The organism is Paenibacillus sp. LT-B23 (genome assembly GCF_059417685.1).
The window spans coordinates 79,058-136,728 of record NZ_JBSQBM010000002.1 but is presented as its reverse complement, the minus strand read 5'-3'; the positions used below and the strand labels follow the sequence as shown (position 1 = coordinate 136,728).

Sequence of the window (57,671 nt, the reverse complement as noted above, 5' to 3'; positions counted from 1 at the left end):
TTCAAAGGCACTGACATATGATGTGGTCTATTTCTGTACCGCTTCACGTTCGTTGAACAGAGTGATAATATAAAATTTGAAAGATTTGACCGACATTTTAGCCTAGGGATTTAAGGGGGATATCCATGCCATTTCAGGGACAACGCATTTTGCCTGCTGCCAAGCACATGAAGCAGTTGGAGGGCATTTTGGACAGCTCCTATGAGTACGCGGTTTTTCTGGATACGCATGTAGCGCAGCTACGCAACCTGTACCAGTTAGCTAGGAGTCGCAACAAGCAGATGCTTTTGCATGCCGATCTGGTACAGGGCTTGAAGAATGATGAATATGCCGCTGAATATTTGTGTCAGGAGATTAAGCCGTTCGGTATTATCTCGACTCGATCCGGTGTGATTGCGACCGCCAAAAAGAAAGGTATTCTCGCTGTGCAACGGGTATTTATGCTAGATACGATTGCGCTGGAAAAAAGCTACGCGTTGCTGGAAAAAACGCGACCCGATTACATCGAGGTACTGCCCGGCGTTGTTCCGCCCATGATTACAGAGGTCAGTGAACGCACGGGGATTCCTATCTTGGCGGGAGGACTGATTCGTACCCCGGAGGATGTGGAAGCGGCTCTCGCCGCGGGAGCTACAGCAGTTACAACATCCAATAAACAGCTTTTTGAGCATTATAGGCAATAGATTAGATTTGATCATATTTATTTTTGCATAAATTCAAAAAAACACTCATTTTGTATCCTGGATATTCCTGTGAGATATTTGTTTAGTCCTACCACGAGAATTCAATCAGCAGAATTCTGACTCTTCAGGATTTAGATCAAGGACTTAAGCAGTTCCCTATATAAAGAAGCTATTTGGTGGGAGGCCACCTAGGAACATGATCATGCTCTGGTGACCTCGTACAGTCTTTTCATTGCTGAATGGTAATGGGTTAAAGCATGCTAACATTAAGAGTACCCTTGTTGTTGGAGGCAACTCCATGATTGAGTCTGTAGTGACTCGATGTGAAATTCATTGGAGCGTAAAGTAAAGGCATATTACACTTCTTGTACAATTAAATCACACCAGTGTAGAACCTCCATCCACGACAATGGTCTGTCCGGTGGAATATTTTCCACGCATTAAATAAAGATAAGCCTCAGCCACGTCTTCGGGTTCTCCCGCTCGGCCAGCCGGGAGGTCTTTTCCGGCAGTTTCATACATCGCGTTTAGGTCTTCCTCAGGAATACTATCCCACATCTCAGTACGTATTAGCCCTAAACTAACGGTGTTGACACGAAGCGGACTGAGTTCGACAGCCAGCGCCCTGGCTAGAGATTCAACAGCACTACATACGCTGGCTGCGACCGTCAAACCCTTCTGAGGTCGGACTCCGGCAATGCCAGAAGTTAAAATGATGGAACCGTTCTGTCTGATGTTCTCACTTCCGTATTTTGCGGCCATAAACGCTCCCCAGTACCGCAGGTTAAAGGATCGCCGTGCAGTCTCCACATCAATTGAGCTGAGATTTTTGATTAGTAATGAATCGCCTGCCGAGAAAACCAAGTGGTCTAATTCACCAATTTGGCTAAAAAATGTTCGAACCTGCTCCTCGCTAGATAGATCAACCACATGTCCTTCCGAACCTTGGGGGAGGCGCAAGATCGCATTGTGAACCTTCTCTTTTCGACTGGATACTACGACTACGGACGCTCCCTCCCGTGCAGCGGCTTCTGCTGTCGCAAATCCAACTCCAGAAGTTCCTCCGAAGAGAATAATGCGTTGGCCTCTCAAAGTATTGCTACGATCGTTCTGTTCTGGTTTCACTATAAATCCCCTCTTCTTCGATTATTTGTTATGGAACGGAAGTACAACCTATTCAGCCTTGACTGCCGATTCCTCCTACACTGTAGGCGACAAATCGATTATAATCAGTTTTGTAAATGCCCAAATAGGTCTGTATTTGTAGTACTGTTCTGAATGCTAATCGTACGGATACTGTTATAAATTCTATTAGGATATAGAGGTGTATCATTGTTATGAATTCTGAAAGAAGACGAAGAGAACTAGCTGATTTTCTTCGGACCCGCCGCACACGTCTATCCCCGCATGATGTGGGATTTCGGGTTGAGACCTCACGTCGTCGTACGCCTGGTCTGAGGCGAGAAGAAGTGGCAAGTCTATCAGGCATTTCCTTACCATGGTACACCGCACTGGAGCAGGGGCGGGATATTCAAGTGTCGGAACAAGTACTGGAGAGTTTGGCGCGAACACTTCGACTCAGTAACGACGAACGCAACCATCTATTCGTATTGGCTAACCATTCTGTACTTCCAAACGTAACAGAAGATGAATCCATTTCTCCTGCCCTTCAACAGGTTCTCGACAAGCTGGGAACATACCCTGCCTTTGTCATCGACAGGCGATGGAACCTTTTTGCTTGGAACAAAATGACAAGTATATTGTGTGGAGACTTTAACCAAATAGCAGAAATTGAAAGAAATATTCTTTGGCGCATCTTTATGATGAAGGATAACAAAGCTCGCATAGTTAATTGGGAAAACGTCGCCACCATGCTGTTGGCCCATTTCAGAAGCCGATACGCCTTGCACATGAATGATTCGTGGTATCAGGATTTAGTTAACATGTTAAGTGACAGGAGCGAGGAGTTTAGAGAGTGGTGGGGACGACATGATGTTTCCAGAAACTCGGAAGGGGAAAAAGTGATACATCATCCTCAAGCAGGACTATTGACATTTCGTTACAATACTTTTACAGTCTCTGAAAGCGGTGAGTTCGTGATGGGGATATATACGCCAATCGAAAACACAGGAACTAATGAGCTGTTAGAAGATTTATTGCAGGGATCTCTTTGAGGACGATAGAAAGTCAGGTCATTTCGCTAACGGGAAACGTTAGTTCAATACAAGCAGCGGCAGTCTAAGACTTTATTCTCTTGTCTTAGCTCGCCGCTGTTTCATTATGTGATCAGTTTATTTAAAATAAGTCTTGATAAGCATAAAAAGCGTGAGCGATATTCTGGATACGCCTGTAGAGCGACCTGCTGTGAATGAAACAACAGCACTCGGGGCTGCGTATTTGGCTCGGCTGGCAGTTGGCTTTTGGAGTAGCTTGGACGAGGCTCGGGGATATACGGACTGAACTTTATGGCGGCTGGAAAAAAGCAGTTCATGCCGCGATGGCGTTCAAATAGCACGCTTTACAATAAAATACAAGCAGGCAGATTTCCCTTTTCATCGTGTACGGTGTGTGCTACGATATGGATAAGTTAATACTCGTCAGGAGATTTGGAGAGACCATGAACCGCTCGGCATACGCCGCAGCGATGTTCGTGGTTTTTTTTTTGTATCTTTTGATGACTGGGTTGGCAGATCGCATCGTGAATATATACAAAGCTGGAGGGATAGATGATGGGAGAACAGGGATTTGCTGCGCAGGAGAGAACGGCTGTTTTGGAACGTATGGAGAGAGAGCATTTTGATATTTTAATTATTGGCGGCGGCATTACAGGAGCCGGAATTGCACTGGATGCCGCGGATCGCGGCTTGAAGACGGCGCTGGTCGAGATGCAGGATTTTGCGGCAGGCACGTCCAGTCGCTCTACCAAGCTGGTGCATGGCGGTCTTCGATATTTGAAGCAATTTGAGGTTAAAATGGTAGCCGAGGTTGGGAAGGAGCGAGCGATTGTATTCGAAAACGGCCCGCATGTGACCACGCCGGAACGTATGCTGCTTCCATTTCACAAGGGGGGCACGTTCAACGCGTTTACCACTTCTGTCGGACTGCTGGTGTATGATTTTCTCGCCGGGGTTAAGCATAGCGAACGCCGCCGGATGCTGAATATTCGGGCCACGCTGGAGCGGGAGCCTTTGCTGAAGCGGGAAGGACTGAAGGGAAGCGGCAGCTATGTGGAGTACCGTACGGACGATGCTCGTCTGACGATTGAGGTCATGAAGGAGGCCGTGGCGCGAGGGGCTTTGGCTGTAAACTACGCCAAGGCCGACAAGCTGCTGTATGATGACGGACGAATCAGCGGCGCAAGCGTGACGGATCGGGTAACGGGGCAGTCTCATGAAATCCGGGCTTCGCTGGTTATTAACGCCGCCGGACCGTGGGTGGATACGCTGCGGGAGATGGATCGTTCCAAAGAAGGCAAGGTGCTTCGCCTGACCAAAGGTGTCCATCTGGTGTTCGATGCCAAGCGATTCCCTCTCAGACAGGCCGTTTATTTTGATACACCGGATGGACGGATGGTATTCGCCATTCCCCGTGACGGGAAAACGTACGCAGGTACGACCGACACGGTATATGAAGGGGATACAGCTCATCCCCGAATGACCGCCGAAGACCGGACCTATGTACTTCAAGCGATCAACGGCATGTTCCCTGAGGTGAAGCTGTCCGTCAAGGATGTGGAATCGAGCTGGGCAGGTGTGCGGCCGCTCATTTATGAGGACGGCAAAAGCCCTTCGGAAATTTCACGCAAGGATGAAATTTGGGAATCCCGCTCGGGCCTGATCACGATTGCGGGCGGCAAGCTGACAGGCTACCGGAAAATGTCCGAGCTGGTTGTAGACCGCGCGGTACGGGAGCTGGGCCGCTTGCATGGGCAGAGCTTCCGCGCATGCCGCACCAGGCATATCCCGATCTCGGGCGGCAACGTAGGCGGCTCCGCCGGTTGGGAAGCCTTCGTGAGCGGGCAAGCGGTAGCGGGTGCTGCGCTCGGGTTGCCGCCAGAAACCGCTAGAGCGTGGGTTACCCGATACGGATCCAATGCGGAGCGGCTGTTTGCCATAGCGGCACGCAGCATGAAGGAGGCCAGCGAGACGGAAGCCGCGCTCCCCGTGGAAGTGCGTGTCCCGCTCCTGTATGCCATGGAGCAGGAAATGACGGTGACACCGTCTGATTTTTTCATACGCCGAATCGGGGCGTTGTTCTTTCAAATTGACGGGGTGAAGCACTGGAAGCAGCCCGTCATTGCGCTAATGTCTGAGCAAGCAGGCTGGAGCGCCGCGCAAGAGCGCCAATATGCGGTAGAGCTGGACGCTTATTTACGTGAAGCTGTGACACCTGTTGAGGCAGATGAGAAATCCGGCGCTGTTAAAGTGATTTGATTGCATGAAAGATGAGGGGGCCTTGCTCCCGAATAGGCGAAGAACCCCCGTCCCACTACAGCTAGTGGAACGGAGGTTCTTTGTTTTGTATATGAAGAACTCACAGCATCAAGTGGAACAGGAACGGCGCAGCCGCCAAGGTAAAGAGAGCGGCGAGCACCATAGAGATGCTGGAAATAGTGCCCGTCAGCGAACTGAACTCGAACGCTTTGGAAGTACCCGTACCATGAGCCCCAGTACCGAGCAGTACACCGCGCGAAACTTCATTTTCGATACGGAACAGCTTAACGATCATCGGACCGATGATGAGGCCGCTCAATCCGGTCAAAATAACGAACACAGCCGTGACTGTCGGATTACCGCCAATGGTTTGTGAAACATTCATGGCAATCGGTGTCGTAATGGAGCGAGGAATCAGGCTGCTCATCAGCGAGGAATCCAGATGCATCCATTTGGCGAGTACCATGGAGGATACTACGGCTACGACTGAACCGGACAGCACGCTAAGTACGATTTGGGCCGCATGTTTTTTCAGCACAGGGAAATATCGGTATAAAGGGACGGCAAATGCAATCGTGGCTGGTTGGAGCAGCATGGAGAGCAAATGGGCACCCGAGTTATAGGAACGGTAATTTACACCCGAAAGCGTTAAAATTAAAATAATAATGATCGGTGTAATGAGTAGTGGAGACATATACACCTTGGGCAGTGTACGGTACATGCGTTTGGCCATCCAGTAAATAGCGAGCGTCAATACAATACATAGAAGACCGGTCATGATGATTTGTGCTCCTTTCGTTTGCCGAGCAGACTGGCGATCATGCCCGTGCAGGCCATCACGAGAAAGGTACCGAGCAGTACGACCAGCATAATGCTCATTCCATCGTGCTCCAGCATCGGCCAATAATTCATAACGCCGACAGCGGAGGGAATAAAGAATAATAGCAGCTCGGCCAGCAGCCAGTTTGCGCCGATCTCAATCCAGCTTAGGCGGATCACGCCCGTTTGCAGCAGAATAAAGAGAATCAGCATGCCGATAATGCTACCAGGTACAGGCAGGTGGAGCCAGGAGACCATCGCGTTCAGGATGAGCGAAAAGGCCATCAGGACGGCGATCTGGAGGACACCGCGTATGAAGCTTTTCATATATAATGGCTCCTATCATGAATTTCTTTATTTTCAAACTGTAATGAAATTTTACATCACAAGCTTTCATGAGTAAAATGCATATAAAGAATACGATGTATTCCGTTTGTCTATGGAAGAAGGTGATAGGATGGATATCCGACATTTGCAGTATTTTTTGGAGGTCGCGCGCTTGCGCAGCTTTACGAAGGCGGCCCAGAGCCTGTTTATTACACAGCCGACGATCAGCAAAACGATTAAAAGTCTGGAGGATGAATTGGGTGTCGCTTTGTTTGACCGGGTCGGTAAAAGAATCGAGCTGACGGACGCGGGCAAGGTGATTGAGCTTCAGGCACAAGCGATTGTGAAGTCCTTCCAGAGCTTGTCCTCCGAGCTGAGTGATTTGATGAACCTGAAAAAAGGGCACATCCGTATCGGTCTGCCTCCCATGGTCGGATCGAGCTTTTTTCCGCGTGTCATTGGGGAATTTCACAAGGCATATCCCGATGTGACCATTCAGCTATTTGAGGATGGGGCGAAAAAAGTAGAGCAGGACGTAGGCGCGGGTGCATTGGATATCGGCGTAATTGTGTTGCCGCCGAGTGGGGACATATTCGAGACGTTTCTGTTCGTGGAGGAAAAGCTGAATTTGCTGGTTCACCCTACGCATGTACTGGCAGAGCGTACAGAGGTACCACTGGCAGCGCTGGCGGAGGAATCGTTTGTGCTGTTCCGCGAGGATTTCACATTGCATGACCGTATTATTGCAGAGTGTGTCCGGGCTGGCTTCCAGCCGCGAGTCGTCTATGAAAGCTCACAATGGGATCTGATCAGCGAAATGGTTGCTGCGAACTTGGGGATAGCGCTGCTGCCGGAAGCGATTTGCCGTGACCTTGATTCCGAACGATTGCGTGTTATTCCACTCGTTGATCCCGTCATTCCCTGGCATCTAGGGATGATCTGGCGAAAGGATCGGTATCTGTCCTTTGCCGCCAGAGAATGGATTACGTTTACGCAGGAACTACTGCGGACGCAGTACGGAAGAAAGTAGTGTCCTACCGGAAAGTTAACGTGTACAGGTATGGGAGTGGGATACGACGCTATGTACAAAAAAGCTGCCCTTACGGGCAGCGGTGTAGCTTTCTTCTATGAATGTGCCTGATTGCTACCATTTACCGCACGCTTGGTGTGGAGGTACTTGTCCATAATTCGGTCAAGCCGAGAGGATTTGTCCAATACACGTTCATCCCTTAATCCATGTAAGGTTGCCATACGATTTAGTTCGCGGCGTTCTTTTTCCATGAGTTTTTCCAATTGTTCGAGGTTCAAAAAGCCCACCCCCCATGTAGATTGTAAGGCATGTCTCCTCTAGCGGCAGAAGGTTTTCTAATACGATTCTTATTTCCATTTTACCACTTTTTATTAACAATAATCCAGCTTTCCTGACATTTAGCGACTTATAATTATCGTTTTGCTATTTCTACCCGATTACGTCCTGAATGTTTAGCTTCATAAAGAGCCGCATCTACTTTCTCCAATAAATTCTCCAGTGCAATGTCGGGGAAGCTGCCTGCCCCGATGGATACGGTTAAAGAAATGTTTGAACCGTCGTTAAGCCGAAATGGATAATGTTCCACGGTTTGACGGATTTTTTCGGCAAAGGTTGCTGCCTTTTGGCTATTGCAATTTCCAATCAAAATGGCAAATTCCTCTCCACCCTTGCGAGAGGGGTAAGCTCTGACCGTAGACTCACGGGTTAAGAGAGCGCCCAATTGACTTAATACGGTATCCCCGTTTAAATGACCGTACGTATCGTTAATATTTTTAAAGTAATCAATATCAAGCAGCACGACTCCAAAGGGTTGTTTGGTGGTTCTGGAAGAGTGAAAGGATTCTTCGAACATGGCGTCAAAAGCACGCGGGCTGTATAATCCGGTCAGATGGTCCCGGTTGGCAGCCTCTTCAAGCAGTTGAACAGCCCGTTCTGTTTTTTTGATGTGGTGTATCATGAAGTAGGTGAACAAGCCGCCGAGTATCAGAACGATGGCAAAAAAGATGATAGCCTGAGGATGAGGATGCTCAACCAGGAAAAAAACCGATGAAACCGACACTGTAGCGGTTCCTAGTACGGCTGACATCCATTTGCCGAGGGGCAAACTTTTTTTTCGAACCAATGGAAGTGTAATGCTCAGCGTTAGTATGGCATTAATGGTAGCGATCAGAGAGACATCTGTCAGGCCACCGGTGATGAAAATACGATAAAGGCTTATAATGAGAGTAGTCAATAAGCCGGATACAGCCCCTCCTATATAAACGGAAATGATGATGGCCAGTTGGCGCAGGTCGACCATAATATCTCCACGGACCCATACACCTGTCATCATCAACAGAATACCGAACATCCCCAGCATCAAACCGTTTAGCATCCGATAGAGCCATACATGCTTTTCCATATAACGCTCGTATTTTCGGAAAAATAAGTTCCCAAAGAATAAGAAACTCGTTAATAACGCAAAATTGTCGATTAGCTCTTTTAACATATCCCTATCCCTTATGATTGTAATGTGAGTTGTAGTATCGTTAAGAAGTGAAAGCTAAAAGCCCTATTTCTATATTTCGGAAAAAAGAGGTCATGAGTGAATACCAGTTAGATGACAAACAATCCTTATGCCTCTTACGTTTCGTCTGTCTACATGATACAGTGAAAGGACTAATGACTGGAACGGGTGATCGTATGAAGGAACCCATTTACATATCGGTGCGTCCCCTTGTGGAATATGTGCATCGGAGCGGCAGCATTCACGGTGGTTTCCGCTCGAACAGCAGCATGCTGGAAGGAACACGCGTGCACCAGCTTATCCAAAAAAGCTATAAGGAGCATGACCGCAAAGAGGTGCATCTGCGTGCAGAAATTCCATATGAGGGTGCTCTATTTATCGTGGAGGGCCGCTGTGATGGACTGATTGAGCTGGACGGCATATGGACGGTTGATGAAATCAAGTCGATTTCCATTCCTCTCGAAGATATTCCGGGGGATGGTCAACCTGTGCATTGGGCGCAAGCGTTTCTGTACGCCTATATGATTGCCCGCGAAGAGCAACGCAATTCCATGCAGGCCCAGCTTACTTATGTACAGGCACACAGTGGAGAAATTCGGCGGTTCAGACGGGAGTTATCCTTTGCCGAGCTGGAGACCTTTGCGCTGAGGATGGTCGAGGGTTATGCGCCGTATGCTTTCCTGTTAAGAGCGCATGCGGAGAAACGGGATGCCAGTATTGCAACACTGGCCTTTCCCTTTGACACATATCGTTCAGGCCAGCGGCCTCTGGCGGGTTCGGTATACAAGACAATTGCAGAAGGCGTCAATCTGTTTGCGAAAGCGCCTACGGGTATCGGTAAAACGGTATCCACCCTTTTTCCTGCGATCAAGGCCATCGGTGAAGGGCTGGCTAGCCGTGTGTATTATGTGACTGCACGCACCACGACCCGCGCAGCAGCAGAAGAAGCGTATGCCAAGATGCAGGCCCAAGGGCTGCATATGCATGTAGTAACCTTGACGGCGAAGGATAAAATCTGCTTCAAGGATGAAAATGATTGCGATGCCGGATCATGCAGCATGTGCGAGGGATATTACGACCGGATCAACGGTGCGGTGTCCGATATTTTGGCGAACGAGACGTTGATGACCCGAGCGGTGATCGAGTATTATGCGCGCAAGCACAGGGTATGTCCCTTTGAATTTTCGCTGGATGTGGCGTATGCCTCGGATGGTATAATCAGTGACTATAATTATGTTTTTGATCCGCGTATTTCCTTGAAAAGACTCCTGGAGGAGCACAAGCGAAAAGGTGTTGTGCTGGTGGATGAAGCGCATAATCTGGTGGAACGCGGCCGAGATATGTTTTCGGCGGAAATGTTGAAATCGTCTTTTTTGGAATTAAAAAAAGAGTTCAAGCTGCTAAGCCCGGAGATTGCCGAGACGGCTAGTGCAGTTAACGCGCATATGATTGCGTTGCGCAAGCTGTACGCGGATACGGGAAAAGCAGTGAATACGGAGACGCCGCATGAGGTGCTGGAACTGCTGGCACCTTTTGTAGAGGCAGCCGAACGTGAGCTGTTAACTGGCGCCGGTAGTACGAGCAGCTCAGGAGCGGCCTATACATTGCTGTTGGATACGTATTTTGCCGCTCAAAATATGCTGCGGATTGCAGCTTTGTACGATGAACGCTACGTTACCTATATCGAGGCGGGACGCAGTGAAGTGCGGGTCAAGCTGTTCTGCCTGGATCCTTCGCATTTGCTGGGTCAGGCTGTGAAGGGCTATCGCTCGGCGATTTATTTTTCTGCGACGTTGACGCCGCTTGCGTATTACCGGGACATGCTGGGAGCAAGGGAAGAAGATTACACGTTGCAGGTTCCTTCCCCTTTTCATCAGGAGCAATGGGATGTACGCCTGCTGCCGCTCTCTATTCGTTATCGGGATCGTGAGCGCTCGAAGGGGGCGATTGCAGATATGCTGGCGGGATTGGCTGAGGAGCGTAAAGGGAATATGCTCGTGTTTTTCCCTTCCTATCCGTATCTGCGAGAGGTATATGAGGAATTTATGGCCCGGGGCGTGTCTGCGGATACGCTGGTACAAAGTCCAGGCATGACCGAACCGGAGCGGGATCACTTTCTGGAGGCTTTTCAGCCGGGGCAAGAGCGTACCCTGCTCGGCTTTGCCGTACTGGGGGGCGTGTTTGCCGAAGGAGTTGATCTGCCGGGTGATCGCTTAAATGGGGTAGTGGTCGTCGGCGTTGGCTTGCCGCAAATTGGAGCAGAGCGGGATGTGCTGCGGGATTATTTTTCGGAGCAGGGACGGAATGGCTTCAACTATGCGTATGTATATCCGGGGATGAACAAGGTTCTTCAGGCAGGTGGCAGACTCATTCGCACAGAGCACGACGAAGGATTGCTGGTCCTGGTAGATGATCGTTTTGCCAAGGAACCGTATGCTTCTTTGCTACCAGAAGAATGGAGAAGCTACCGTTTGACGGAACAAGCGGGATTAAGGAAGGAATGGATAGACTATGAATTTTAATTTTCATAATGACTCCATACGCGGGGTGCTGCGTAGCTTTGGACATGAGGATGCCGAAGTGGATAATATAGAGACTTTTGTGACATTTGCGCGCTTGGCTAACGGTATTTTCAGAGAAATGGATACGGATCTAACCAAGTTGGGGGCTTCTCAGGGCCGGATCATCGTCCTTAGCCTGTTGCATTGCCATGCGCCGCATCGCATGACACCATCAGAGTTGGCGGAAAAAGCCGATGTCACGCGTGGAACCATGACCGGGCTGATCGACGGGTTAGAGCGAGAAGGCATGATTGAACGTGTGGCTCACGAGAGTGACGGACGGATGGTGACTGTGGGATTAAAGGAGGCAGGAGGAGAACTGTTAAGCAAGATAGTCCCTTATTACACGAAGCTGATCCGATCGTGTATGTCTGAGTTTACGGCACAGGATCATAAGATGATGAAGGGTTTGCTGGGGAAAATGAAAAGCGGTTTTGAGCATTCCTTGCCGAAAAGCTGAGTTCCTGATTTTAGGGATAAGGGACAGGGGGAGAACATGTTTTTTTATACAGATGAGGTCTATGAAGCCCGTGATTTTGGTTCGATGGATGCCCGGGAAGGTGGGTGGAGAAATTGTGAGTTTATCCGCTGTCGCTTTCGGGGTGTGGAGATGAATGAATCTCTTGTTGAAGACTGTACTTTTGTAGATTGTGATTTTACGGGGGCCACGCTGAATGCATCACATTACAAGGAGTCTGCTTTTACCAATTGCCTGTTTACCAGCGCAAATCTGTTTGTGGCCCGGTTTGATAATTGCAAGCTGGTAGGCTCAGATTTCGCAGGGGCGAATATGGATGGTATCACGATTACAGGCGGAGATTGGTCTTATACGAACTTGCGTCATGCAGATTTAAGAAAACAGGATTTGCGAAAAATACGATTCAAGGAAGCTGACTTATCCGAATGTAATCTGGAAAAGACAGATTTGCGGGAAGCGGATCTTACCCGGGTAAGGCTGCACCGGGCGCAGCTTCAAGGAACGGATCTGCGTGGTGCGAAGATGGATGGCGTGAATTTCAAAGATTTGAATATCACCGGAGCCAGGCTCGACATCCAGCAGGCGGTAGCCGTGGCCCGATCCTATGGAGCCAAGGTGGAAGAGTAAAAAGCACGAAGTAAACAAAAAAATCCCTGCTCCAGCAGCAGAACCTGAGGATCAGGACCGGGACCGGACAGGGAAATGGGGGCTTTATATGTTGAACTGACCCGAGAGGGGAAGGATTGTATGGTGGGGACCAAGGGGGCATTAGTTTCTCTTCTTTCTTTGCTGGGCAAGGACTACATAATGATCCAGACGTTGACTCAGCTCTACTATGGAAGGGTCGGTAAAGGCGGTATGTTGTGCCTTTGTAATAAGCTCTCTGCGCAATTCTTCAATGATGGCAAGCAAACCATCCCCGGATGCATTCAGATTGGATACCATAGGCTGCACCTACTTCCCTGCTGCTCGTAAGAGTATAAAAGCAATTGCATAAAAATTGAATTATACATTAATGGTAAATATAGGGCTTTTTTCTTGATGTAAAGTAGTATAGCACATTTACTCCCGTGAAGCGATCAGTCATAATGAAAGATGATTGCCGATGAGAACATGCCTGTTACGCGGGGATAAAGGAAGGAAGAGACAGATGAGTCAGACAAACGTTTATTTTAATCATGATGGTGGAGTGGATGATCTGGTATCCCTGTTTATGCTGCTCCAGATGGAGCAAGTTCATTTGACGGGAGTATCAGTTATTCCAGCAGATGGTTACCTGGAGCCTGCGACGGATGCCAGCCGTAAAATTATTGATCGTTTTGGTAAAAATAAAGGATCTGTGGAAGTCGCGAAGTCTAATTCACGCGGTAAAAATCCATTTCCTGCTGCTTGGCGTTTACATTCTTTCTATGTAGATGCATTACCTGTACTGAATGAATCGGGACAAATGGAAGCGCCGCTTTCCGCTCTGCCGGCTCATCAGCATCTGATCGAAAAGGTACGTGGAGCCGAAGGCAAAACACTGCTCCTGTTCACTGGACCACTGACCGATCTGGCACGCGCGCTGGATGAGGCACCGGATATTGAAGAGAAAATCGACAAGCTGGTATGGATGGGCGGCACCTTTGAAAAAGGTAATGTAGAGGAGCCTGAGCATGATGGCACAGCAGAATGGAATGTGTTCTGGGACCCCGAAGCGGCATATCGGGTATGGCAAAGCGGCATTACCATTGATCTGGTAGCGCTGGAAAGCACGAGCAAAGTACCATTAACGCCAGCCGTACGCAAACGTTGGGCTGCCGAGCGCCGCTATGAGGGCGTGGATTTCCTGGGCAACTGCTACGCAGGGTGTCCGCCGCTTGTCTATAGCGAGACGAACTCGACCTACTACCTGTGGGATGTGCTGACCACCGCATCAGTGGGACGTCCGGATATTGTAAAGAAAAAGACAGTACATTGCAGCGTCATCGCAGACGGCCCGAGTCAGGGCAGAACCGTGGAACAGGCGGAAGGCCGCCCTGTCAATCTGGTATATGACACAGACCCTGAAGCCTTTTTTACGTACATGTCGGATTTGGCCAAGCTGGCTGCTCCCAAGCGTTATTAGGCTCAGCCCTGCACATATACGTAAGCTTAGAGTGACATTACTACCTATTAGCAACCTTCAACAACATGAAAACCCTTGACGATATCCGTCACGGGTTTTTGTTTCCCTTTTAGGCCATATATGAGCAAAATCCAGCCTCTGCTTTAAGCTAATTCCTGATATTTTTTCAATGTGAGATGGAGCGTAATCTCAGTCCCGCTACCGGGTTCGCTGACCGCTGTCATCTTGCCGCCCATACGGTCTAACAGATGTTTGGTGATCTGCCAGCCCAAGCCGGAATTATCATATGATGGGGAGGAAGTACGGTAATGCTCAAGCCACAACTTAAGCTTATTCGGTGATATTCCCATTCCGGTATCCTTAACTGTTAATTCCAGTCCAATCTCAGGTGCATCTGCGGCTGATCGGGTGGCAGCAGAGAGAGTGACTGTCCCTGCATTTGTAAACTTCACCGCATTGTCTACCAAATTGATCAGCATTCGCCGGATCTTGGCCTCATCCCCGATGAAAATAGGTGAATTGGCGAGATTCCAGTCCAGTAGCAACTCCAGACTCCGTTGCTCGGCTTGTTCCGCGTAAAGGCTTAATATATTTTCCATCATAGTTTTCAAATCAAACGGGTCCTCAATATCATCTATCTGTCCGGATTCAATATTGCTGTAATCCAGAACATTATTCAGTAGCGTCATAAGCGAGCGGCTGCTCGACTCCATAATACCCATATATTGCTGTTGTTCCTCTGTTAGCTCCGTCGTCAGCATCAGATCGGTAGCTCCCCATATTTCCGTTAGCGAGAACCGGATTTTATTACTCAGGGACGATATCAGATCCAGCTTGTTCATGGAGGAAATTTCAGCCTGTATCTTGTCCTTCTCCAGCTCTACCACATAACCCAGAAATACAGCCATGGCATGGAGTGCTTTCAGCTCTGTTTCTGTTAATTGCGCCGATGGCGCGTCCAGGATACAAATGGTGCCGTAAGCCTGGCCGTTTTTCATACGAATGGGAATTCCGGTAAACGAGTGATTTCCGATATTTTTAGTCACATCCAAATCGCATGTGTGCGGGTGAATGGACGTATCTGGAATGGTGAGGTGATCCGCAGAGGCATTCAAGACTAGACTACAATAGCTAAGCTCAAAAGGAAGCACATTCCCTTCCTGAACCAGTACTTCTTCCCGGTTAAATGAATCTACAATTACGTTCGTAATCCCGTCATTGGTGGCGATAAAAATCGTATTTACACGCAGAATACCGCTAAGTACATCAATGACATGCGTAGTAGCCTCTTGAATACTATTATAAAAACCTGTAGAAGAAGTAATCATGTGTCTCCAATCCTGATGCAAAGTGGTAGTTATCCAAAACTATAACAGTTTGTGTATATCCAATTTCTGATTCTCTGAATGTGTTGTTGGAGTCTACCATGTATTATACATGATTATTTCATGGTAGACCGAGCTTTCCACTTCGATTGACCTATTCGCTTGCGCAAACCTTTATGGAATAGGTCTCATGAGGAGGTTTTTTTGAGAGGTATTGAGGTACGAATACACATTTATGAAATCATTTAATGATTTTTTTGGTTTTTTATACATTCGTTTGCAATCTCATCATATGAAAAAAGTGTAATTAAATAGGAGGATAGAATCAGTAATATCATGTAAATATTCTATATAATAGGTTCAGAGGTGGGATTATGAATAGACTGGAAGCACTAGAACACTTTCAAAAGACCTATGCGAAAGATGTGCTGAGCCAGAAATTACACCAAGTAGCGTCTTTGTATGAACAAAGGGAAAATTAAATTTTGAAATGAGGAAAAGTAATGTACAAGCAAAGTTACGGTTATTTCATTATGATGCTTGTATTGATTTTGGGAGTAACCGCATGTAGTCCTTCAGATACCAGTACTTATAACAATGAAAAAACAGCCCCAGTCAAAGTCAAGCAAGAGAGCACAGGGAGCTATAAAGGTCAAGAAATCGTAAAAGCCAAGAATATTGCACCTGTTGGTCCGAAGCCCCTTCAGGAAGAGGACTTTGAAATTTCATATCAATTACACAAGATTGATAAGAATACGGATATTAAAGAACTCATCCAGAAATGGGGTTATGGTGAGGGATTTGAGGCTAACAATAGGGGATATAATAGCGGAAATGGAACTTATAGAAGATGGAGTCTGTCCTATCCTAACTATGAGGAGCCAGAAATAAGATTTGTAGTTTTATCTAAGATTGAGCTTGAAGGTGAGGATCTGGTGGATGGTGAAAGCTATCTAGTGGCTGTGAGCTTGGAAAGTCCCAAGTTTAAAACAAAAAGAGGATTGAAGATCGGTGATACACTTGGCAAAGTACTACAACTCTATGGCCAGCCCAGTATCATAACAAATGGGAGTCTACTCTACTCCGAAAACGGCCTGCATTTGAGGATTCGGTGGGATACTAAAACTGAAAAAGTAGACAATATTTTCATTGAATATAACATGGAGAAATCCATAAGACAGCAACATAGCACAGATTATGTAGAAGAAGATGCTCAGCCCGACCCTGATCTGGAACCATATACTATTCAAGAAGGACAGTCTTTTACCACTACTCTCAATGGATGGGGAAAAGTAAGGTTTGTATCTACATTAAAAGATGAGGAGAAGAATGATCTGATACAAGCAAAGTTTTTTTTGGAAGTTAACAGCCAAAAGTATGTGGATAACAAGATTTTATACGAATTCCCCGAATTTTATGGTAACAGTGGTAGGATGATTGACAGGATCAAAGCAGTAAGCTTTAAGGACTTAAATCAGGACGGGCGTACGGATATTGTCATAATTGCGGATTATATCACAGGGGTAAATGCGTACGGGGTAGAAACGCTCCCTGTCGCGGGGATTTACTTTCAGAAAAAGGACAATACGTACACTACCTTGCCTGAATTGGATAAGAATATCAATCAATCAGGCCACAATCGAACGCTTCAAAATGTCATTCAATACGTAAGCAAACAACGGATAAACGTGCAATAAGTAGTGTGAAAAGGGAGTTTTTTGAAATCAACTTTATAAAACAAAATAGAATACTATTTTTAATAGTGTTAATTGGCCTGCTATTGAATGGATGTTTGGAAAAACACACGAACGAGAAGCAACAGGTAGTTGAGCCCAACAAACCTAGCACTCAAGTGATAGAGCAAAAAGCTGTGACTGAACCAGAGCCTGCTGCTCAAGAACAAGATCGAAATAGCAATATTGTTACTCCAATAAATAAAAGAAGTAGTGCTCGCGCTACAGATTCGGACACATTGGATCAGTTTATAAAGAAAATTCAACCCAAGGATGAGCATCTTCAAAAAATATTAAAAGAAGATTTGGATCGTGATGGAAAGCCGGAATACGTGCTTGCTTTTGGGCTGAAAAAAGATAACTTTGACAGCATATTTGTAATTCGGGAGGATGCCAATTTTCATATCATTGATAAATTGGAGGACCCAGTTATGGTTGTGCATCTTAATAAAGATGTGAAGATCATGAAGTTGGATCAAACAGAACAAAAATTTATCGTGGTATATTCCACTAGCGAAGTGGATGATGCAAAAGGATTTTCTATATTTGCTTTGGACGATAACCAAATTAACAACGTGAATTACAATTATCCAGAAGCAACAGGGCAAGGGAGCAGGAAGCTGGAGGACATTAATAAAGATGGTGTTTTTGAGGATGTGAGTTACTACCGTTTTCAGGATACTCAACAACATACGATAATGACTTATCAAAAATTCGACAGGACTGAACCAGAAAAATCAAAAGTACTATATGAGAATAAAAATAAGAAATTTGCATACCCCACGGTTCCTAAAGATATTATTCAAAATTATTTAGAAGATCATTATCTTATGAATCGCTTCTTGATACACTTGCCTGAAATGGTGGAATTCACTGCTTTGTCAGCAAGTCCAAAAAATAATTTTGAAGATATTATAGATTTTTCCGCTATGGACTATACGGGATTAGATCTGAATATAAAAGAGATTGCTAATGAGGCTAATCAGCGGGCGTTTTTGGTAAAGAGTAGCTCAGAAGAAGAGGAATCAAACCAAGGACTTGTATTTACATTGGAAAAACAATCAGGCAAGTGGAAGATTATGAGTATAGAGATGAACGATAAATAGTAGAGAGCGTGATATCCAGCATGAGTTACTTGAAGTACAGGCGTTACGTGCTGTTACTACTAATTTCCTGGGTAGTACTGAACGGATGTACGAAGGGAAATGATTCTTCAAAAGCAGCAACAAATCATACGCTTTCTCTCCAGAGTGACGCTAAAACGATTTCCTATTCGAAAAAGTTGGAGGCATTAGTTCAAAAACTTCGAATAGTCAACGATGAAAATATGGATTCTGATGTCAGACAAAATAAGCTTCAGGACTTCACACAGGATCTTAATTTGTTGTTAAACGAACCAGAAAGTGTAGGGATGAAGGACGGAGAATTTGCAGAAAAGTTTGATAACAAACTTACTGTGATAACGAAATCGTTCCAGTTAAAAAGTGGACGGCTAAACGTTAGAGTTGTGAATTATAGAGCACCTACTACGCTGACAGGTACGATCGGAGATAAATACACATTTATTCAGTGGTGGAGTACGAAGCAGCTTGTACACGCCCAGATGATTGAGGATGGCGGGCCAGAAGTGACTACAGATTTTGTGGTTCGAGATTCAGAGCACGGAATACAGTTGTGGTTAGGGGGACATGTTTCATTATATCATCCTGCCCCAGTATTTGTTGCTTTGTGGGAGTTGTCTGGGCAAAAGTGGACGCAGAAAAGCATAAATGTAGGTAAGATGAAGCTCCCAGATACGTGGGAACTGAACAAGGATATGAATGAGCCTATTGTTCTCGAGAGTCGACAACATGATAGCATGAGTATCGGAGTTTTAGACCACGACGATGGTTTCTTAATAAACAGTGATGATTCTGAACAGAACATTATCATTGAGTTCTCCAAAAGCGGGGAAGTCCGTATTGATTCTGAACATAGCATCAGCTCAAATACTCATATTGAACAGCAAAGCTACGAACTCATTCAAGCGAAATATTCGGAACATGGAATCGTGATTAAATATCCTCAAATTACAAAACTTAAGGATACTGCAAAGCAAAAATCTTTAAACCAAATTCTTAAGACCGAAGCGGTAAAAGGATTACACAAACATGTCGATTCTGGTACTGAAGCTCATGTAGCGATTGATTATGAAATTAAACGGCAAAGTGGACGGTTCTTGAGTGTTCAATATGCGGGTGTTCGTTATGTGAAGGGTGCAGCCTATCCTAATCATATTTTTTATACGACCAGCTTGGATATGAAGCAGGCTTCAAGATTGAGATTAAGTGATCTGGTAAAGATCGAAAAACCTTTTTTAGAGCTTTTAAAAAGCGGGAAATTCTCAGCTATAGAGCCAGAACAAAAAGATTTACTTGGTAATTTTACTCAAGATGAGTTAAATCAATGGTTAACAAGTGCAGACCTACTAAAAGGTTCAACTGACGATTCAGAATTAGGTGCGTTTAGTTATCTTACAAGTGATTCATTGGGAGTGAGTATACCCGTGGCTCATGCAGTAGGGGACCATGCAGAGTATGAGGTTCGTCTTGCGCAAATTCCAGATAATATCAAGCAAAATAAAGAACTATGGAGTGAGCTAAGTCCTGTTGTTGATCAGCCAGCTACCGTTGTTAACGGGGGGAGATTGGATACCAATCAATATGAAGTTGAAGAGTCACAGTCTTTTCGAACCACTTTCCAAGGCTTTGGGAAAGTACGGTTTGTATCCACATATGGATATCCGGAAGGTCTTCGTAAATTCTTTTTCTTTCTATTAGATGATCAAGGACATATTTTATATCGATTCCCTGAGTTCTACGGTAATGGTGAGTGGGTCGCACGTTACGGAGGCGTAGAAGCGGTGGCCTTCAAGGATGTAAATAAGGATGGATTGAAGGATGTTATCATCATTGCCAATGTTGATAACGGGATTCATGGACCTGGTAGAGTTGATGAATTTCCTATAGCAGGTATCTACTTTCAGAAGAAAAATAAAACCTTTACCACACTCCCTGCACTGGATCAGGCCATCAACGATCAGGGACATAATCAAACCGTTAAAGATGTCATTCAATACGTAAGCAAACAACGGATGGACGTAAACTAACCGACAAAAGGAGCAGAATCATGGGATATCCAATCATAAAGTATAACGGAACTGTTCTATCTCTTAAAAATCCGAAAATTAAAGTTGTACAGAAAATGAATGAGCATGTGAAAGTCTTTTTGACGGGTGTGTTAACCGGCACTCAAATGGAAGAGTACACGGATCATATGGAGGCAGGAGCTAAGTTAGTTGTTTCTTACCTGAATGATGATCAGAAACAGATTGTATTGTTTAGAGGATTAGTCACACAGTTCAGAATCAAGTTGGTGTCCAATGTAGCCTATTTGGTCGTCGAAGCCCTATCCTATACAAGCCAGCTGGATGAAGTTCCTCATAGACAATCCTTTCAAAATGTAAAAATGAAGCTACAGGCTTTGCTTGAACATGTAATCAAATCATACCCTAAAGCCAATTGTACCAGTCGCTTAAAGGATCAGCTTTTACAGGAATTTACGATGCAATTCGATGAGACGGACTGGTCGTTTCTGAAACGTATAGCGTCTCGGCTCGGTTGGGGGCTGATACCCGATCCGATAGGAGAGAACCCTCAGTTTTATTTTGGATTACCCGATGGTGTCCATAAAGGTGAGCTGAAACAGTATAACTACTCGATGACTAGAAAAACCAAACCAGGAGCAAGCAAAGACGACAATCTTTTATATTATAAAGTGCAAACGACGGAGGCGAAAGATGTCCTCCTGCAAATTGGGGCTGAGGTTAAGTTCAAAGGGAAGTCTTTATACGTCTTGCAGTCTGTTGCGTTTATACGGCATAGTGCCTTGTGGCATGAATATGTGCTAACCACCTCTGATGGAATGAAGCAGGAATTGATCCTAAACGAGAACATTCGGGGCATGTCATTGAAGTCGAAGGTGATTGGAATTGAAGAGGATCATGTGAAGGTGTTTTTTTATGAAATGGATAAGGTCAAGCCGAACGTTAAGGAAACCTGTGCTTTTCCACATGCTACATTTTATACATCGGAAGGAAATACGGGGTGGTACTGCATGCCGGAGCTTTTTGATTTTGTAGATATCTACTTTCCGACCTCTAAAGAAAAAGACGCCATTGTAACCCACTCGATCCGCAAGAGATCCAAAGGCGGTGACTTTATTAAGGACCCGTCAACGAAGATATTTATGACTAAGTACCGCAAAGCTATTATATTTGAGAAAAATGAAATTTTAATCACGGGGAATGATGATGAAGTGGTGATTCGACTGCTGGATGACCATGGAATCGAACTGCGGAGTAAAAAGGACATCCGTGTTAAGGCTGACGGCAACTTAGTATTCAATGCGGGTAACACAATACAAGTCACAGCGAAGGATGCCATCGGTTTAAAATGTAAAACAAGTCTGGTAGAAATGGACGGTAACATCAAAATGACCGGAGAAAAGATAAAGACGCAATAACTAAATCCATCATGAGAGGATAAAAAGTATGGCTAAAGTAACTACAGGAGCAATCGTAAACGAGAAACCGCCTACCCAAGAAGATATGATTCAAGAATGGAAACGTAAAATAAGCAAAGGCGAATATCCTTTTATTCATGTAACTAAGCATTAAGTGAAGAGTATTAAATATGTTTAGCAACAAGTAAATAAGGCTCCTAAGGAGCCTTCAGAGTGTCGAGAAAGTCCAGAGGACTTTTCGACACTTCTATTTTTATATGGGGAGACGCATCTTTTAAAACAAAAATCGATTTAAAACGATCTGAGGACCCTAGTTTTTAGACCACTAAGACAGTTTTAAACCCCCTGCAGAAAAACAGGGGGTTTCTCGACAGCCTGAAGGCTCCTAAGGAGCCTTATTTGAGTGTGATGATCTATACCCTTTTAGCACTATTATGTAGTCGTAAAGGTGAATTTTATTAACTACATTTGTCATTGCATACTCTTTAGTACAACAAATTAAAAATGGTGTTCATCTATGCAATTTTCCCCTAACATACAGTTACAAAGACCTATTTCACATAAGCTATGTACTATGACCATCAATACTGAATCCAATGACTTTATACTTATTTTTCCTCATGGCTATATCGCTCGTAGATAGGATGCACTATAATTATACTACTTCTTAATTTGGGAAAAATTAGACTTTAACATAGATTAAAATATGTTGAAAGTGAAATGCTCGATGAGTATCCCTTCTCAGGAAGAAGGGGTCTTGTATTTGGGAACTTCACTGTCGATAAACCAATCTGGTCCAGAGACGTCAATCACTTCTTTGGTTTTATAATTATAGTAGATGGTAATTTTGTTGTCTTCATGGCCTTTAATGTACCCATACAGATAGAGTCTGGAGTGGACAGCAGGATCATCCACAGCATAATCCTTTAATATGAAATCGGCACTATAGTGTTCTTTAATAAACTCCACGCCGATGGGAGTGGCGACGTCTACTAATTCTTGTTTCTCTTTGTCGGACAAGTTGGAACAACCTCCTAAATACATAGCAATTAAAATAAGTGCCAGAATCAGTGGGATTTTTCTGTTCAAGTTACAATTCTCCTTTTCTGGTAATCACCTTTTTCATAACTCTATAATATATTTACACAATAGACAAGGTGGGAATAACTTGACCTACATTAACGATAAAACATACTGGACCATTGCGGATAGAGTTTATGACCGAGAGTTGACTGCCAAAGATTCTAAAAGCAGAATTCTTCCTGACTGGAAGATTGTTGAGCCTGAAGGAGCTATGCTACATGATACGAACGGTTCTGGATTCGATGCGACTGTATTCCTTAACGAGAAGACCAATCAGGTGATCATCGGTTATAGGGGTACAGAACCTCCAGATCGCCCCAAATGGAGCGTGGCGATGGACTGGGGAACGGATATCAGCGATGTCGTCGGAGGACGCGCGAAAACGTTGGAAGAAGTCCATCAATATTATGAAAATAATAAGGCAGAGGTGGCTAAACTCCCACCACAAGTGCAAAGTGCATTTCTTCAATATGAGGAAAAGTACCAGAATAATCAATTTACACAGGCTCAAAATTTATATGATGTCGTAAAAAAACAGTATCCCTCTGCTGAAATAACGACCACAGGCCATTCTCTAGGAGGAGCGGAGGCAGAATATGTGGCGGTGCGGAACGGACTGACATCAGTCGCTTATAATCCACCAAGTATTGTACATCTGTTACCGGATGATCTTCAAAAGAAGGTGGAAAATGGCGATTTTCGAAAGACGAATGTCGCTTATGTCAATCCGAAAGATACTATCGGTTCGGGAGCTAATGATGCACAGCCACATGTGGGTACAACCTACTTTATAGACAATGATTATAAAACGGCTAATAAAGCCAAAATCACTATTCCTGTTTCATTACCAGTCGAAAGAGAAAATAAGTGGGCTAACTTTTTTTTGGGGCCCAAATGGTCTCCCATTGTGTATGTCCCGATTACGTTGCCTATGATGCAGCAAGATCCTATTACAAAGTTCTATAATTCGGTAATGGGAGAAGCAACACATAGCATGGATCATTTCACATTTGATGAAAACGGCAATATAATCAATCCACTGTACACGATGGACGGTCAATTGGTGGAAGGCAATCCACGGGTGCAGGCGTACGAGCAAATGCTGGCCGCGCGAGCAGAACTCAAGGAAGTCATGGGCGATCTGGTTGAACGCTACGGTGGGCAAATGGGCACCTTTGGGCAGTTTGCTGCTACTGCACTGGGAGTGAATCTGATGGGAGAAGGACAGCAAAATGGTCGCACCCATGGTGGGGCATATTTTGTGGGCAACAAAAATGGGGGCACAATTCAATTAACAACTGAGGAGCTAAAGCATGCGGCTAACCAGATGCGTTCCAGCCTGCATGGGTTCTCTAGTGATACCCGAGCATCCATCCAGTTATTTCAGGCTCATATCGGGACAAGTGAAAGTCAGTCTTTGACCCCAATTGCGCATAGTGCAACGGCAACGTTAGATCGGATTAATCGCTGGTATCAGGAATCAATTACGGAGATAGCAGAATATATAGATCGCAAGGGTCAGGAATTCACGATGGTGGATCAGTAATAGATCAGCTGTAAGAACACAACAGGGGGCAAAAGAGATGGGCAGAATATTTTTGAGCCTGAGGGATCTGCGGAGGGCTGTACAGCAATGCGAACAGCTAAAGCAAAGACTTCAGCATCAGGAGCAGCAGATGAGAAATATATATGGTCGTCTGCAAGACTGGAGGGGCGAATCGGCTGCTGAATTAACACGTAAAATGGAGACGTTTCTCCAAGGCACAACTGTACGAATACAGGAATTGGACGATCATAAAGAGCAGTTAAAACGTTATATTCGGAAAATGGAAGAAGCTGATCGGCGTGAGGAGAGACGCAAACGGGCTGCACAATGGTAATGTAAGGATCAACCATTAAGTCAGCTACATAACATAAAAAAACCGTACAACCGCTTGGCGACTCCAGCGGGGTGTGGTTTAATGCGCTTAAATAAAAACTACATATATAGTAGAAGAAAAAAATATTCTCCCGGAATGGCGACGATAAAGCCTTTGGCCAGAAATTTACCGGAGTCTACTTTAAATTACTCTGTGGGGGAATATAGCAGCGTTCGGAAGCTTGAGGATGAGACGAAAAAAGTGTAAAAATGTTGAAAAGCTACAAAGTTCGACATATTGTTCGCTTTTTCGCATCATATGTTATTGAATTAGGGATTTTCGTTTGCTATTTATCGTATATTTATGTATAATCTATCGTGTTGAAAGATTGATTGTACGTAATATGCTGATGAGGGTGGGTTCATTGACGCTGCTCGACAGTAACGAAAGCAAGAAGCGGATGTGCCAGATTTACAATGAAGTTTCAAAGGAACTGTTCGGCTTCGGGACCACGCTGCTGCGGGCCACCGTTGAGAACAACATTGTTACCTTTGTGGCGAAGCACCGGCGTTCTCCACGCTCGGCGGCATTGGAAGTGGAAGCCCCCGGCTTGAAGCTGGAAGTGGATTTCCGAATGTCCATGCTGTACAAGAAGAGACTTCGCGAGAAGCTGATTGAGGATATGGAGCTCGATATAGAAGCTTTACTGCGCGATTATGATGCAGCAACGCAGTGGGCAATTACGAACATCATACTGAAAGAATCCTAATAAAATTGGATATTCGGCTTTTCGCTTCGGATCTATCTGAGGGGAGAACCTGTTATAACGCGCAGCGGGATCAACTTATTCTTTGTTTACGAAGAAAAGTATTCTTGTTTTACAAGAGTACTTTTCTTTTTTGTGTCATAAGGTGTGCAGAATAAAAAAAACAGGGGGAGTTTCAAATGAAAAAATGGTTTAAAGGGTTCATGGCTTTGACCTTAGCATCTGTTGTGCTTGCAGGTTGTGGCAGCAATGCTACCGGAGGTCAGGAAGATGGAAAAAGTAACTCGGCTGATGGCAAGAAGAAGCTAATCATTTCCACATGGGGATTCTCCGAAGACTTCTTTAATAAAGAAGTGTACGAGCCTTTTGAGAAGGAACATAACGTTGATATTGTAGTAGAGATTGGGAATAACGCAGAACGTTTGAACAAAATTAGTCAAGGAAGCACAGACGTCGATCTGATTTATCTGTCTGATTATTATGCTCAACAGGGGATTCAACAGGGTTTGTTTGAAAAGCTGGATCGCAGCAAGGTGCCAAACCTGAATCAAATTTATGATATTGCCAAAGCGCCGCTGGGGGAGGAATATGGCCCTGCTTATACGATTGGGCGCCTCGGTATTGCTTACAACCCGGAACTGGTTAAAAAGAATGTGACTTCTTGGGCTGACCTGTGGGGCAGTGAGTTCAAAGGAAACGTGACTCTGCCGAACATTACGGCTACGGCTGGACCGATGGTTGTTGATGCGGCCTCCAAGGTAGCGGGGAGTAAAGAATTTAATGAGGATCAGGCATTCGGGAAACTGAAAGAGCTGAGTCCGAATATCGTTAAGTTTTATAGCAAAACCTCCGAATTCGTCAACATGTTCAGTCAGCAGGAAATCGCGGGTGGACCGATTATGGAGATGTATTTCAAAGATTTGCAAGCAGCTGTACCTGGAGCCAAATTTGTAGCGCCGAGTGAAGGGGCTTATGCAGTAATGAACACGATCAACGTGGTTAAAGGCTCCGACCAAAAAGAATTGGCTGAGGAATTTATCAACTGGCAGCTGAGCAAGGAAGTTCAAGAGAAGTCCGCCAAGGCGAAGGTTGATTCTCCGGTGAATACGCAGGTAGTGCTGTCCGGTGCGGATACAGAAGGAATTACGTATGGTGCAGATGTGGTCAACAAGCTGACCAAGCTGGATATGAAATTCGTCAATGACCATATCAAGGAATGGACGGACCGCTGGAACCGGGAAGTTGCCCAATAATGAAAAAAGTCATATTAGATGTAGATACAGGTATTGATGATGCGTTGGGTATTTTATTAGCGGCCAAAAGCGGCCAGTTGGATGTTACAGCTATTACTACCGTGTGCGGTAATGTATCGCTTAAACAGGCAACATTGAACACATGCAAAATCCTCGACCTTTTGGATAGACCGGATATTCCGGTCTATCGGGGGGCCGATGCCCCCTTGATCCGTAAAGGATTGCATGAGCATCGTATTCATGGAGAAGACGGTATTGGCGGCGCATTGAGTGGGGTTGTCCCTGCTATTTCTGCGTCCGAAGGCTTTGCGCCGGACATCATCATTGATACAGTCATGGCTCATCCGGGAGAACTGACGCTGGTTTGCACCGGGCCGCTCACGAATCTGGCGTTGGCGCTTCTGAAATGTCCGGAGTTGACGCAATACGTCAATGAGGTCATTTTTATGGGCGGTGTTATTCACGGGTGCGGGAATATTACACCTGTAGCGGAATATAACATGTATGCTGACCCGGAAGCGGCGCGGATCGTATTTCATGCCGGATTCGGGCGCTTGATACAGGTGGGACTGGATGTAACACGGAAGGCACTGCTGACAGCGGACCATATTGCCCGTCTCACCGATCCGGCGATTCGCGGCTATGTAGCTGACAGCACCGCCATCTATACCAAGCGCTATGAGGAACGCAACGGGGTAAAAGCGTGTGCGCTTCATGATCCGCTTGCTGTAGGGGTTGCTCTGAATTCGAGTCTGGTAGAAACTTCGCCCATGTATGTCGATGTGGAAACCTCCAGTCGGATATGTGACGGACAAACGGTGGGCGATGTGCAGAATCGTCTCAATCATAGTCCAAACATGAACGTGTGTGAACAGGTGGACAGCGAGGCATTTCTGGAGCTATTTATTCAGGTGCTGAACAAGGAATAACATTTTGATAACCGCAAGGAGCTACCCATGAAGAAAACATACTTGTATTGGCTGCTGCTGCCAGGTCTGCTCTTTCTGGCGGTGTTCATGGTCATTCCGATTGTGTTGACGATCGGCTCGACCTTCGTACAGAACAGCTCATTCACCCTAGAAGGCTATCTCCATTTCTTCAAGGACCCTTATTTTCTGAAAATATTGCTGACTACGCTGGAAGTCAGTGTCGTTACGACGCTCGTATGCGTACTGCTCGGCTTCCCGACAGCTTATTATATTTCGCAAAAGGCCCCGCGCCGTAAAGGGGTTTTACTGGCCTTGGCTATCTTTCCCTTGCTGACCAGTCCAGTGGTGCGTTCATTTAGCTGGATGGTCATTTTGGGTCGTAAAGGGCTGTTGAATAACGTGCTCATCGATTTAGGACTCGTTGATGAGCCGCTGAATATTTTGTATACTCCGACGGCAATGATTATTGGTTTGGTTCATTTGTTTCTACCGCTGATGATTATTTCACTGATTGGTGTACTCGAAAATATCGACGGTGATCTTGTCCATGCGGCTCAAAGTCTCGGTGCATCACGTTTCAGTGCATTCCGTAAAATTGTGTTTCCGCTGTCTGTACCGGGTCTGATTATCGGAAGCATTCTCGTTTTCGTGGGCAGCCTGACGGCTTATACTACACCAGCACTACTTGGAGGAAAACAGCGCGTCATTGCTACATTTTTGTATCAAAATGCGATGACGCTGAATGACTGGTTTCTCGCCTCCGTTATTGCAACGATTATGATTGTCATTACATTTATCGTGGTCGGTCTCTTAAATAAGGCGGCCCATAAACTCAATCCGAAGGGGTAGGTGGATATGCGGGAGAAACATTACGGACTAGGCTTCTTTAGCCTGCTGGTCTTCATCTTTCTGCTCGGTCCGCTGTTGATCATATCGGTCACTTCTTTCGAGCCGGGCACGGTATTAAAATTTCCTCCGCAGGGCTTTTCCTTGCGCTGGTATGAAAATATTTTTGAAGTGGATTTGTTTATGTCCACGTTCAAAACGTCAATTGTCGTCTCTCTGCTGGGCAACATCTTGGCGCTGCTGATCGGTATGCCTGCCGCTTATGCGCTTAGTCGTTTTTCGTTTCGCGGGAAGGATGCGCTGAATGCCTTGTTTCTCTCCCCGCTGCTTATACCGGGTATTGTGCTTGGTTTTACACTGCTGCGTTATCTGATCATTGTTTACCATTTACCAGTATATACTGGACTATTGATCGGACATACGGTGATTATGCTGCCGTTCATTATAAGGGTCATTGCATCCAGCTTGTCCAACTTTGATTTTGCGATTGAGGAAGCAGCGCTCAGCTTGGGAGCCGGACGGCTGGAAACCTTTTTCAAGGTGGTTCTGCCCAACATCCGCTCAGGTATTATTGCGGCTATCCTGATTGCCTTTCTGGAATCATTCAACAATGTCGACATTTCCGTCTTCATGACAGGACCGGGCTTCAGCACCCTGCCCATTCAAATGCTGACCTACGTCGAAAATTATTTTGACCCGACGATTGCAGCGATTTCGGTAATGCTGATGATATTGACCGGTATTCTGATGTTCTTGATTGAACGACTGATGGGATTGTCTTACTTCACTAAAAGGTAATGGAGGCTTCAACCATATGGCACTGCTTACTCTGGATCGCGTATCGGTCGCTTATGACAATCAACTGATCTTGCAGGATTTCGATTTGCAGCTCGAACGGGGGCAATTGCTCTCGCTGCTCGGACCGAGTGGATGTGGCAAAACGACCACGCTTCGTCTGATTGCAGGATTTCTCGAAGCTAAACAAGGAACATTTTTGTTTGGCGATAAGGATTACACTCGGGTTCCGGTGAATAAACGGAATTTCGGTTTTGTATTCCAAAGCTATGCGCTTTTCCCGCATTTGTCCGTTTTTGATAATGTTGCCTTTGGCCTGCGGTTGCGCAAGGTGAAGGAAGATGATGTAAAACGCCGTGTTATGGCTATGCTGGATACGGTCAGTCTGGGGGGCTTTGAAAAGCGGTTCCCCGGTGAATTGTCCGGTGGACAGCGTCAGCGTGTTGCGATTGCGCGGGCACTTGTGATTGAACCCGACCTGCTGTTGTTCGATGAACCGCTGAGCAATCTGGACGCGAACCTGCGTGTGAATATGCGTGTGGAAATTCGCCGTATTCAACAGGAATTGGGGATTACCACCGTATACGTATCGCATGATCAGGAAGAATGTTTTTCGATTTCTGACCGGGTTGCGATTATGAACAAGGGGAATATCGAGCAGTTGGATGCGCCATCGACGATTTTTAAATATCCAACCACCGAATTTGTCGCCCGTTTTATTGGATTCAATAATTTCCTGTCCTTTGACGAGCGTGCTGAGGAGGGGGAACGAATTCGTCTGAGTACAAGCGATCTTTCGTTCAGTGTGGCCCGTAATCAGGGTACAGTCCAGCCGGGTGCCCGTCAGGGGGCTATTCGTCCGGATGATTTGGTTATCCGCACAGAAGGCAATGAGACGGGGGAAAATGAGCTTCCCGGCATCATTAAAGTGAGCACTTACCTGGGACGTAGCTATCAGTATGTGATAGAAACGGCGAAAGGAAGCTTCACCGCCAATCAGGAGATGGATACGCCATACCTGAGCGGTCAACGGGTTACGCTGCATTTTCCGGCAGATAAAATGGTGCTGGTCCAATAATCAGCGGGTTCAATGAAGGAGATACATCATGCGTGCAGACAAAATGATTTTACAAGTAAAAGTGTATAACAGCTATTACAAGACGTTCGAGGAAGGCAATGTTGCTATACTTGACGGAAAGTTTATGTATATCGGTCAGCGTGGCCTGGAGTCGTTTGAAGTGAATGAAATTGTGGAAGGGCACGGGAAATATATGATTCCCGGCCTGATCGACATTCATCTGCATATCGAGAGTACAATGGTGACACCGGCAACCTTTTCCTATGGGCTCATTCGCAACGGTGTAACGACGATTGTACCGGAACCGCACGAAATGGCAAATGTTTTCGGATTGGAAGGCATTCAGGAAATGATGACGGCCAGCAAGGAGTGCGTAGCTGATATGTTCTATGGCATTCCAAGCTCCGTCCCGGCAACACCTCTGGAGACCTCGGGTGGGGAGATTGATATTCCTGAGATTGATGCACTGTTGCAAACCGGTGAGATGATCTGCCTGGGTGAAATTATGAACTATGTGGATGTGATTCGTGACCCGGAGAGCAAGACCAATCGCATTTTACGCCATGTTCGTGAACAATACCCGGAGCTGATCATTGAAGGGCATACGCCGCAGTTGCTTGATCTGGACCTGCATCAGTTGATCTACGCGGGAATTGGCTCGGACCATACCCACCAAAGCATTGAAGGCATGAAGGCGCGTATGGCTGCGGGGATGTTCATTGAGATTCAAGAGAAATCCATGACCCCTGAAGTGATGGAGTATTTGATTCAGGAAGACGTGGCGCAGCATTTTTGCTTCGTAACGGATGATGTGATGCCGGATTCCTTTGTAGAGCGTGGACATCTGAACCATATTGTAAGCAAAGCGATTGGGATGGGCATGAAGCCTGAGGATGCGATCTATGCAGCTACGTTCACACCGGCGACCCGGATGCGTATGCACGACCGGGGGACAATTGCACCTGGGAAAATAGCTGATTTTGTATTGTTGTCAGACCTGAGCCATTTTGAAGTGGAACGGGTGTACAAGGACGGGCAGAAGGTATTCGATAAATTTGAGGAATATCATCAAGAATCGTTAAGCTGCCGTTTCCCATCTCATTTTTACCAAAGTGTAAAGCTGAAGCCACTCACGGAGCAGGATTTTACTGTAGAGCTGGATGTAGCGGATGGTACGCATCATTGCCGTATTATGATGGTGAAGGACGGATCGACCTTTACGAGCGAACGAATTGCACCTGAGCAAGTGGCGAATGGTGAGCTGATGTGGGAACAGAGTGAGCACGGGCTTATCGCTACTTTTGAGCGGTATGGCAAGAACGGTAACCGGGCCTATGGTTTGATCGGGGGAGACACGATTAAGCGCGGAGCGGTGGCAACCACGTATTCGCACGATAACCATAACTTGCTGGTCGTGGGGCATAACAAGCAGGATATGATATTGGCGGCGAATACGGTTCTTTCCAGTCAAGGCGGCTTTTGCGTAGTTGAAAATGGCAAGGTGCTGTCCCATCTGCCGTTAACCGTAGGCGGGATTTTAACAGAAGGACCGCTGGAAATGGTAGCGGCCCACGTGAAGGAGCTGCGTTCTGCCTTGCTGTCGCTCGGCTACCGCCATTACAATCCAATCATGTCGCTGAGCACTCATTCTTTGCCAGTCAGCCCGGCTTTGAAAATTACGGATCACGGCCTGATTGATGTAAACGCAGGCAAGGTTGTACCCTTGATTGTGGACCCTTCGGAGATAAAAGAATAATAGTAGAGCCGACCCTCTTACGGGCCGGCTCTTTTTTGAGTGGTTAGGGTTATGGTTGAAGTGATTTTATTTTAGCACCTCCCATTGTGATGGATTCGCTCCTTTTAGAAACAAAAGCCAGTTTACCAATCATATAAGATGATCTTAAAAAGTTACCTATAGTGCCACTCCGCAGACAGATGGTGCTTCCCATCGCCACCGCCCCCGGATTTCCGGAATAAAGCTTATGATCAGGGGAGAAATCCGGGGATGTGATGCTTCCGAAGCGAGCTTTCCTACGGAAAGCTTATAAAGCGACCGCTTCGCTTGTACAGCACCATTCTATCTACTCCGTTTTCTATGTGAATTTTCAAGTTCAACTTATTATATCAACCCCTTTTTTAATCTATTATACCTTGTCATCCAGTGAGCAAGCACATATTGAGCAGCACTTTGGCAAGCCGGATTTTTTGACGTCAATTACCAGGACGAGAAAATCGTGTAGTTGGGTGATCACATCCAATTTTCCCCGTGTGGTAGGGTTCATGAGTTTATAAAAGAGATATTTCCTGAACTGGTGCTTTAGCAGACAAAATTAACATCTTCTATACTCGTATTAATGTAACCTATGTATAGCGCGTTGACGGCATGCGGGATAAAGACTACATTTAGGCTGGATATATACTACAAATATTCCGATTGGATTTTAGGGGAGTGTTCAATAATGACTCGTGCTTTTGATGATCTTGTAGTGCCAGACGCGTTGGAAACGGATTTGATTGCATTTCGACGGGAATTGCATCGTTACCCGGAAGTTTTGTTTGAGGTGGAACGGACGGCTGCGTACATAGCGGAGCTTCTCCAAAGCTGGGGGCTGGAGGTGCAGACAGGAGTCGGGAAACATTTTGGTAAGGGAGTTGTCGGTATATTGCGCGGGACACAGGCCGGGGATACGGTGCTACTGCGTGCGGATATAGATGCTTTGCCTGTAACAGAGCAAAACACCGCCGATTATATCTCCATGATCCCCGGAGTCATGCACGCGTGCGGGCATGATGCACATACGGCGATGCTGTTGGGAGCCGCTCAGGTGCTTAGTCATAATCGAGATCAGGTTCGAGGTACGATTAAGTTTGTTTTTCAGCCAGCAGAGGAGGGGGTGTTGGTGTCTCCCCTGGATGGCAGGCTGATTAGTGGAGGAAGGGATATGATCGAGGATGGTGTGCTGGAGGATGTAAAGACAGTATTTGCCATGCACGTATGGCCTGATTTCCCTGTAGGAACGATTGGATTTCATCCGCACACGGCTATGGCCGCTTCTTCTCATTTTACAATCCGGTTTGCCGGACTTTCGGGACATCACAGCACGCCCCATCTTTCCTCAGATGCTATAATTATGGTCGCTCAATTTATCACGGATATTAAAATATTTATGTCCACCGCCATCGACCCGCAGGAAGCGGCTGTCCTATCTTTCGGTACACTGCAAGCAGGCAGCGCCAAAAATGTCATCGCAGGGCACAGCGAAATTACTGGAACCTTCCGGGCTTTTCGCACTGAGACGGTTGAACGGATCACCCAAGCAATTGCAGATCGCGCGAACAGCATTGCATCTTTACATGGCGGCTCTGCACATATTACGCAACGAACCGGAACGGTTCTTCACAACGACCCTGTGGTCGTACAAGCAGCGGTGCGCGCGGCAGAGAAAGTCTTTGGAGCGGAAAGTACGAAGCTGCTGGATACTCCATTTTTGGCCGGGGAAGATTTTGCGCTGTACACACAGCATATTCCCGGCGTATTTGGTTTTATAGGGATAAGCACGCCAGATACACAGCAAGCATATCCGCTGCACCATCCCCAATTCGATATCGACGAACGAGCCTTGATTTTGGGTACACGAATGCATATAGAGTTTGCGTTGCAGGCATTGAACGAAGTGAAGGATAACTGAATTTTCAAAGGATATGACACTTCACGTAATCTTCATGATTAAGACCTGATAAGCTCTTGAAAATAACTGAGCTAGTGTTATAATTAAAACAGGATTTAGATTAAGTCTAAATTAATTGCTGAGTATTTATTGGAATCACGCATGGGATTTGCAGGTTAATCAAACACTAATGTCACGGGAATTCAGGCTTCACTCCAACTATACTATGGATGATGAGAGGGGAATTACACATGAGTACATTAAATCACACGAACGTTCAACCTACACAAGAGGCTATTCAAGAATTGCATAAGGCTTTGAACCGTCAGGTAGCTACCTGGTCGGTGTTGTACACGAAGCTGCATTATTTCCACTGGTACGTAAAAGGACCTCATTTCTTCACACTGCATGCAAAATTTGAGGAGCTTTATAATGAAGCGACAGCTAACCTGGATATGATTGCTGAACGTTTGCTGGCCATTGGAGGCCGTCCTGCCGCTACCTTGAAGGAGCATTTGCAACTATCAGCTATTCAGGAATCCGCAGGTGAGCAGGCAGCCGAAGATATGGTAAAATCCGTGGTTGCGGATTTCAAAATCATCACGACTGAGCTGGCTAACGGCATGGAAGCAGCGGATGCGGCACATGACAAAGCGACAGAGGATCTTCTTAATGGTCTGAGAGAAACGGTGGATAAACATATCTGGATGCTTAGTGCATATTTGGGATAAGCTTCTGGGAGGGATTCCCACGGATATGAAGATCAGGTGAACAAGACACTCATCCCGTTGGTTCCAGACCGCCACTGGAGTATAATAACGGATAGGCGTGAAAGACAACGGGCTCATAAGTATGGAGAGCTGCCGGGATGGGGTGTACGTATGGAAGTAAAGCAACAGCTTTTGCGTGAAGCAGAACAGTTTATATATACATGTTATGAGGAGCTGGGCCGAAGCCGCGATGAAGCGGAGGCCCGGCTTCTTGATATTCGTCATGACATTGAAACTACGGGAACGTATGATCATACCTATGATGAGCTGGAGCATGGGGCACTGATGGCATGGCGTAACAGCAATCGTTGTATCGGTCGTTTGTTTTGGGACAAGCTTCTGGTAAGGGATGCCCGCGAGGCTTCCAGTATGGCAGAAGTCGTCCATGAACTGTGGGAGCATTTACGCATAGGCACAAATGACGGTAAAATCAAGCCGACGCTTACCGTGTTTCGCTCGTCCAAGCCGGGCCAACCGGATATTCGCATTTGGAATCATCAATTGATTCGATATGCTGGCTATGAGACCGCTGAAGGGGTGATCGGGGACCCGATCTCGGTTGAATTCACAAATGCGTGCCGCCGCATGGGCTGGCAAGGAGCGATGACTCCCTTTGATGTATTGCCGCTGGTTGTGGAAGCAGGTGGACAGCCTCCTGAGCTGTTTGATATTCCCAAACATCTGGTACATGAGGTGCCTATAGAACACCCGGAGCTACCAGGTTTGGCTTCGCTGGGTTTGCGTTGGTACGCCGTGCCTATAATTTCGGACATGACGCTGGAAATTGGCGGTATTATCTACACGGCAGCTCCTTTTAATGGCTGGTATATGGGGACAGAGATTGGAGCCCGTAATTTTGCCGATACCTTCCGTTATAATATGCTACCGCAGGTAGCTGAGCTGATGGGGCTGGATACTACCAGCGAAACGACATTATGGCGTGATCGGGCGCTGGTGGAGATGAACAGTGCGGTGCTCTATTCTTTTAAAAAAGCGGGAGTCAGCATTGTCGATCACCATACGGCAGCTACACAATTCCAGTTGTTTGAGGAACGGGAAGCCGAGGCGGGGCGTGCGCTCACAGGCGATTGGACATGGCTGATCCCGCCGTTATCTCCGGCGACCACGCATATTTTTCACAGTTCCTACGATAATAGACTTGTAAAGCCCAATTTCGGAGTTCAAGAGAAGCCGTATATGCCGAAGAAGCCCCAAGGCTGTCCTTTTCATTCTTAATCATGGAAAGCTTTAAGCATCGGAATCAGGTTCCAGCTTATCCCATGCAACGATAAATAGGGTAGCTAGTGGCCCAATTAATAATGAGAGCAAAAACCAGTTTAGCCCGCTCCGGTTTTTGGCCTGTGCCAGACCGGCGTTAATCAGGGCAAGTGTTCCCCAGCCTACGTAATATTGTTCTTGCATGTTGCCCTCCTTTTTTTAAAAGGTATACTATCTTACTGTGCAATACATGAATACATTCATTATTCTATATGATTAGAGTACATTCAGCTTTTTCATATCATAAGTTTGAGGAGAGAAGCGGAATTGGAAAGAAATCAGGCAGAGTGCATCGTCGCTGAGCTTTTGCAACGGGCTGATATAGGTGTGACGGTCAAGCTGGAGAAACGGTTTCCCGGAGGGCGGCTGATTGGGGGGAAATATGCCATGAATGCTCACGCCATTACGATGTATACAGACACGATTGAAACACAATGTATACAGATGTTCGGTAGCGTCGAACGAGTCGAGGAGTACTTTACGGTTGTGCTTGCGCATGAGGTTGGGCACGCCGCTGATTCTGAGCTGCTTGACCTTTCCGATGCTTTGGAGCAGGAGAGCGGTTTAGGGACTCGACAACGGCTTGCGCTGCAAATTGAAGAAAATGCATGGAACTATGCGCTCAAATTGGTGCCAGAGATTGAGGCAACGTTTATTTCCGCCGTAATTGAAGAGTCTTTGTTGGCCTATCGGGTCCCGGTTATGGAGCAGTCTGACATTGCATAAGGATGATGGTCCGAGAGCCGACAGGCTCTTTTTTTTGTGGCTAGATTAAACGCTTATAATTGGAACGATTCAAAGCAGCAGTTTTTTAAGCTGTGACACGCGTCCCTGAGACAAGTCGAGCATCTCGGCTAATTCTTTTTGTGAAACATTAGGGTGCTCTTCCATGAGCTGTTTTAGTTTATACAGGAGTTCAGTTTGATTTCTGTAATTCCGTCTTTTCTTGGGCTGAGCAGGACGTGTTTCGCTTGAATGACTGGAAGGATTATCGCTCTTTAGCTTCTCAATACAATCGCTGCATATCAGATGATCTCTGAAGTAGCTCAGGTTATCTACGGCACCGCAAAAATAACAAGATACCCCTGTGTATTTACGGATCATCAGCCCCTCGGGTGTAATAAAAAAATCAAGGGCGTCTCCAATATTGATATTCATAGAATTGCGCAGCTCCTTGGGTAGTACGATGCGGCCCAGATGGTCTAATGGTCGTGTCATTCCTGTATTTTTCATTATTCATTTCCCCTTCCATAAATGCGCTTATCGGTGCAAAAATCGTAGATTATGTATGTTGTAAAGTACAAAGCGCGTATATTGTAGTTTGAATTGTATTAGCTATGAACAAAAAAAGAAGCTCCAGCATGACGAATAATGACGTCTGCCGGAGCGTGGTACAGCCCAATGAATCTAAGATGTCGAGTCAAATTATTGTGGGTTGGTTGTCCAAATACCGGCTACTTTTAATTGAACCCGCGAAGGCAACTTCAATGCTGCCAATGTCAGATCGGCCATATCTTGTGGCTGAAGCATGCGATCCTCGTCGCCAATCGGCAAACCTGCATTTGCCGCCAGTTCGGTATTGACCGTGCTTGGAGTCAGCGCAGTGACGCGAATGTTGGATTTGCGAACTTCCTGCATCAGCGCCTCCGTGAAGCCCATCAAAGCAAACTTGGATGCGCAATATGCCGAGCCTGTTGCAAAGCCCCGTTCCCCTGCTGTGGAGGATACATTAATAATGTTGCCGCTCTGCTGAGCAAGCATGCTTGGAAGAACCGCATGTGTGACATAATAGGTTCCCAGCAAATTCACGCGGATCATGCGTTCCCACTCTTCCGGGTCCATGTCTGCGACTGTGCCGAACGTAGCAATTCCTGCATTGTTGATCAAAATATCAACAGCGCCCAGTTCATGCTCCAGCGAGGCTACAGCCGCAGCGGCCTGTGCCCGATCAGATATATCCGCGACAGCGCTAACCACCTTCACGCCGTATGTACTCCCCAGTGAATCCTGCAGCTTTTGCAGGTCAGGTAGTGTGCGTGAGATTAGTCCCAGGTTGACGCCTTCCTTGGCCAAGGCCTCGGCAATGGCTTTACCAATGCCTTTGGTAGCGCCTGTAATAATGGCTGTTTTATTTTTAAGTTCCATCCAGTCTCCTCCTTATGGTTACATATCGTAGTTGTGCATTTAGGCACATGGTTATATTATACTGATTTCATTTCCCTGAACCAAACTTCAACTCCAACCAGGTCACTTATTTCGCTTTGCTGCGACCTGGAGTGGAAGGCTTCTGACCATAGTTAGATGGTCTATTTGGAAATAAGAATATCGCCTGAAGTTGTTTCGACCTTCATAACGTTCACACTGCCGGGAACGGATTCGGGAGTATCTATACTTCCAGAGTCGGAGCGGACATTATAAATACCTTTAAAATCAGGAGCCTGCTTAATCCTCACATCACCAGAGTCTGAATCGACCTTCAAGTTGGCTGTGGTACGTTGTGTGATATTCGTAATACCGGAGGTCAGGGAAACTTGACCATTGCCGCTATAATCGCGAATTTTGGCATCCCCTGAAGTGAGGTGCAATTCCATATCTGCTGTAACCTGACTAGCCGTAAAATTGCCGGATGTTAACTTGGCGACCAAGCGGGTACTTTGGAGGTTTGAAATCTCGGCATTGCCTGAAGTGGCTGTGATGCTTGTATTTTGAATGGAGGCATCCTGTAGTTTTAAGTTCCCCGAATGTATATCTGCCTGTAGCCCTTTCAGAGTTTCACCAGCGGGCATTTCTACTGTGATCGTTTGTTTCAACCCAGGAGAGATAGAGAAGAATGCCAGGGAAAGAGGTGGCTCAGATTGAATGGAAAGCTTACCGTTCTCAATACGGGCATTATGAATCTGGTCGGCTACTTGCGTCTGCACTTCTCCACTCATGCGTATCGTGCCCTGCTCGCCGGAGCTGGGAGTAAACACAATAGATACATCATCATCAGAGCTATTCACTTTAAGATCCTGTAGCTGTCCACGTGTGAACGTCCATTTTTTATCAATAGCTGTTATTTCCCGCATCGCTTGTTGATTCCATGGAGCACCGTAGGCCACCATCCCGGTCACACCGATGATGATACATAGACCCGCTGCAATAAACCATTTTTTATTCATGTTACTCGTTAGCTCCCCTCAGGGTAGTCTGATTCCATTTCGAGTATCGAACTGTACCTCTGACCAGAAGGTTCAGAAGGTAGCGTACTCCAGGCAACAGGAATAGGCCAATCCCGGTCAACGTGATGGCAAAAAAGAATTTAGCGGGATAAAAGTTGCCGTTCAGCGCATAGTCTGCGACAGCGAGAAGGGGGGCCGCTATGAAGCTGGCCGCTGCTACAGCCAACGAAACCCATAATGCCCATAAAGAGGCTAAGACAGGAATGGAGATTAACAAATTAAGAAATAGCAGCCCCAAGAAAGTAAATAGATTGCGTGCGAAGCTTCCTTGGCGAAGCGGAGGAGGGGAAGTATTCCAGGGTGCGTTAGGATCATCCAGCGCTTCGCGAGCGATATCCTCGGGGTTGCCCAGTTCATTGGCAATTTCGGCCTCGCTTTTTCCATTCACCAACCCATAGTCAAAATGCTGACTTAAATCACCAAGCAGCTCATTACGTTCCTCTGCGGGGAGAGGGGAGAGACGTTGCTCCACCTCTGTAAGAAACTGTTTTCTATTCATCGGGATTTCCTTCCTCCAGTAGGCTTGCGACATGATGGACAAATTCATTCCATTCCCGTGTAAGTATTCTTGTGTAATTGCTGCCTGCATCAGTCAGCCGATAATATTTACGCGGGGGTCCCTCAGTCGATTCCTGTAAATAAGTTGTACAGTATCCCTCTGATACCAGACGGCGAAGCAGCGGATATAAAGCTCCTTCGGCTACTTCGATATGACGGGAGACGGCCTGAGCCAATTCGTAGCCGTAACGGTCCCTGCGCCCAATTAAAACAAGAACGCACAGTTCCAGCACCCCTTTTTTGAATTGGATGTTCACATTCACGAGCGGTGCTCCCTTCCTGGATGTTATCATTGCTTCATAGGTGTCGTTTGGAGTATCGGGAAGAAATGTGTGCTTGAGCATAAATTAGTTCAGGTACTAATCATAAATCAGTAGTCAGGTATAATTTAACATCATGTACTGATTAATGCAAGGTACTAAAATTTTAAAAAATAAATCTACGGGCTCATTTCAGGAGTTTTCTTTTGCTTTTAGAGTCAATGAGATAGCGAATACTGTTGAAAAAAGTAGTATTATTTAGAAATACGCCGAATTTTGGGGAAATTTGCGTAAAGGAGCCCGCTTTAATTTCATCCATTAGGATGTTAAATTGTAAAATAAAAGGATCCATAGAGTTGAAGATCATTTCTTATGAAAAGGATGGGGCAAAGGATGAATTGGGAACGCTGGTATATGGAGCTGGATCAGGATGATGAGACTTGGGATGTATCGGAGGAAATCGTGCTTCGGGGTGCGATACAACTCCATTTTTGCGGACAGAAGTCGGAGGTGGAGATAGAGTTTATGGTATCCGCCGATTCCGAGGAAGAAGCGCAGGCCATAAGAGAGCCTAAGCAGGATCAAAAAAAGACATGGGAGCAATATATGGCACATGGGTCCGACATTCACCCTCATGTGCTGGAAGCGATACATCATTACTATGCAGGTATAGTAGAAAAGTACCGGAACGCTTATATCTCGTGGGGAGAAAATCCGGATGAATATGCGCCCTGCGTGAAGGATTCGGCACAATTACTGGAACGGCTACAGCTCGTGTCTATACTGGTTCCTGACTCATCAGAAGAGGATGAGCTGTACTTGAATTTTAGCTGTTCATGGGATAGAGAGCATGGCTTGGGTGTACATCTGAAGCAGGGACAACCCGAGCATATTCAAGGAGCTTATACATTATATGATTTGGAATAGAATCCCCTTCCGGCTTGCAGGGATAAAAGGGCCAGGAAGGGGACAGGTATAGAAATTAGCTGGATACAGTCAACGAATCTCTGGCAGCTTGAGCGGCCAGCACCATTTGCCGCAATGCAGCTACAGATTCATCCTTGGTGCGGGTTTTCAGGCCGCAGTCTGGATTGACCCAAAATAAATCGGAAGGCAGTACGCGCAGGGCACGCTGGATCATACTCAGCATTTCCGATACATCGGGAATGCGCGGACTGTGGATATCGTATACGCCCAGACCAATGCCTTTGTCATACACCTGATCCTCAAAGCTGACAATCAGTTCTCCGTGGCTTCGAGAGGTTTCAATAGAAATAACGTCGGCATCCATATCGGAGATGGATTGGATCATATCCTGAAATTCGGAATAGCACATATGCGTATGGATTTGGGTGGCGGGTTCGACAGTGGCAGTGGTCACAAGGAAGGCTTGAACCGCCCACTCCAGATAGGCCCGCTGCTGTTCCTTTTTCAGTGGAAGCCCTTCACGGATCGCCGGTTCATCCACCTGAATCATGCCAATCCCCGCTTGTTCCAGTGCTTCTACCTCAGCCCGCAGAGCCAGTGCTAACTGTAAAGCAACCTGACTGCGAGGAATATCATTCCGTTCGAAGGACCAGTTCAAAATCGTTACCGGACCTGTCAGCATCCCTTTGACTGGCTTGGAGGTCAACGATTGGGCGAAGGCCGTTTCTTCCACGGTCATCGGTTGATCGAACGACACGTCTCCGTATATAATCGGTGGCTTGACACAACGGGAGCCGTAGGACTGCACCCACCCGTTTTGTGTAAAGGCAAAGCCTTTCAGCTTTTCGCCAAAAAACTCAACCATGTCGGTCCGCTCAAATTCCCCGTGTACAAGCACATCAATGCCAATGTCCTCCTGAATATCAATCCATTCCTTGATTTGCTGCTGAATGAATGTCCGGTACTGCTCGGCAGACCATTCCCCTCTGCGATAGTGCAGGCGGGCTTTGCGAACCTCAGCCGTTTGCGGGAAACTGCCAATCGTCGTGGTAGGCAGTGGAGGCAGCTTCAACTTGTCCTGCTGAATCACACGACGCTCAGCGAAGGGAACGCTACGTGACTGCGGCTCTTTCGCCAGTAGAGCCGCCATATCGGCCGCGGTCTGTACTCGTGCCGCCGAGCTGTTGAAGCGAGCTACCGCGTCCGCACTCTGCTCAAGCTTGGCAAGTGCCGAGGGTTTGCGTTTGCCAAGCGCAGCGGTCAAAGCTGCGATTTCTTCCAGCTTTTCATCGGCAAAGGCCAGTGCTTGCACCAGCTCTGGGTCCAGCTTATGCTCTGCTTCCAGACTGACCGGCACATGCAGCAGACTGCATGATGGCTGCACGATGAGCTGGGCGGCGGGTGTCTGTTCTGCCAGTTGTCCAAGTAGCGCAGCCACGGCGTTCAGATCGGAGCGCCATATATTGCGCCCGTCAATAACGCCAGCGGCCAGCGTTTTGCCCGCAGGGAAGCCATGCCGGAGCACATGTTGAAGGTTTTCGCCATCATCATGTACAAAATCCAGACCTAATCCCTGTACCGGGAGCGTGGACAGGTGCTCATAATGATCCAGACTGCCAAAGTAGGTTTGCAGCACGATATTTAAGGATGGAGCAGCCTCGGCCAAGGCTTCATAAGCCTCCTGAATAATGTCCAAATCCTCTGCCGGGAATGAGGTGGTCAGGACAGGCTCATCCACCTGCACCCACTGAACGCCTTCCGCAGCCAGCTCAGACAGGACGCGGGTGTACAGTGGCAGGAAGCTTCGTACAATGGCGGTCAAATCCTTACGATCATAGCCTTTGGACAGGGCAACGAACGAATAAGGACCGATCATGACGGGTTTACCTTCAATGCCTAGTTCCTGTTTCGCTTCACGATAAGCCTGCAAAGGCTTATTCTCGGTGAACACCGGAGTTGCATTCGCCAATTCCGGTACGATGTAGTGGTAATTGGTATTCAGCCATTTGGTCATTTCACTAGCGGTGGCACCCTTTTGTCCACGGGCTATTCCGAAATAGACGGACAAAGGAACAGGCCCATCGGGACTGTAGTTGAACCGTTCCGGCACCAGACCGAACATCACGGATGTATCCAGCATGTGATCGTAATAGGAAAAGTCTCCGACTGGAATTCGATCAATTCCCTTGTCACGCTGCTTGCTCAGATGCTCCAAACGCAATCGTTTCATCTCGATATGCAATTCGCTTTCATCCATGCTGCCGTTCCAGAAGCGTTCCAGCGCTTTCTTCCATTCCCGGTTCCCGCCGATACGCGGATATCCCAGGTTACTGCTGATCAAGCCGGGCAATTCAGGCAATTCGGTAAATGACATGTACTTTTCCTCCCAGGCTGGTGGCCAGTTTATTTTTGCGTACAAAAAAAGACATTCCTCCCCGGGGTTAAAAATGAGTAGGGGAAAGAATGCCTCCGGTTTTTAAAAAATGAAAAATCGGCGACTGCTCTTAACACCTCCCTATCTCCCGTAGGTACTTGCGATGTTGTTGAAATAGGCAGGTCTCCTGACTTACGGATCATGACTTTCAGCGCTCCTTCCCGGTCTGTGGACCAGTGGGTGTATCAACAGCTGAAAATTCCCCGTTTACAGTGGCGGGACCGCGCCGGACTTGCACCAGCTTCCCTTTTAAGCCTGAACTGAATAGAACAGACACCTATCTCCAAGCTATGCGATTATGGTATGACGAATAATTATGCACTCGTATACTTGTTCACCATCATAAGTGAAACTTGCAGGATGCGCAATAGAAACTCCGTTTGAACCTGCAATGAAACGATTAAGTTCATGGAAGCACATTTAGGTTTATTAAAAGCGTTCTGCTCATCAGTACGTTATCCCGTGTTCCCGATCTGAAGCACCTTGAAGCACCGCCCTTGTCAATTACACGCAAAAAAAAGACAAGTCCTCCCATAGGGAAAGGACTCGTCTTAAGGCATAACAACTCATGCGAGTATAACATCGCCTCAGGCTAATGTAACGATAGATCCTGCCAGAATGCTGGCCTTAACATCAACCAGTCGCTGATTGCGGCTGCCTCGGAAGGGAAGGGTCAGATCCTTTTGCTGTTCTACAAAGGGACCGTCCACAATCACATCGCACAGCAGTGCCAATTCCCGCCGGGCCTGATCCGTAAGCAGTTCTTCGTAGACGAAGCCCGTATAGGCCCACACGGTTCGGTCAGGGCAGGCTGCGCGAAAGTCGCGCACAAACTGCGAGCATTCCGCTGCTGAGAAAAAGGGGTCTCCGCCGCAAAGGGTTAACCCGTCCAGCAATGGATTATCGGCGATGTCACGGATAACCTCCTGCTGCCGTTCCGGTGTGAACGGTTCGCCTGAACGGAAGCTCCAAGATGCCGGATTGAAGCAGCCGGGGCAGGCATGGCGGCAACCGCTAATGAACACAACGGTGCGCAGGCCGTGTCCTTCGTTCAGAGATTCCGGAATGTAGCCGCATAAATTCACCGATGCTTCACCCGGTCACGTACCTCGGCTTGTTTTGCGGCGTTGAACCGGACGGTATAATCACCTGTCAGATATCCGGTTACCCGGCGCAAGCGCTGAAAATGCGTATGTTCCTCATCAGCACCGCAATGGGGACAGCTTGTCCCGATAATGCCCTCGTAGCCGCATTCCGGGCAGCGATCTACGGGATGATTAATGGAGAAGTACCCAATGTTTTGATGAAGCGCATATTGTACAATTTTAAGAAACGCCTCCGGGTTATTCCGCGCATTGCCATCCAGCTCAATGTACGAAATCGCGCCAGCGTTGCACAGGTTATGAAATGGGGCTTCGAGGCTGATTTTACGGGCAGCCGGAAGCGTGTAATACACAGGAATGTGAAAAGAATTCGTGTAATATTCACGATCATTCACACCGGGAATGACACCGAAATCCCGCTGATCCAGCAACGTGAATTTACCGGATAGACCCTCGGCAGGCGTAGCGAACAGCGTAATGTTCAGGTTATGCAATTCACTCATCCGATCGCAGTAGACACGCATGGAAGCGATGATTCGCTGCGCCTCGCGGTATACAGCGTCATCCTCCCCGTGGTGTTTGCCGTACAGTGCCTTCATACACTCAGCTAATCCGATAAATCCGATGGAAAGCGTACCGTGCTTGAGTACGCTACCTACCTGTTCATCCGGCTCCAGCTTTTCTCCGCCTTCCCATACCCCTTCGCGCATCATAAAGTCTGAGGCCTTGGCCGGCTGGCTGGTCTGTATATGATAGCGATGGATCAGTCCGTCCACGGCAATACGCATAACCTCTTCCAGTCTGATATCAAAGTCATCCCGGTCAGGTGCCTTGCGCTTGCCTGTGCAAATGCCGTATTCAATGCCAAGACGCACCAGATTAATCGTATTGAATGAGAGATTACCCTTGCCGCTCTGACGGTTTCTGCCGAAACGGTCAGCAATGGTGCGGGTACGGCAGCCCATTGTTGCAATAATGGTATCCGGATCATCTGCACGGTAATAGGGCAGGTTGAAGGTAGCATCCACATTGACAAAATTGGGATACATACGTTTGCTGGAGCATTCTACTGCCCGCAGGAACAAGTCATAGTTGATATCCCCTTCGGCCTGATTGATTCCTTTTTTGCATTGGAAAATATGCTGTGGAAAAATAGGGGTTTCTCCACTGCCCAAGCCACGGATAGTGGCCTCCAGCAATGATTGTGTAACAAGCCGCCCCTCAGCAGAAGTACACATCCCGTAATTCAGTGAGGTGAACGGGATTTGTCCACCTGCCCGACTGCTCATGGTATTCAGGTTATGAATAAGGGATTCAGCGGCCTGGCGGGTCTCCGTCTCCGTTTCTTCACGTGCGAATGCGTATGAACGAGGGCAGACCTCATGTAATAGGCTGTTGGCTATATGTAATTCGTCATCAGGCAGAGCGGGCTCTATTTCTTCTCCGAACAGGCGGAGTCCCTTACGCAGATGCTTGCGGAAAGACCGGGCCACGAATGGAGCGAGATCCCAATCTATTTTATTAGCAGAAACGCCTCCAAATTGGCTGTTTTGCTGAGACTGGAATATGATGGCCACCAGTGCCATAGCAGACATAATGGTTTGCGGTGTGCGCACAGAGCCGTTGCCTGTATTAAAACCGTCTTGCAACAAGCGACCAAAAGGAATAAAGATACAGTTCGTAGTCCCGAGCGCATATTGGTCCAAATCGTGAACATATACATATCCACGGTCAACCGCATCCGTCAGTTCAGACGGAAGCACACGCAGGCGTGCATACCACTTGGCGTACTCGGAACCGAGCTTGCTCATTTTGCCGCTGAACGATTCTCCATTCAAATTTGCATTCTCCCGTAGCATGTCCAAATCCTGTGCCCCAATGACCCGTTCGCCGATGTCGTATAATTGATGTTCCTCCAACACCTTCATCGCAAAACCCTCCATATAGTAAAATATATATTATTCTCCCAAAAACAATATATTGACGATATCGTGTACTAACCAATTGTTTCAGTCTATATATTGTATATATGGATGAAGAGAGAGTATGTGATTATTGTCACATCAAAAGTGGAGAGAAAGCACAAAGAGGCCAGGTGAAAAGTCAGGAACACATCTGCGAATACGCTCCTTACTCTACACCTGGCGATCGAATATTTGACGAAACGATATGATGGCAGGTCCATTGGATCTGGATATATTGATAATAAATTGATGGATAATTTAAAGCAGTTTTTTTAATTGGGACACCCGGCCTTGTGAGATATCGAGCATTTCGGCATATACCTTTTGTGGCAGGTTGGGATGTTCCTGAATCAGCTTACGGAGCTTTTTTACCATTTCTCCTTGCTGCACTCTGGATTGCTTGGGCTGCCAGGTTGTATGGTTACGAATCGGCTTGGTATGTTCTTGAGCCTGGATGGCTTCGGTGCTGGTGGGATGTACATGTTCCTCTGTCTTTAATACCTGAATGCAGTCGGCGCAAATAAAGCTATCACGAAAATAAGTCAAATGATCAACTGCGCCGCAAAATTTGCAGGATACACCTGTATATTTCCTTAATACAAATCCTTCTTCATTCACGAAAAATTCGAGCGAATCACCAATATTGATATCCATCGTGGTGCGCATTTCCTTGGGAAGCACGATTCGCCCCAATTGATCCAGAGGCCGTGTCATTCCGGTATTTTTCATAATCCCATCCTCCTTCAATTATATATCCTGATTATACCAAAAAATATTATTTTTTGCTTTGTTTATTGAAGAAAATATACAATTTTTTTATGCATTTATCATATACCTTCACACGTATTGCCGGGGGCAGAAGATGGTTTATAATATATGTATCGACTGTTGGAGTAAGAGGCTGCGAAGTATCGTGGCCTCTCCCTAATCCGGTAAGTGCTTTACCGCCTACAGTTGAACATTTTTCAGGGTTTTAGAATTCTTTGAAATGATCTCAACTTGTAAGGAAGATGACTATGAAAAGCAACAAAATCTCAATGAAGGAAATTGCACAATTAAGTGGAGTTTCTGTAGCAACCGTTTCCAGGGTCATCAATGAGAACGGGCGTTATTCGGATGAAACCCGTCAAAGAGTGATGGACATTATAAGTAAGTATCAATACGAGACAAACAGTATTGCGAAAAGCTTGCGTATGAACAAATCACAGACAATCGGTGTGCTGGTGCCCGACATTAACAACGAATTCTTTTCGGTGATCGTACAGGAAATTGAAAGATTTTTTTTCGATCTGGGCTATTCGACGATTATTTGCAACACAGCCAAGAGCGCCGAAAAAGAAAAAGAATATTTGAAAATATTAGACAGTAAAATGGTCGATGGTCTGGTTTGTATATCTGGTCAGGAGGAAGTGCTGACAGATGTATTAAAACGGAAGATACCTATTGTATGTATTGACCGCCGTCCAAAGATTGACTCTAATGTTGCTTTTATAGCATCTGATCATTATGCTGGCGGGTTTATGGCAACCGAAGAGCTCATTCAAAAAGGGTGTCGTCGCATTTTGGTGCTCACTAAACAACAAAACCTTTCATCCGTGAATGAACGTTTGAACGGGTTTAGTGATGCGATGTTAAAGCACAATCTCATGCTAGGTAAAGAGCAATATGTTGCTATTCATAGCGATCATAACAACCTGGATGCAGCTAAACAAAAGGTGCAGCAGTTGATTGAAAACAAGATGAAGTTTGACGGTATTTTTGCTACCAATGACTGGCTGGGACTGGGTGCCTTGCTTGCTTTGCAGGAAAACGGGATACAAGTTCCCGACGAGGTTAAAATTGTGGGCTTTGACAATGACACGATTTCCAAGTACTGCAATCCTCCTTTGACGACCATCAATCAGGATAAGGCTGCTTTGGCAGATAAGGCCTGCGGCATTTTGCTGGAGATGATTGAAGGGAAGACGCCAAGTGGTGAGCAGCAGCAATTGTTGCCGGTTAGTTTGGTGGAAAGACAGACAACTTAATGGAGATCAAGATCAAGTAATGATATGAGTGACAGAAGGAGTGCTTCGACGTTGTTGCCGGGGTACTCCTTTTTCGTTATGATATATTAAAACGCTTTCATACACCTTTTCATCATATTTTGAATGGGATAAGGAGATGACGGATATGAGTCATGAAACAACGGATTTAGAATATCTTTTTCAAAATCCGAAGATTCATCTGGACGAACGTGTACGGGATTTGGTATCCCGGCTAACCTTGGAGGAAAAGATTGAATCCATGCTGCAATATCAGCCTGCCATTGAACGATTGGGGGTCGCCGCCTACAAGCATGGTACGGAAGCAGCACATGGTATAGCCTGGTTGGGAGAGGCGACTTCATTTCCACAGCCTGTGGGGTTGGCTTGTACGTGGGATACGGAGCTGATGCGACAAGTCGGCTCGGTCATTTCGGATGAAGCGCGTGTCTACTACCGCCGTGACCCGGCGCTAAACGGACTGACGTTGTGGGCACCAACCGTAGATATGGAGCGTGATCCGCGCTGGGGGCGTAATGAGGAAGCGTATGGAGAAGACCCGTATTTGACGGGAGAGCTGGCAAAGGAATTGGTCAAAGGGATACAGGGCGATCATCCGGTATATTTGAAAGCGGTTGCGACATTAAAGCATTTCCTCGGTAACAATAACGAGGTGGACCGGGGAAGTGATTCCTCCAGCATAGACCCGCGAAACCTGCGTGAATACTATCTGAAAGCCTTCGAAAAGCCTTTTACGGAAGGCAAAGCCCAATCCATGATGACCTCTTATAACCTGATTAATGGAACGCCCGCTACGTTGTATCACGGTGTTAACGATATTGTCAGGGACGAATGGGGAATGGACGGCTTTGTGGTCAGTGATGCCGGTGATGTGATGGGAATCGTAAAGGATCATCAGTATTATGACTCCCACACGCCGGGTGTGGCTGAATCTATTCGCGCGGGGATCGACAGCATTACGGATGATGCGGATTTGTCCAAGCAGGCCATTCGTGATGCTTTGGCGCAAGGAACGCTGCAAGAAACGGATCTGGATCAGGCGTTGTTCCATACATTTCGTGTTCGCTTTCGTCTGGGGGAATTTGATCCGGCGACAGACAATCCCTATGCCTTGATCGGGGAAGAGGCCCTGATGACAGAGCAAGCCCGTGAACTGTCCTTGCGTGCAGCGAGGGAGCAGATTGTATTACTGAAAAATGAGCACAAGCTCCTGCCGCTGGACCCTATGGGGTGCGGCAAGGTGGCGGTGATCGGGGCACTCGGCAATGAGGTATACCGCGACTGGTATTCCGGTACTCTTCCATATCGGGTGACACCGTTGGAAGCGATTCGCGCCAAGCTGGAAAGCGAAGGCGGGCAGGAGCGCGTCGTATACCGCGATGCCAAGAATCGTGTGACCTTCGCGGCGGTGACTGACGGAGCGAAGCTTACGGTCGATTCTTCCGGTGACATGCTTCTGTCCCATGATGCCGAGCCGACGATTTTGACCGTGAGCGATTGGGGCTACGGCAGCGTCACGTTGACCGACGAGCGTTTGGGCACCTATGTGACGAGCGATGAGGAAACGCTTCGCGTGACGGCTAAGGAAGCGTATGGCTGGTATGTCAAAGAAGTCTTCGGGGTGACTCCTGTTGAAAACGGAGGTAGTCTGTGGACGACCTGGAACGGCAAGCCTGTGATCACAGGGCCAGAGGGCTCATTGAAGGTAGCCGAAGCTGCGAGTTCCGTGCCTAACGCAGTAACGGGCAACGGGACGATGGCTTCGATAGCCCCGGAAGTAGATACAGCTTTCCGGGTAGATACAGTGTCAGATGGTGTAGCGGAAGCGATAGCCGCCGCCCAAGCGGCAGATACGGCAATCGTATTCGTCGGCAATCACCCGCTGATTAACGGCAAGGAAGAGAATGACCGTCCGGGTCTTGAACTGGCAGCATCCCAACAGCGGCTCATTGAGGAAGTGTATCGGGTAAACCCGAATACCATTGTGGTTCTGACGGGCAGCTATCCGTTTGCCATCCCTTGGGTGCAGGAGCATATTCCTGCTATCGTATACACGTCTCATGCCGGGCAGGAGCATGGCACAGCAATTGCAGATGTGTTGTTTGGGGATTATGCGCCAGCGGGCCGTTTGAATATGACATGGTATCAAGCGGAGGATAAATTGGGTGATATCAAGGATTATGATATTATTCGCGGCGGACGTACCTACCAATATTTTGAAGGTGAACCCTTGTACGCATTCGGCCACGGTTTGACGTATTCTCCATTTGAGTACAGCCATGTGCGTACAGATGCCCAAGCGCCCGATACGAACGATAGCTCTGTTACTGAAGGTAGCGTCAACTCTCTTGCTACATTTGATGCCTCGGATACTCTGAAAGTGTGGGTGGATGTGACCAATCAGGGCATAACCGCCGGGGAAGAGGTTGTACAATTATATGTGCGGTCCGGGGCCTCGCGGGTCAAGCGACCGTTGAAGACGCTTTGTGGATTCCAGCGTATTCGTCTGGAGCCGGGCGAGACGCGAACGATTACATTTACGGTGCGGGTAAAGGACTGGGCAATTTGGGATGTCACACGGGATCGCTATTGTGTTGAATCAGGCGAATATATATTGCTGGCAGGCGCTTCTTCAGCGGATATCCGGCTGGAGCACCGGGTTCACGTTCAAGGCGAAGCTATTCCACCTCGCCAAATCGGACAAAGCATCCGCGCTGAAAACTTTGATGATTGCTCCGGTATTCTGCTGGATGAAAGCAAGGAGCAAAAGGAGGCCTGTGTTCGTCCGCGCTCACCTCAGCGTCCCGGCTGGATTGCCTATCATGGCGTCGAGTTGGGAACGGCGGGTGTGACCCAACTTCAGTGCCGCGTTTCAGGCAATAGCAGTGGTGCGGTGCTCGAGCTGCGCTTGGATACACCGGATGGCGAAGCTGTAGCACGTATGAACGTCGGTGATACGGGAGGGGCACAAGCATGGGTTACCCTTTCCGAAGTACTGGATACAGTCTCCGGTACACGTGATGTGTACTTGTGGTTGAGTGGTGAAGTGCGACTGAGTCACTTTACTTTACGCGCTTCGATTACAGCAGATTCTGGTCTTCAGGCTTGAACTTGCTTTCTACTTCACGTACAATGCATTCAACGAAGTTTCTACAGCTTAGGGGTGTCATTTCATTTGAATAGTGAGAAAAGACTACGCACCGCAACGCCCAAATGGCTTGGAATCGCGGTCAAGGCGCTTGTCTATTTGGAAAAGAATGGAGAACTGTGTGCCAGCGGTTCCATTGCCCGCTCCATTGACTGCGAAGTAACCTTGGTGCGCAGGGTGCTGACGCGACTTGTACAGGCAGATTTAATTTCGGCACGCGAAGGCCGTGAGGGGGGCTATGTGCTTACCCGCTCGGCAGATCATATTACACTCGCCGATATATACCACGCCATTGAAATATGCGATCCGATTTTTCCCGGCATGATGCATGAGCCGCAAAGCAGCCCTTTTTGCGAGGATTTGGCGACAGCCGTATCGGAAATTGTAGCCGAGAGCGAACGCCGGATGCTGGAAGTATGGGAATCCCATACCTTGGCTTCGCTTGCCAAGCGTACCACGCTGGAGGTGGGCGGCGGCTGCCATCGTGAAGGCAAGGATGCCAAGGCTTCTTCCAAAGGGGATTAACACATTTTTTTCAAAATAGATAATAGCCGATACGACTCTTCCGAGAGAGGGTTGTATCGGCTATTTCTGTAGGGTGCTCATATTGTGCGCAATCGTAAAGGAAAAGAACGCCCCAGCTTTATACCTGATAGGAGCAGACCCGATTACGTCCTGCATTTTTAGCTTCGTATAGTGCTTTATCCGCCTGTTCCAGCAGAGCTGCCCCGGACATATCCTCCCCGGTATCGGGAAAGGTCGTTACACCGATAGACACTGTGACTTTAAGAACAAGCCCGTCCGATAAAACGAACTCGTACTGATCTACCCCGCCAAGGATCTGACTCGCTATGCGTAACGCTTGCCGGAAAGCACAATTCGGCAGAAGTACGGTGAATTCCTCTCCGCCGCTACGGGTTACCACATCAGAGGAGCGACATTTGTCCATCAAAATCTGACCAAGCTGACGCAGCACCGCATCCCCGGCCGCATGACCATAGGTATCGTTCACTTCCTTAAAATGATCAATATCCAATACAAGTACAGATAGATGCTCATGACGCTGATGAGCTTGGGGAAGCTTCTCTTCCAACGACAATTCAAGCTGTCTCCTGTTGCTCAGATTCGTGAGATGGTCTGTAAAGGAGGTATGCTCCAGACGAAGTAACAGCTCATTGGACGTGTTGATGGACTCGGCAATGAGATACAGGAGACATCCGCCGACCATGGAAATGAAGAACTGTAGCGGGTAAACGCGCAGAACATTATAGATATCTTGCAGATTAATCAGAAGGGAACAGAAGGTTATCCCCAGGGCGAAAACATTCATGGTCATAAGCTTCGGTAAACGTGACCAGGACAGACGTGACAACAGAGCGCATCCCAGACCGATAAGTATCATGAAAATCGCGCTGACGATGGCTTGCTTGGTTACACCAAACAGCAATAATCTGCCCACACACAAACAAAGGGTAGCTATGAGCGCTGCCGGACCGCCAATGTATGTTGCGGTAGCTACAACGGCCAGATGGCGAAGATCGGCAATGGTATTAAATCCGACTGGAATCGAGTAGTACATAATCACAATGCCGTAGCCACCAAATAGAGCGCCACCGATCCAATGAGCCTTGCATTTTAAATTTTGGAGACGTATTTTATATCTTTGCGATATGAGACCGGTTATGTACAGAAAGGTGACAAGAATACAGGTATTTACAAAAAACGTACTAAACAAGATGCTAACCCTCCCGAGAGGCATATTACTTCATTTTATCAAAAAAAATGTCATTAAGCTTGAAAATGAAGAACTTTATTGAAATTTAATACGTTGGCGTGGATTATAGCGTTTCAGGCATAGGGCCAGTGCATAACTGGGAATAGATTGAGCATACTCCAAACATACAAGAATAAGGAAAAATAGGTAGTCTCTATCGCTGCCTTTCTGGAGATGAGGTTTGCTCATGATTCGCTATCCCTATCGCAAACATAGCAAAAAGTCGGGTGCGGACAAGAAAATTGGAAACTCGAATAGTGGAAGTTCTTCGCGTTCTTTAAAGATTGAAGCTAATGTGGAAACCAACTTACAGCAGATTAAGGAATTGACCTCAGACAGTCCTGATTTTATGGTCCGCCGCTTTGCTTTGGGTCTAAAGGCGAACGTGCCTGCCGCGGTTGTCTTTCTGGATAGTATGGTCAAAACGGATACAGTGAATGAACTCGTCATGAAGTCGTTGCTTAGCCGCCCTTCCGCCGAGGTGGCTGCGGAGGAAGAAAGCGCAGACGGGCTGTACAAACGGCTACAGGGACATGCGCTTTCGCTGGGTGAGGTGAAGGACTGCGATGATTGGAATACCATGATGGAGCATCTCCTTATGGGAGACACGATCATTTTACTGGAAGGTTGTGAAAAAGCCATCTCGTGCGGTACACACGGAGGAGAGATGCGGGCGGTCAACGAGCCAACCACACAGTCTGTCGTCAGGGGATCGAAGGATGGGTTTGTGGAATCCCTGTTCACCAATGTATCGTTGGTCCGCAGGAGGATTAAAAGCTCGGATCTTACACTGGAGATATTCAAGGTAGGAAGCACCTCCTTAACAAACGTCGCCATGCTGTATATGAAGGATATTGCGGATCAAAGCGTTGTGAAAGAGGTTCGCAGACGGGTGGAATCCATCAATATTGACGCGATATTCGAATCGGGCATGGTGGAAGAGATAATACAGGACCATAATCTGACCCCTTTTCCAACCATCTATAACTCGGAAAGACCGGATACGGTCAGCAGCAACATTATGGAGGGCCGGGTGGCATTGATCGTGGATGGCACCCCGTTTGTGCTGGTGATGCCTACGGTATTTGCCCAATTTTTTCAGAGTTCTTCGGATTATGCGGAACGCTACGATATGGCGACCGTCGTCCGGCTTATCCGATATATCAGCTTTATCATTCTGATCTTGGGGCCTTCTCTCTACATTGCCTTAACCACCTACCATTATGAAATGATACCCACTCCGTTGCTCATCAGCTTGCTGGCTCAGCGGGAGTCGGTTCCTTTTCCGGCGTTTCTGGAGGCGTTTGTTTTGGAAATCACCTTTGAAATATTGCGTGAAGCCGGTATTCGAATGCCGCGTGTGGGCGGGCAGACGGTATCCGTAATCGGTGCGCTTGTATTGGGACAAGCGGCCGTGGAGGCGGGGATTGTGACTCCGTTGCTTACGATTGTGGTCGCGCTGACCGGGATTGCCAGCTTTGCCATTCCAGCCTATAACATGGCGGTGGCCGGAAGACTGTTTCGTTTTGCTTTTATGGTGCTGGCTGCGGTTATGGGTCTGTATGGCATTACATTAGGGTTGATTGCACTAATCGCTCACATGAATAGTCTGCGCTCCTTCGGCGTGCCCTATATGTCTCCCTTTAGTCCCTTCGTGCTGGAGAGTCAAAAGGATGCCGTATTGCGGCTTCCATCCTGGATGATGCGGAAACGGCCTGAAAATATTACATCAGCGAATCCAAACCGTATGAAGGGGCAAGAGGAGACCCCCGCTGCCAACAAAAGCACACCGATGCAGGAGGGGGGAGCCCATGGCGCATCAGGCGAAGAGGAATGAACGAAATGCAGTAACCGTCAAATGGAGAATGTGGGTACTGGGTTTGGTGGGGCTAATACTGATTCCTCTTCTATCCGGTTGCTGGGATTCAGTAGAGCTGAACCAGAGAGCGGTAGTAGCGGCTATAGGCATTGACATGGATGGGGAATCGGATTATGAGGTTTCTCTACAGGTCATCGTAGCAGATGAAATTGCCGGGGCCAAAGCCAGAGGTGACACTCCTGTCGTTCTGTTTCGGCAGAAGGGGAACAGTCTTTTTCAGGCCATTCGCAAAGCTTCGCAGAAGGTTCCACGGGAAATTTCTCTGGCCCATGCGAGGCTGGTGGTTATTGGAGAAAAGCTGGCCCGCCGTGGAATCGGCGATACGCTGGATTTTTTGGAACGGTACACGGAGACACGGTTGACCATGAAAATGCTGGTAGCGCGCGGTGAAACGGCAAAGGATGTACTGGCAATGATGACCGCCATCGGCCGTATTCCGGCTAATGATATCTCGGGGAAGCTGGAAACCTCTCAGCGTCTGTACGCCGGGAATTACGCAGTGAGTTTGGACGATGTCATTCGCAGTATGGAGATTAAGGGCGGTGGGCCTGTCCTTACGGGTGTAGAAGTGGAAGGAGATTTGGAAAAGGCACCTCAAAAATCCAATGTGGACAGCATTGTACCGGAGGCTATTGTGGGCATTAAAGGTATGGGGGTGTTCCAGAAGGGTCGCCTCATCCAATGGGTGGACAATGATAATGCCATTGGGATGTCCCTGGTGAACAACAAGGTGAAAAGCGGTGAAACGACGCTCCGTTGCGGTAAGAAGAATGAAGTCATCGGGATCAACACCTTGTTTTCCAAAACACATATACACAGTTTGATGGAACAGGGAGAGCCTGTGTTTTTAATTGACATTAAACAAACCGGAGCGGTAGAGGAAGCCGAATGTCCGATTGACCTGAAAAGTCCGCAAGTGATGAAAAGCTTACAGGAGCAATGGAGGAAGGAAACCGAAAAAATTGTGTATTCGGCTATCAGGGAAATTCAGCGCACTCGTAGCGATGTCCTCGGTTTTGGCAATGAGCTGGAGAAAAGCCACCCTGAACAATGGAAGAAGCTCTCTACCCAGTGGAGTCGACATTTTGCAGAGAGTACTGTTCGGGTTCATGTTACCTCGGTACTCAAGCATTCTCAGGCACGGACGAATCCCTACTCAAGGGGAGAATCAGATTAATGATTAGGGGAAGGAGGGAACGCCGATGAAAAAAGTGCAAGTGGACGCAATAGAGATGATCGCCTTAATGGTGCTATTTGAATTGGGGACGACTGTGATGTCTATTCCCGGCAGAGATGCTGGCAAGGATGCATGGCTGGTGATTCTCATAGCTATGGGTTTTGGCGCCCTTCTTTTCTTATGCTACGGTACCCTTCATCGGCGCTTCCCCGAACTTGCGTTGACACAGTACAGCCAAAAGATCATAGGCAGAAAAGCAGGAAGTGTGCTTGCTTTTCTGTATATTTTGTTTTTTCTGTACGGAGGGTCGCGTGATCTAAGAGATAGCGCAGTTCTGATTGCCGACCGGACTCTCCAGCATACACCATTAACTGTCATTAGCGTCTTGATGATCGGTCTGGTGATGTATGTGATGTACTTGGGGATCGAGGTCGCGGGCCGGACGGCGATTTGGCTGCTGGCTCTTATGCTGCTGCTGGGTTTCATTACGAACATCATGCTTCTGTTATCCGGCATTGTAGACTGGAGGAATTTGCTTCCCATAGCCCAGCACGGCTGGCAGCCGATATGGAAAGAAATCTATTCCCAAGCCATCATGCTGCCGTTCGGCGAGATGGTTACGTTTACGATGATTCTTCCTTCATTAAAGAAGGACTTTCGTGCCAATGGTGTCGGTATTTCCGCTGTGTTGCTGGGGGGGACGATCCTGTCCATGATTGCGCTGGTAAATGTGCTGGTTCTGGGAGAGGATGTGTTCCAACGAGCAGTGTACCCGATACTTTCGATGATCAGTAAGGTGGAAATATCGGACTTTATCGACAGGGTGGATGTCATCGGGGTCATGACTGTAATTATTTTTGATTTTTTCAAAATCTTTATCTTCTATTATGCGGCGGTCAGGGCAGCGGAGGATGTACTGCATATCCCTTACCGTAAATTGCTGCTTCCATTCGGGCTTATTATGCTCATATCTTCGGTACTGATGGCCCAAAGCTATCAAGAACATATTACAACAGGCGAGTTTGTGCTGAAGTGGATGTTTCCTGCATTTTCAGTGCTGTTTCCTCTCTTGCTACTTGTCGTGTCAGGATTCAAAAAGACAGGAAGCAAAAAAGGGAAGGAGAATGCATCATGAGTCATCGTCGTGAACAGGAAAGGCACGTCAGCACAGGGCAAATGATTATTCTTATGTTTCACTTTCTCCTGGGTAACGCGGTCATCATTAACATGGATAGTGAAATTGAACGGGATATATGGATTGTTCAGCTCGTCGCGATAATCGCCGGGATG

Annotated in this window: 53 protein-coding genes, 1 pseudogene and 1 riboswitch (1 of these 55 cut by a window edge); of the genes and pseudogenes, 35 read left to right on the top strand and 19 right to left on the bottom strand. The window is 47.1% G+C overall.

What is annotated here, in order from left to right; all coding sequences use genetic code 11:
• Positions 1-125 precede the first annotated feature (125 nt).
• Positions 126-683 carry a glycerol-3-phosphate responsive antiterminator gene (locus tag ACWXW9_RS03320; RefSeq protein ID WP_494928270.1) on the top strand — a complete coding sequence of 186 codons (558 nt, stop codon included), beginning with the start codon at positions 126-128 and terminating at the stop codon, positions 681-683.
• 378 nt (positions 684-1,061) lie between these two features.
• Here the strand turns inward: ACWXW9_RS03320 and ACWXW9_RS03315 are convergent, their stop codons facing one another.
• The gene (locus ACWXW9_RS03315; RefSeq protein ID WP_494928269.1) at positions 1,062-1,808 is read right to left on the bottom strand and encodes an SDR family oxidoreductase; all 747 of its coding nucleotides are present in this window, start codon (positions 1,806-1,808) and stop codon (positions 1,062-1,064) included.
• A 212-nt stretch (positions 1,809-2,020) separates the two neighbouring features.
• Between ACWXW9_RS03315 and ACWXW9_RS03310 the strand changes: the two genes are divergently transcribed.
• From ACWXW9_RS03310 to ACWXW9_RS03300, 3 genes and pseudogenes are all read left to right on the top strand, one after another.
• Complete coding sequence (locus tag ACWXW9_RS03310) at positions 2,021-2,857, top strand: helix-turn-helix transcriptional regulator (protein ID WP_494928268.1); 837 nt, start codon at positions 2,021-2,023, stop codon at positions 2,855-2,857.
• A gap of 142 nt (positions 2,858-2,999) precedes the next feature.
• Positions 3,000-3,195, top strand: a pseudogene (locus tag ACWXW9_RS03305) (glycerol kinase); the annotation flags it as partial.
• 217 nt (positions 3,196-3,412) lie between these two features.
• Positions 3,413-5,116, top strand: a complete 1,704-nt coding sequence (locus ACWXW9_RS03300) for a glycerol-3-phosphate dehydrogenase/oxidase (RefSeq protein ID WP_494928511.1) — start codon at positions 3,413-3,415, stop codon at positions 5,114-5,116.
• Between the two features lie 100 nt (positions 5,117-5,216).
• On the opposite strand, the gene ACWXW9_RS03295 is transcribed toward ACWXW9_RS03300, so the two are convergent.
• Positions 5,217-5,894 (bottom strand): CidB/LrgB family autolysis modulator, encoded by a 678-nt coding sequence (locus tag ACWXW9_RS03295; protein WP_494928267.1) that lies wholly within the window; start codon positions 5,892-5,894, stop codon positions 5,217-5,219.
• Positions 5,891-6,262, bottom strand: coding sequence for a CidA/LrgA family protein (locus ACWXW9_RS03290; protein ID WP_025683925.1), 372 nt, complete (start codon positions 6,260-6,262; stop codon positions 5,891-5,893). The genes ACWXW9_RS03295 and ACWXW9_RS03290 overlap by 4 nt, the downstream gene beginning before the upstream one ends.
• Positions 6,263-6,392: 130 nt before the next feature.
• On the opposite strand from ACWXW9_RS03290, the gene cidR reads away from it, so the two are divergent.
• On the top strand, positions 6,393-7,292 hold the full coding sequence (cidR, locus tag ACWXW9_RS03285; RefSeq protein WP_494928266.1) for a cidABC operon transcriptional activator CidR: 900 nt from the start codon (positions 6,393-6,395) through the stop codon (positions 7,290-7,292).
• A gap of 95 nt (positions 7,293-7,387) precedes the next feature.
• On the opposite strand, the gene ACWXW9_RS03280 is transcribed toward cidR, so the two are convergent.
• Together ACWXW9_RS03280 and ACWXW9_RS03275 are read right to left on the bottom strand one after the other, a co-directional pair.
• Positions 7,388-7,570 carry an aspartyl-phosphate phosphatase Spo0E family protein gene (locus tag ACWXW9_RS03280; RefSeq protein ID WP_134912041.1) on the bottom strand — a complete coding sequence of 61 codons (183 nt, stop codon included), beginning with the start codon at positions 7,568-7,570 and terminating at the stop codon, positions 7,388-7,390.
• A 134-nt stretch (positions 7,571-7,704) separates the two neighbouring features.
• Entirely contained in the window at positions 7,705-8,694 is a 990-nt protein-coding gene (locus ACWXW9_RS03275; protein ID WP_494928265.1) for a diguanylate cyclase, read from the bottom strand.
• A gap of 260 nt (positions 8,695-8,954) precedes the next feature.
• On the opposite strand from ACWXW9_RS03275, the gene ACWXW9_RS03270 reads away from it, so the two are divergent.
• From ACWXW9_RS03270 to ACWXW9_RS03260, 3 genes are read left to right on the top strand one after another with little or no spacing between them, the layout of a single operon-like run.
• Positions 8,955-11,321 carry an ATP-dependent DNA helicase gene (locus tag ACWXW9_RS03270; RefSeq protein ID WP_494928264.1) on the top strand — a complete coding sequence of 789 codons (2,367 nt, stop codon included), beginning with the start codon at positions 8,955-8,957 and terminating at the stop codon, positions 11,319-11,321.
• Complete coding sequence (locus tag ACWXW9_RS03265; protein ID WP_431086137.1) at positions 11,311-11,820, top strand: MarR family winged helix-turn-helix transcriptional regulator; 510 nt, start codon at positions 11,311-11,313, stop codon at positions 11,818-11,820. Before ACWXW9_RS03270 ends, ACWXW9_RS03265 begins: the two co-directional genes overlap by 11 nt.
• A gap of 36 nt (positions 11,821-11,856) precedes the next feature.
• Positions 11,857-12,465: a pentapeptide repeat-containing protein gene (locus ACWXW9_RS03260; protein WP_494928263.1), complete on the top strand. Its 609-nt coding sequence runs from the start codon at positions 11,857-11,859 to the stop codon at positions 12,463-12,465.
• A 141-nt stretch (positions 12,466-12,606) separates the two neighbouring features.
• On the opposite strand, the gene ACWXW9_RS03255 is transcribed toward ACWXW9_RS03260, so the two are convergent.
• On the bottom strand, positions 12,607-12,783 hold the full coding sequence (locus tag ACWXW9_RS03255; RefSeq protein ID WP_494928510.1) for a Spo0E family sporulation regulatory protein-aspartic acid phosphatase: 177 nt from the start codon (positions 12,781-12,783) through the stop codon (positions 12,607-12,609).
• A gap of 205 nt (positions 12,784-12,988) precedes the next feature.
• Between ACWXW9_RS03255 and ACWXW9_RS03250 the strand changes: the two genes are divergently transcribed.
• Positions 12,989-13,945 carry a nucleoside hydrolase gene (locus ACWXW9_RS03250; protein ID WP_134912047.1) on the top strand — a complete coding sequence of 319 codons (957 nt, stop codon included), beginning with the start codon at positions 12,989-12,991 and terminating at the stop codon, positions 13,943-13,945.
• Between the two features lie 143 nt (positions 13,946-14,088).
• Here the strand turns inward: ACWXW9_RS03250 and ACWXW9_RS03245 are convergent, their stop codons facing one another.
• Positions 14,089-15,273: a sensor histidine kinase gene (locus ACWXW9_RS03245; protein ID WP_494928262.1), complete on the bottom strand. Its 1,185-nt coding sequence runs from the start codon at positions 15,271-15,273 to the stop codon at positions 14,089-14,091.
• Positions 15,274-15,773: 500 nt separating this feature from the next.
• Here ACWXW9_RS03245 and ACWXW9_RS03240 point away from each other — a divergent pair, with 500 nt between their 5' ends.
• The 5 genes from ACWXW9_RS03240 to ACWXW9_RS03220 are packed head-to-tail and all read left to right on the top strand — an operon-like array spanning position 15,774 to position 21,720.
• Positions 15,774-16,967 (top strand): hypothetical protein, encoded by a 1,194-nt coding sequence (locus ACWXW9_RS03240; RefSeq protein WP_494928261.1) that lies wholly within the window; start codon positions 15,774-15,776, stop codon positions 16,965-16,967.
• Positions 16,968-16,972: 5 nt separating this feature from the next.
• Complete coding sequence (locus tag ACWXW9_RS03235) at positions 16,973-18,109, top strand: hypothetical protein (protein ID WP_494928260.1); 1,137 nt, start codon at positions 16,973-16,975, stop codon at positions 18,107-18,109.
• Between the two features lie 20 nt (positions 18,110-18,129).
• Positions 18,130-20,151 carry a polysaccharide deacetylase family protein gene (locus ACWXW9_RS03230; RefSeq protein ID WP_494928259.1) on the top strand — a complete coding sequence of 674 codons (2,022 nt, stop codon included), beginning with the start codon at positions 18,130-18,132 and terminating at the stop codon, positions 20,149-20,151.
• A 20-nt stretch (positions 20,152-20,171) separates the two neighbouring features.
• Positions 20,172-21,566, top strand: a complete 1,395-nt coding sequence (locus ACWXW9_RS03225) for a hypothetical protein (protein WP_494928258.1) — start codon at positions 20,172-20,174, stop codon at positions 21,564-21,566.
• Between the two features lie 28 nt (positions 21,567-21,594).
• Positions 21,595-21,720, top strand: coding sequence for a hypothetical protein (locus ACWXW9_RS03220; RefSeq protein ID WP_014278618.1), 126 nt, complete (start codon positions 21,595-21,597; stop codon positions 21,718-21,720).
• Positions 21,721-22,307: 587 nt separating this feature from the next.
• Here the strand turns inward: ACWXW9_RS03220 and ACWXW9_RS03215 are convergent.
• Positions 22,308-22,655: a hypothetical protein gene (locus ACWXW9_RS03215; RefSeq protein ID WP_494928257.1), complete on the bottom strand. Its 348-nt coding sequence runs from the start codon at positions 22,653-22,655 to the stop codon at positions 22,308-22,310.
• A 79-nt stretch (positions 22,656-22,734) separates the two neighbouring features.
• On the opposite strand from ACWXW9_RS03215, the gene ACWXW9_RS03210 reads away from it, so the two are divergent.
• The 12 genes from ACWXW9_RS03210 (at position 22,735) to ACWXW9_RS03155 (ending at position 35,849) form a co-directional block, all read left to right on the top strand.
• Positions 22,735-24,195 carry a lipase family protein gene (locus tag ACWXW9_RS03210; RefSeq protein WP_494928256.1) on the top strand — a complete coding sequence of 487 codons (1,461 nt, stop codon included), beginning with the start codon at positions 22,735-22,737 and terminating at the stop codon, positions 24,193-24,195.
• Between the two features lie 37 nt (positions 24,196-24,232).
• Positions 24,233-24,529 carry a hypothetical protein gene (locus ACWXW9_RS03205; RefSeq protein ID WP_494928255.1) on the top strand — a complete coding sequence of 99 codons (297 nt, stop codon included), beginning with the start codon at positions 24,233-24,235 and terminating at the stop codon, positions 24,527-24,529.
• Between the two features lie 403 nt (positions 24,530-24,932).
• Positions 24,933-25,277 carry a hypothetical protein gene (locus ACWXW9_RS03200; protein ID WP_023990832.1) on the top strand — a complete coding sequence of 115 codons (345 nt, stop codon included), beginning with the start codon at positions 24,933-24,935 and terminating at the stop codon, positions 25,275-25,277.
• Between the two features lie 176 nt (positions 25,278-25,453).
• On the top strand, positions 25,454-26,527 hold the full coding sequence (locus tag ACWXW9_RS03195) for an ABC transporter substrate-binding protein (protein ID WP_134912050.1): 1,074 nt from the start codon (positions 25,454-25,456) through the stop codon (positions 26,525-26,527).
• Positions 26,527-27,456: a nucleoside hydrolase gene (locus ACWXW9_RS03190; protein ID WP_483870411.1), complete on the top strand. Its 930-nt coding sequence runs from the start codon at positions 26,527-26,529 to the stop codon at positions 27,454-27,456. Before ACWXW9_RS03195 ends, ACWXW9_RS03190 begins: the two co-directional genes overlap by 1 nt.
• Before the next feature lie 27 nt (positions 27,457-27,483).
• On the top strand, positions 27,484-28,305 hold the full coding sequence (locus tag ACWXW9_RS03185; protein ID WP_494928254.1) for an ABC transporter permease: 822 nt from the start codon (positions 27,484-27,486) through the stop codon (positions 28,303-28,305).
• A gap of 6 nt (positions 28,306-28,311) precedes the next feature.
• A complete protein-coding gene (locus ACWXW9_RS03180) occupies positions 28,312-29,100 on the top strand; it encodes an ABC transporter permease (protein ID WP_494928253.1) in 789 nt (262 codons plus the stop codon).
• Positions 29,101-29,116: 16 nt separating this feature from the next.
• Positions 29,117-30,175: an ABC transporter ATP-binding protein gene (locus tag ACWXW9_RS03175; protein WP_134912053.1), complete on the top strand. Its 1,059-nt coding sequence runs from the start codon at positions 29,117-29,119 to the stop codon at positions 30,173-30,175.
• Positions 30,176-30,203: 28 nt separating this feature from the next.
• Positions 30,204-31,931, top strand: coding sequence for an adenine deaminase C-terminal domain-containing protein (locus ACWXW9_RS03170; protein ID WP_494928252.1), 1,728 nt, complete (start codon positions 30,204-30,206; stop codon positions 31,929-31,931).
• A 703-nt stretch (positions 31,932-32,634) separates the two neighbouring features.
• Positions 32,635-33,864: a M20 metallopeptidase family protein gene (locus ACWXW9_RS03165; RefSeq protein ID WP_494928251.1), complete on the top strand. Its 1,230-nt coding sequence runs from the start codon at positions 32,635-32,637 to the stop codon at positions 33,862-33,864.
• A gap of 230 nt (positions 33,865-34,094) precedes the next feature.
• Positions 34,095-34,574 carry a Dps family protein gene (locus ACWXW9_RS03160; RefSeq protein WP_494928250.1) on the top strand — a complete coding sequence of 160 codons (480 nt, stop codon included), beginning with the start codon at positions 34,095-34,097 and terminating at the stop codon, positions 34,572-34,574.
• Positions 34,575-34,724: 150 nt separating this feature from the next.
• Positions 34,725-35,849 carry a nitric oxide synthase oxygenase gene (locus tag ACWXW9_RS03155; protein ID WP_494928509.1) on the top strand — a complete coding sequence of 375 codons (1,125 nt, stop codon included), beginning with the start codon at positions 34,725-34,727 and terminating at the stop codon, positions 35,847-35,849.
• Positions 35,850-35,861: 12 nt separating this feature from the next.
• Here the strand turns inward: ACWXW9_RS03155 and ACWXW9_RS03150 are convergent, their stop codons facing one another.
• A complete protein-coding gene (locus ACWXW9_RS03150) occupies positions 35,862-36,035 on the bottom strand; it encodes a hypothetical protein (protein WP_162833914.1) in 174 nt (57 codons plus the stop codon).
• Positions 36,036-36,158: 123 nt separating this feature from the next.
• Between ACWXW9_RS03150 and ACWXW9_RS03145 the strand changes: the two genes are divergently transcribed.
• Positions 36,159-36,617 (top strand): hypothetical protein, encoded by a 459-nt coding sequence (locus tag ACWXW9_RS03145; protein ID WP_494928249.1) that lies wholly within the window; start codon positions 36,159-36,161, stop codon positions 36,615-36,617.
• 69 nt (positions 36,618-36,686) lie between these two features.
• On the opposite strand, the gene ACWXW9_RS03140 is transcribed toward ACWXW9_RS03145, so the two are convergent.
• From ACWXW9_RS03140 to ACWXW9_RS03120, 5 genes are all read right to left on the bottom strand, one after another.
• The gene (locus ACWXW9_RS03140; protein ID WP_494928248.1) at positions 36,687-37,124 is read right to left on the bottom strand and encodes an AbrB/MazE/SpoVT family DNA-binding domain-containing protein; all 438 of its coding nucleotides are present in this window, start codon (positions 37,122-37,124) and stop codon (positions 36,687-36,689) included.
• Between the two features lie 192 nt (positions 37,125-37,316).
• Complete coding sequence (locus ACWXW9_RS03135) at positions 37,317-38,036, bottom strand: 3-ketoacyl-ACP reductase (RefSeq protein ID WP_494928247.1); 720 nt, start codon at positions 38,034-38,036, stop codon at positions 37,317-37,319.
• 161 nt (positions 38,037-38,197) lie between these two features.
• Positions 38,198-39,052, bottom strand: a complete 855-nt coding sequence (locus tag ACWXW9_RS03130) for a DUF4097 family beta strand repeat-containing protein (RefSeq protein ID WP_494928246.1) — start codon at positions 39,050-39,052, stop codon at positions 38,198-38,200.
• Position 39,053: 1 nt separating this feature from the next.
• Positions 39,054-39,611 (bottom strand): DUF1700 domain-containing protein, encoded by a 558-nt coding sequence (locus ACWXW9_RS03125; RefSeq protein WP_494928245.1) that lies wholly within the window; start codon positions 39,609-39,611, stop codon positions 39,054-39,056.
• The gene (locus ACWXW9_RS03120; RefSeq protein ID WP_014278596.1) at positions 39,604-39,933 is read right to left on the bottom strand and encodes a PadR family transcriptional regulator; all 330 of its coding nucleotides are present in this window, start codon (positions 39,931-39,933) and stop codon (positions 39,604-39,606) included. Before ACWXW9_RS03120 ends, ACWXW9_RS03125 begins: the two co-directional genes overlap by 8 nt.
• 390 nt (positions 39,934-40,323) lie before the next feature.
• Here ACWXW9_RS03120 and ACWXW9_RS03115 point away from each other — a divergent pair, with 390 nt between their 5' ends.
• Positions 40,324-40,857 (top strand): DUF6985 domain-containing protein, encoded by a 534-nt coding sequence (locus ACWXW9_RS03115; RefSeq protein ID WP_494928244.1) that lies wholly within the window; start codon positions 40,324-40,326, stop codon positions 40,855-40,857.
• A gap of 55 nt (positions 40,858-40,912) precedes the next feature.
• On the opposite strand, the gene metE is transcribed toward ACWXW9_RS03115, so the two are convergent.
• From metE to ACWXW9_RS03095, 4 genes are all read right to left on the bottom strand, one after another.
• Positions 40,913-43,231: a 5-methyltetrahydropteroyltriglutamate--homocysteine S-methyltransferase gene (metE, locus tag ACWXW9_RS03110; protein ID WP_494928243.1), complete on the bottom strand. Its 2,319-nt coding sequence runs from the start codon at positions 43,229-43,231 to the stop codon at positions 40,913-40,915.
• Between the two features lie 160 nt (positions 43,232-43,391).
• Positions 43,392-43,587: riboswitch (cobalamin riboswitch) on the bottom strand.
• Between the two features lie 291 nt (positions 43,588-43,878).
• Positions 43,879-44,376: an anaerobic ribonucleoside-triphosphate reductase activating protein gene (gene nrdG, locus ACWXW9_RS03105; RefSeq protein ID WP_494928242.1), complete on the bottom strand. Its 498-nt coding sequence runs from the start codon at positions 44,374-44,376 to the stop codon at positions 43,879-43,881.
• Complete coding sequence (locus ACWXW9_RS03100; protein WP_494928241.1) at positions 44,373-46,322, bottom strand: anaerobic ribonucleoside triphosphate reductase; 1,950 nt, start codon at positions 46,320-46,322, stop codon at positions 44,373-44,375. Before ACWXW9_RS03100 ends, nrdG begins: the two co-directional genes overlap by 4 nt.
• Positions 46,323-46,616: 294 nt before the next feature.
• The gene (locus tag ACWXW9_RS03095; protein WP_494928240.1) at positions 46,617-47,087 is read right to left on the bottom strand and encodes an AbrB/MazE/SpoVT family DNA-binding domain-containing protein; all 471 of its coding nucleotides are present in this window, start codon (positions 47,085-47,087) and stop codon (positions 46,617-46,619) included.
• 287 nt (positions 47,088-47,374) lie between these two features.
• On the opposite strand from ACWXW9_RS03095, the gene ACWXW9_RS03090 reads away from it, so the two are divergent.
• From ACWXW9_RS03090 to ACWXW9_RS03080, 3 genes are all read left to right on the top strand, one after another.
• Complete coding sequence (locus tag ACWXW9_RS03090) at positions 47,375-48,385, top strand: LacI family DNA-binding transcriptional regulator (RefSeq protein ID WP_134912067.1); 1,011 nt, start codon at positions 47,375-47,377, stop codon at positions 48,383-48,385.
• 145 nt (positions 48,386-48,530) lie between these two features.
• Positions 48,531-51,512: a glycoside hydrolase family 3 C-terminal domain-containing protein gene (locus ACWXW9_RS03085; RefSeq protein WP_494928239.1), complete on the top strand. Its 2,982-nt coding sequence runs from the start codon at positions 48,531-48,533 to the stop codon at positions 51,510-51,512.
• A 66-nt stretch (positions 51,513-51,578) separates the two neighbouring features.
• Positions 51,579-52,076: an Rrf2 family transcriptional regulator gene (locus tag ACWXW9_RS03080; RefSeq protein WP_494928238.1), complete on the top strand. Its 498-nt coding sequence runs from the start codon at positions 51,579-51,581 to the stop codon at positions 52,074-52,076.
• A 118-nt stretch (positions 52,077-52,194) separates the two neighbouring features.
• On the opposite strand, the gene ACWXW9_RS03075 is transcribed toward ACWXW9_RS03080, so the two are convergent.
• Positions 52,195-53,286: a diguanylate cyclase gene (locus ACWXW9_RS03075; RefSeq protein WP_494928237.1), complete on the bottom strand. Its 1,092-nt coding sequence runs from the start codon at positions 53,284-53,286 to the stop codon at positions 52,195-52,197.
• A 226-nt stretch (positions 53,287-53,512) separates the two neighbouring features.
• Here ACWXW9_RS03075 and ACWXW9_RS03070 point away from each other — a divergent pair, with 226 nt between their 5' ends.
• The 4 genes in view from ACWXW9_RS03070 to ACWXW9_RS03055 are tightly spaced (at most 25 nt apart) and all read left to right on the top strand, a layout consistent with a single transcriptional unit that may run on beyond the window.
• Positions 53,513-55,162, top strand: coding sequence for a spore germination protein (locus ACWXW9_RS03070; protein ID WP_494928236.1), 1,650 nt, complete (start codon positions 53,513-53,515; stop codon positions 55,160-55,162).
• Positions 55,137-56,381 (top strand): Ger(x)C family spore germination protein, encoded by a 1,245-nt coding sequence (locus ACWXW9_RS03065; protein ID WP_494928235.1) that lies wholly within the window; start codon positions 55,137-55,139, stop codon positions 56,379-56,381. The genes ACWXW9_RS03070 and ACWXW9_RS03065 overlap by 26 nt, the downstream gene beginning before the upstream one ends.
• Before the next feature lie 25 nt (positions 56,382-56,406).
• Positions 56,407-57,516, top strand: a complete 1,110-nt coding sequence (locus ACWXW9_RS03060; RefSeq protein WP_494928234.1) for a GerAB/ArcD/ProY family transporter — start codon at positions 56,407-56,409, stop codon at positions 57,514-57,516.
• Positions 57,513-57,671: the start of a GerAB/ArcD/ProY family transporter gene (locus ACWXW9_RS03055; RefSeq protein ID WP_494928233.1), read on the top strand. Its footprint extends 972 nt past the window's final position; the window shows 159 of its 1,131 coding nt (coding positions 1-159); it begins with the start codon at positions 57,513-57,515; its stop codon lies off the right edge, out of view. The genes ACWXW9_RS03060 and ACWXW9_RS03055 overlap by 4 nt, the downstream gene beginning before the upstream one ends.

Coding starts and splice junctions, on each gene's coding strand:
- ACWXW9_RS03320 (WP_494928270.1), top strand. CDS start 126: ATGCCATTTCAGGGACAACGCATTTTGCCTGCTGCCAAGCACATGAAG.
- ACWXW9_RS03310 (WP_494928268.1), top strand. CDS start 2,021: ATGAATTCTGAAAGAAGACGAAGAGAACTAGCTGATTTTCTTCGGACC.
- ACWXW9_RS03300 (WP_494928511.1), top strand. CDS start 3,413: ATGGGAGAACAGGGATTTGCTGCGCAGGAGAGAACGGCTGTTTTGGAA.
- ACWXW9_RS03295 (WP_494928267.1), bottom strand. CDS start 5,894: ATGACCGGTCTTCTATGTATTGTATTGACGCTCGCTATTTACTGGATG.
- ACWXW9_RS03290 (WP_025683925.1), bottom strand. CDS start 6,262: ATGAAAAGCTTCATACGCGGTGTCCTCCAGATCGCCGTCCTGATGGCC.
- cidR (WP_494928266.1), top strand. CDS start 6,393: ATGGATATCCGACATTTGCAGTATTTTTTGGAGGTCGCGCGCTTGCGC.
- ACWXW9_RS03275 (WP_494928265.1), bottom strand. CDS start 8,694: ATGGAAAAGCATGTATGGCTCTATCGGATGCTAAACGGTTTGATGCTG.
- ACWXW9_RS03270 (WP_494928264.1), top strand. CDS start 8,955: ATGACTGGAACGGGTGATCGTATGAAGGAACCCATTTACATATCGGTG.
- ACWXW9_RS03265 (WP_431086137.1), top strand. CDS start 11,311: ATGAATTTTAATTTTCATAATGACTCCATACGCGGGGTGCTGCGTAGC.
- ACWXW9_RS03260 (WP_494928263.1), top strand. CDS start 11,857: ATGTTTTTTTATACAGATGAGGTCTATGAAGCCCGTGATTTTGGTTCG.
- ACWXW9_RS03255 (WP_494928510.1), bottom strand. CDS start 12,783: ATGGTATCCAATCTGAATGCATCCGGGGATGGTTTGCTTGCCATCATT.
- ACWXW9_RS03250 (WP_134912047.1), top strand. CDS start 12,989: ATGAGTCAGACAAACGTTTATTTTAATCATGATGGTGGAGTGGATGAT.
- ACWXW9_RS03245 (WP_494928262.1), bottom strand. CDS start 15,273: ATGATTACTTCTTCTACAGGTTTTTATAATAGTATTCAAGAGGCTACT.
- ACWXW9_RS03240 (WP_494928261.1), top strand. CDS start 15,774: ATGTACAAGCAAAGTTACGGTTATTTCATTATGATGCTTGTATTGATT.
- ACWXW9_RS03230 (WP_494928259.1), top strand. CDS start 18,130: ATGAGTTACTTGAAGTACAGGCGTTACGTGCTGTTACTACTAATTTCC.
- ACWXW9_RS03225 (WP_494928258.1), top strand. CDS start 20,172: ATGGGATATCCAATCATAAAGTATAACGGAACTGTTCTATCTCTTAAA.
- ACWXW9_RS03220 (WP_014278618.1), top strand. CDS start 21,595: ATGGCTAAAGTAACTACAGGAGCAATCGTAAACGAGAAACCGCCTACC.
- ACWXW9_RS03205 (WP_494928255.1), top strand. CDS start 24,233: ATGGGCAGAATATTTTTGAGCCTGAGGGATCTGCGGAGGGCTGTACAG.
- ACWXW9_RS03195 (WP_134912050.1), top strand. CDS start 25,454: ATGAAAAAATGGTTTAAAGGGTTCATGGCTTTGACCTTAGCATCTGTT.
- ACWXW9_RS03190 (WP_483870411.1), top strand. CDS start 26,527: ATGAAAAAAGTCATATTAGATGTAGATACAGGTATTGATGATGCGTTG.
- ACWXW9_RS03185 (WP_494928254.1), top strand. CDS start 27,484: ATGAAGAAAACATACTTGTATTGGCTGCTGCTGCCAGGTCTGCTCTTT.
- ACWXW9_RS03180 (WP_494928253.1), top strand. CDS start 28,312: ATGCGGGAGAAACATTACGGACTAGGCTTCTTTAGCCTGCTGGTCTTC.
- ACWXW9_RS03175 (WP_134912053.1), top strand. CDS start 29,117: ATGGCACTGCTTACTCTGGATCGCGTATCGGTCGCTTATGACAATCAA.
- ACWXW9_RS03170 (WP_494928252.1), top strand. CDS start 30,204: ATGCGTGCAGACAAAATGATTTTACAAGTAAAAGTGTATAACAGCTAT.
- ACWXW9_RS03165 (WP_494928251.1), top strand. CDS start 32,635: ATGACTCGTGCTTTTGATGATCTTGTAGTGCCAGACGCGTTGGAAACG.
- ACWXW9_RS03160 (WP_494928250.1), top strand. CDS start 34,095: ATGAGTACATTAAATCACACGAACGTTCAACCTACACAAGAGGCTATT.
- ACWXW9_RS03155 (WP_494928509.1), top strand. CDS start 34,725: ATGGAAGTAAAGCAACAGCTTTTGCGTGAAGCAGAACAGTTTATATAT.
- ACWXW9_RS03150 (WP_162833914.1), bottom strand. CDS start 36,035: ATGCAAGAACAATATTACGTAGGCTGGGGAACACTTGCCCTGATTAAC.
- ACWXW9_RS03140 (WP_494928248.1), bottom strand. CDS start 37,124: ATGAAAAATACAGGAATGACACGACCATTAGACCATCTGGGCCGCATC.
- ACWXW9_RS03135 (WP_494928247.1), bottom strand. CDS start 38,036: ATGGAACTTAAAAATAAAACAGCCATTATTACAGGCGCTACCAAAGGC.
- ACWXW9_RS03130 (WP_494928246.1), bottom strand. CDS start 39,052: ATGAATAAAAAATGGTTTATTGCAGCGGGTCTATGTATCATCATCGGT.
- ACWXW9_RS03125 (WP_494928245.1), bottom strand. CDS start 39,611: ATGAATAGAAAACAGTTTCTTACAGAGGTGGAGCAACGTCTCTCCCCT.
- ACWXW9_RS03115 (WP_494928244.1), top strand. CDS start 40,324: ATGAATTGGGAACGCTGGTATATGGAGCTGGATCAGGATGATGAGACT.
- metE (WP_494928243.1), bottom strand. CDS start 43,231: ATGTCATTTACCGAATTGCCTGAATTGCCCGGCTTGATCAGCAGTAAC.
- ACWXW9_RS03100 (WP_494928241.1), bottom strand. CDS start 46,322: ATGAAGGTGTTGGAGGAACATCAATTATACGACATCGGCGAACGGGTC.
- ACWXW9_RS03095 (WP_494928240.1), bottom strand. CDS start 47,087: ATGAAAAATACCGGAATGACACGGCCTCTGGATCAATTGGGGCGAATC.
- ACWXW9_RS03090 (WP_134912067.1), top strand. CDS start 47,375: ATGAAAAGCAACAAAATCTCAATGAAGGAAATTGCACAATTAAGTGGA.
- ACWXW9_RS03085 (WP_494928239.1), top strand. CDS start 48,531: ATGAGTCATGAAACAACGGATTTAGAATATCTTTTTCAAAATCCGAAG.
- ACWXW9_RS03070 (WP_494928236.1), top strand. CDS start 53,513: ATGATTCGCTATCCCTATCGCAAACATAGCAAAAAGTCGGGTGCGGAC.
- ACWXW9_RS03065 (WP_494928235.1), top strand. CDS start 55,137: ATGGCGCATCAGGCGAAGAGGAATGAACGAAATGCAGTAACCGTCAAA.
- ACWXW9_RS03060 (WP_494928234.1), top strand. CDS start 56,407: ATGAAAAAAGTGCAAGTGGACGCAATAGAGATGATCGCCTTAATGGTG.